Annotated in this window: 36 protein-coding genes (1 of these 36 only partly in view); 10 read left to right on the forward strand and 26 right to left on the reverse strand. The window is 66.8% G+C overall.

What is annotated here, in order from left to right:
• A protein-coding gene (locus tag JW958_03970) for a S9 family peptidase (GenBank protein ID MBN1825400.1) crosses the window boundary here: on the reverse strand, positions 1–1,948 show its 5' portion. It extends 146 nt beyond the left edge of the window; the window shows 1,948 of its 2,094 coding nt (coding positions 1–1,948); its start codon is at positions 1,946–1,948; the stop codon falls past the left edge of the window.
• 180 nt (positions 1,949–2,128) lie between these two features.
• On the opposite strand from JW958_03970, the gene JW958_03975 reads away from it, so the two are divergent.
• From JW958_03975 to JW958_03990, 4 genes are all read left to right on the forward strand, one after another.
• Positions 2,129–4,660 (forward strand): SpoIIE family protein phosphatase, encoded by a 2,532-nt coding sequence (locus JW958_03975; GenBank protein MBN1825401.1) that lies wholly within the window; start codon positions 2,129–2,131, stop codon positions 4,658–4,660.
• Positions 4,661–4,769: 109 nt separating this feature from the next.
• Entirely contained in the window at positions 4,770–5,897 is a 1,128-nt protein-coding gene (locus JW958_03980) for a mechanosensitive ion channel family protein (GenBank protein ID MBN1825402.1), read from the forward strand.
• 54 nt (positions 5,898–5,951) lie between these two features.
• Positions 5,952–7,706, forward strand: a complete 1,755-nt coding sequence (gene glgP / locus JW958_03985; protein ID MBN1825403.1) for an alpha-glucan family phosphorylase — start codon at positions 5,952–5,954, stop codon at positions 7,704–7,706.
• 103 nt (positions 7,707–7,809) lie between these two features.
• A complete protein-coding gene (locus JW958_03990; protein ID MBN1825404.1) occupies positions 7,810–8,700 on the forward strand; it encodes a class I SAM-dependent methyltransferase in 891 nt (296 codons plus the stop codon).
• 10 nt (positions 8,701–8,710) lie between these two features.
• Here the strand turns inward: JW958_03990 and JW958_03995 are convergent, their stop codons facing one another.
• The 4 genes from JW958_03995 to JW958_04010 all read right to left on the reverse strand — a co-directional run bounded on the left by JW958_03995 (position 8,711) and on the right by JW958_04010 (position 13,194).
• Entirely contained in the window at positions 8,711–10,591 is a 1,881-nt protein-coding gene (locus JW958_03995) for a hypothetical protein (GenBank protein MBN1825405.1), read from the reverse strand.
• Between the two features lie 165 nt (positions 10,592–10,756).
• Entirely contained in the window at positions 10,757–11,662 is a 906-nt protein-coding gene (locus JW958_04000) for a DUF4097 family beta strand repeat protein (protein ID MBN1825406.1), read from the reverse strand.
• A gap of 48 nt (positions 11,663–11,710) precedes the next feature.
• Positions 11,711–12,493, reverse strand: a complete 783-nt coding sequence (locus JW958_04005; GenBank protein ID MBN1825407.1) for a zf-HC2 domain-containing protein — start codon at positions 12,491–12,493, stop codon at positions 11,711–11,713.
• 11 nt (positions 12,494–12,504) lie between these two features.
• A complete protein-coding gene (locus JW958_04010) occupies positions 12,505–13,194 on the reverse strand; it encodes a sigma-70 family RNA polymerase sigma factor (GenBank protein MBN1825408.1) in 690 nt (229 codons plus the stop codon).
• 168 nt (positions 13,195–13,362) lie between these two features.
• On the opposite strand from JW958_04010, the gene JW958_04015 reads away from it, so the two are divergent.
• The gene (locus JW958_04015) at positions 13,363–14,247 is read left to right on the forward strand and encodes a mechanosensitive ion channel (GenBank protein MBN1825409.1); all 885 of its coding nucleotides are present in this window, start codon (positions 13,363–13,365) and stop codon (positions 14,245–14,247) included.
• 20 nt (positions 14,248–14,267) lie between these two features.
• Here the strand turns inward: JW958_04015 and JW958_04020 are convergent, their stop codons facing one another.
• The 3 genes from JW958_04020 to JW958_04030 form a co-directional block, all read right to left on the reverse strand.
• Positions 14,268–18,773, reverse strand: coding sequence for a translocation/assembly module TamB (locus tag JW958_04020; protein ID MBN1825410.1), 4,506 nt, complete (start codon positions 18,771–18,773; stop codon positions 14,268–14,270).
• Between the two features lie 36 nt (positions 18,774–18,809).
• On the reverse strand, positions 18,810–20,633 hold the full coding sequence (locus tag JW958_04025) for a BamA/TamA family outer membrane protein (protein MBN1825411.1): 1,824 nt from the start codon (positions 20,631–20,633) through the stop codon (positions 18,810–18,812).
• 120 nt (positions 20,634–20,753) lie between these two features.
• The gene (locus tag JW958_04030) at positions 20,754–23,222 is read right to left on the reverse strand and encodes a hypothetical protein (GenBank protein ID MBN1825412.1); all 2,469 of its coding nucleotides are present in this window, start codon (positions 23,220–23,222) and stop codon (positions 20,754–20,756) included.
• 261 nt (positions 23,223–23,483) lie between these two features.
• On the opposite strand from JW958_04030, the gene JW958_04035 reads away from it, so the two are divergent.
• Complete coding sequence (locus tag JW958_04035; GenBank protein MBN1825413.1) at positions 23,484–24,368, forward strand: DUF89 family protein; 885 nt, start codon at positions 23,484–23,486, stop codon at positions 24,366–24,368.
• Here the strand turns inward: JW958_04035 and JW958_04040 are convergent.
• The 14 genes from JW958_04040 to JW958_04105 form a co-directional block, all read right to left on the reverse strand.
• Complete coding sequence (locus JW958_04040; GenBank protein ID MBN1825414.1) at positions 24,365–25,825, reverse strand: FAD-dependent oxidoreductase; 1,461 nt, start codon at positions 25,823–25,825, stop codon at positions 24,365–24,367. The two genes, JW958_04035 and JW958_04040, sit on opposite strands and share 4 nt — an antisense overlap.
• Positions 25,822–27,708 carry an asparagine synthase (glutamine-hydrolyzing) gene (asnB, locus tag JW958_04045; protein ID MBN1825415.1) on the reverse strand — a complete coding sequence of 629 codons (1,887 nt, stop codon included), beginning with the start codon at positions 27,706–27,708 and terminating at the stop codon, positions 25,822–25,824. Before asnB ends, JW958_04040 begins: the two co-directional genes overlap by 4 nt.
• Positions 27,708–28,889: a glycosyltransferase family 4 protein gene (locus JW958_04050; GenBank protein MBN1825416.1), complete on the reverse strand. Its 1,182-nt coding sequence runs from the start codon at positions 28,887–28,889 to the stop codon at positions 27,708–27,710. Before JW958_04050 ends, asnB begins: the two co-directional genes overlap by 1 nt.
• Positions 28,886–29,680, reverse strand: a complete 795-nt coding sequence (locus tag JW958_04055) for a hypothetical protein (protein ID MBN1825417.1) — start codon at positions 29,678–29,680, stop codon at positions 28,886–28,888. The genes JW958_04050 and JW958_04055 overlap by 4 nt, the downstream gene beginning before the upstream one ends.
• Positions 29,681–29,777: 97 nt before the next feature.
• Entirely contained in the window at positions 29,778–31,076 is a 1,299-nt protein-coding gene (locus tag JW958_04060) for an alpha/beta fold hydrolase (GenBank protein MBN1825418.1), read from the reverse strand.
• Positions 31,073–32,248: a glycosyltransferase family 4 protein gene (locus tag JW958_04065; protein ID MBN1825419.1), complete on the reverse strand. Its 1,176-nt coding sequence runs from the start codon at positions 32,246–32,248 to the stop codon at positions 31,073–31,075. The genes JW958_04060 and JW958_04065 overlap by 4 nt, the downstream gene beginning before the upstream one ends.
• Positions 32,239–33,219, reverse strand: a complete 981-nt coding sequence (locus JW958_04070) for an NAD-dependent epimerase/dehydratase family protein (GenBank protein ID MBN1825420.1) — start codon at positions 33,217–33,219, stop codon at positions 32,239–32,241. Before JW958_04070 ends, JW958_04065 begins: the two co-directional genes overlap by 10 nt.
• A gap of 33 nt (positions 33,220–33,252) precedes the next feature.
• Positions 33,253–34,890 carry a C69 family dipeptidase gene (locus JW958_04075; protein ID MBN1825421.1) on the reverse strand — a complete coding sequence of 546 codons (1,638 nt, stop codon included), beginning with the start codon at positions 34,888–34,890 and terminating at the stop codon, positions 33,253–33,255.
• A gap of 272 nt (positions 34,891–35,162) precedes the next feature.
• Positions 35,163–35,873: a phosphate uptake regulator PhoU gene (locus tag JW958_04080; protein MBN1825422.1), complete on the reverse strand. Its 711-nt coding sequence runs from the start codon at positions 35,871–35,873 to the stop codon at positions 35,163–35,165.
• Between the two features lie 6 nt (positions 35,874–35,879).
• Positions 35,880–37,004, reverse strand: coding sequence for a Na/Pi symporter (locus JW958_04085; protein MBN1825423.1), 1,125 nt, complete (start codon positions 37,002–37,004; stop codon positions 35,880–35,882).
• A gap of 234 nt (positions 37,005–37,238) precedes the next feature.
• Positions 37,239–38,132 carry a hypothetical protein gene (locus JW958_04090; protein MBN1825424.1) on the reverse strand — a complete coding sequence of 298 codons (894 nt, stop codon included), beginning with the start codon at positions 38,130–38,132 and terminating at the stop codon, positions 37,239–37,241.
• On the reverse strand, positions 38,133–39,317 hold the full coding sequence (locus JW958_04095) for a DUF362 domain-containing protein (protein ID MBN1825425.1): 1,185 nt from the start codon (positions 39,315–39,317) through the stop codon (positions 38,133–38,135). It lies immediately after the preceding gene.
• A gap of 114 nt (positions 39,318–39,431) precedes the next feature.
• A complete protein-coding gene (locus JW958_04100; GenBank protein ID MBN1825426.1) occupies positions 39,432–41,096 on the reverse strand; it encodes a 4Fe-4S binding protein in 1,665 nt (554 codons plus the stop codon).
• On the reverse strand, positions 41,093–42,049 hold the full coding sequence (locus JW958_04105) for a DUF362 domain-containing protein (GenBank protein MBN1825427.1): 957 nt from the start codon (positions 42,047–42,049) through the stop codon (positions 41,093–41,095). The genes JW958_04100 and JW958_04105 overlap by 4 nt, the downstream gene beginning before the upstream one ends.
• Positions 42,050–42,321: 272 nt before the next feature.
• Between JW958_04105 and JW958_04110 the strand changes: the two genes are divergently transcribed.
• The 3 genes from JW958_04110 to JW958_04120 all read left to right on the forward strand — a co-directional run bounded on the left by JW958_04110 (position 42,322) and on the right by JW958_04120 (position 46,794).
• Positions 42,322–43,437 carry an anaerobic sulfatase maturase gene (locus tag JW958_04110; protein MBN1825428.1) on the forward strand — a complete coding sequence of 372 codons (1,116 nt, stop codon included), beginning with the start codon at positions 42,322–42,324 and terminating at the stop codon, positions 43,435–43,437.
• A gap of 113 nt (positions 43,438–43,550) precedes the next feature.
• Positions 43,551–44,930 (forward strand): arylsulfatase, encoded by a 1,380-nt coding sequence (locus tag JW958_04115; protein MBN1825429.1) that lies wholly within the window; start codon positions 43,551–43,553, stop codon positions 44,928–44,930.
• Between the two features lie 67 nt (positions 44,931–44,997).
• Positions 44,998–46,794, forward strand: coding sequence for a metallophosphoesterase (locus tag JW958_04120; protein MBN1825430.1), 1,797 nt, complete (start codon positions 44,998–45,000; stop codon positions 46,792–46,794).
• 77 nt (positions 46,795–46,871) lie between these two features.
• Here the strand turns inward: JW958_04120 and nifS are convergent, their stop codons facing one another.
• Both nifS and JW958_04130 read right to left on the reverse strand, forming a co-directional pair.
• Positions 46,872–48,098, reverse strand: coding sequence for a cysteine desulfurase NifS (nifS, locus tag JW958_04125; protein ID MBN1825431.1), 1,227 nt, complete (start codon positions 48,096–48,098; stop codon positions 46,872–46,874).
• A 40-nt stretch (positions 48,099–48,138) separates the two neighbouring features.
• On the reverse strand, positions 48,139–49,095 hold the full coding sequence (locus JW958_04130; GenBank protein ID MBN1825432.1) for an iron-sulfur cluster assembly scaffold protein: 957 nt from the start codon (positions 49,093–49,095) through the stop codon (positions 48,139–48,141).
• A gap of 295 nt (positions 49,096–49,390) precedes the next feature.
• Here JW958_04130 and JW958_04135 point away from each other — a divergent pair, with 295 nt between their 5' ends.
• Positions 49,391–50,524: an aspartate--ammonia ligase gene (locus tag JW958_04135; protein MBN1825433.1), complete on the forward strand. Its 1,134-nt coding sequence runs from the start codon at positions 49,391–49,393 to the stop codon at positions 50,522–50,524.
• Between the two features lie 92 nt (positions 50,525–50,616).
• On the opposite strand, the gene JW958_04140 is transcribed toward JW958_04135, so the two are convergent.
• Both JW958_04140 and tcmP read right to left on the reverse strand, forming a co-directional pair.
• A complete protein-coding gene (locus JW958_04140) occupies positions 50,617–51,348 on the reverse strand; it encodes a phage Gp37/Gp68 family protein (GenBank protein MBN1825434.1) in 732 nt (243 codons plus the stop codon).
• Positions 51,349–51,350: 2 nt separating this feature from the next.
• The coding region (gene tcmP / locus JW958_04145) for a three-Cys-motif partner protein TcmP (protein MBN1825435.1) at positions 51,351–52,391 on the reverse strand (1,041 nt) is incomplete at its 5' end.

A 52,391-nucleotide genomic window follows, 5' to 3' on the forward strand; every position in this document is an offset into this window, starting at 1 on the left:
GCCCTTCCGAAAGGGGACAGCGGAAATCCTGCTCGCCGTGCACGACCAGCGTGGGCGTCTTGTAATTTTTTACGTGTAAATGGGGACTGTACTTCAGGAATCCGCGCCGGTTTTCGTGGGGCATGCCGCCGTGCTCGTGCTCCTCGAACCAAAGCTCCTCGGTGCTGTAGGCCATCGTCTCGGCATGAAAGATCCCGTCATGGCAGACCAGCGCCCGGAAACGGTCGGTTCGTCCGAGGATCCAGTTGACCATGAACCCTCCGAAGCTCGCCCCCGCCGCGGCCACCCGCTTTCGGTCCAGGAAGGAATGAGCGGCGAGCAGATGGTCGACGCCGAGAAGGATGTCCTTGTAGCAGCGCCCCCCCCAATCGCCCGAGATCTGGTCGGTCAGCTTCTTCCCGTAGCCGGTGGAACCCCTCGGGTTCAGGAAGGCGACCGCCGCGCCGCGGGCGGCGAACATCTGCGAATTCCACCGGTAATGGAAATGGTCCATGAAGGCGCCCTGCGGGCCGCCGTGGATGAGCAGAACGAGCGGGACCTTCTTCCCCGGCTTCGGGTGGGGCGGCCGGATCAGGAAACCGTGAATCGGCGTCCCGCCGTCCCCGGCGTACCAGAACTCCTCCGCCTCGTTCATCTCCACGCGCGCGAGCGCGTCGCCGAAGCGGGTGAGGCGCTCCGCGGTCGCGCCGGCGTCCTCCGGGATCTCCTCCGGCGCCGGCCCGGGCGCCAGATGGGGCTTGATCCCCGCGCCGGGCGTGAGGAGCCAGAAATCGGCGGGGGTTGCGGTCGTCTCGCGGGTGACGATCACCGCGCTCCGCCCCGGCACGGTCCGGAAGGACCCATTGTACGTTCCGAAGGTGAGCTGGCGGATCCGCCCGGAGGAGAGATCGAGTCTGTAGAGCGTGATCCGGCCGCGGTCCTGGGCTTGGAAGAGGAGGCCGCCGCCCGGGATCGTCTCGAACCCGTCCGGGCTCCTGTCGAAGCGGTCGAGCCAGACGCGGGTTTCGCCGCTCTTCCTGTCGTACGCCTTGATCCGAAACTTGTCCGCCTCGTAACCGGGGACGCTCATGCCGAGGTACAAGAGGAGCGAGCCGTCGGCGGCGTATCGCGGATGGCAATCGCAGGCCTTCGAATCGGAGAGGAGCCTCGCCTTCCCGACGGCGCGGATTCCCTTCACCGTTTGGGCGAAAACGCAGTTATTCGTGGAGCGGGCCGGCACGGGATCCGGATTCATCACATAGGCGATCTCGTTCCCGTCCGGGCTCCAGTCGATGTCTCGCTCGGAGCCGAGCGAGATCGGCGGCGCGTCCGCGTCGACGGGAGTGAGGTCCGTCATCTTCCCCGTCACGGTGTCGATCACGACCACGTGGTTGCGACGGCGGTCGCGCCAGGTGTCCCAGTGCCGAAACAAAAGCTCGTCGGCGACCCGCGCGGAGGACTTTTCGTTCTTGAGGCCGAAGACGCGGGCCCGGGAAGGCCCCTCGGCCGGGTCGATCTTCTCCCCCTTTCCGGGCTTCCAATCCGGCGAGACCACCACCCGCCGCGCGAAGGCGACGCGCCTCGAGTCCGGCGCCCAGACAGGCTGGGACGCGCCCCCATAACCGCTTGTCACGCAACGCGCTTCACCGCCGTCCGCCGGCATGACCCAGAGCTGGCGTCCTTTCTCCTTGTCCCGGTCGCTGACGAAAGCGAGGCGGAGCCCGTCCGGCGACCAGGCGGGCTGTCCGTGGTTCCCTGGGCCCGGGGTCAGCTCCCGCACTTCGCGGGTTTCCAGATCGAGCAGATGGATCGATTGGCGGGTCCGATTCTCCTTCGGATCGGGCCGGCTCACCGTAAAGGCGAGACGGAGCCCGTCCGGGGAAACGGCGGGCTGGGAAACGCGTCCCACCGCCATCATGTCCGCGAAGGTAATCGGCTTTTTCCGGGATCGAGTCGTCCTCGTCGCCATTTTCATTCCTCCATTCCGGGGCTTCGACGCGTCCAATGTATCAGGAAAGGGACGCGACCTCCAGACGGACCGCGACGACGGCCGGGGCGGGTTTCCCCTGGATCGCCGCCCCCCCAGAGGTTACGATTCGTCCGGTTCCCTCGTATCTCCATTGGAGAGAACTCGATCCCGAGGAAAAGAATGGAACAGGGTCCTTATCGCACTCTTATGGTGATCGTCTTCGCGACGGTGCTCGCCTACACCGGGGCGTTTCTCGCCCGGGAGTACACCAAGCTGGACCATTTCGTTCACACCGGCGATATCTGGAGTTTTCTGATTCTCGACGACGAGCGGACCGCGATGTACACGGAGGTGGACCGGAACGACTTTCGTGCCCCGCCCTACCCGGCCGCCGGAGACTCCCTCGTCGCGATCGGCGGGCTCCCGGCGACGCGCACCAACTACTTCCGCTTCTTCAACACCGAAACGCCCCCGGGACGGGAGGTGCCGGTTCGTTTCAAACACGACGGACAGACCCTGGAGAACACCGTGGTGACACGCTCCATCCCGCGGGGACTGCAGGTGCGCATCATCAGCCTCTTCCTCCTCCGCGTGCTGATCACGGTGGCGTTGATCCTGGTCGGCTTCTGGGCGTTCCTCCGCCGTCCCGGCTCGGGCGCGGTCCGCGCACTCGCCCTCTTCTGTTACACCATGGCGCTCAACATGATCACGGACCGGAACATCCTGGCCGAGGCGTACGCCTCCTTCGAGCTCCCCAGACAGGACGCTCTTTTCGTCGGCTTCTCCCTTTTCGCGCTCTTCGCGCCCGCGTTCTGGCTCAAGCTACAGCTCCTCTTTCCGGAGACGAACCATTTCTACGAAAAACACCGCCTCCGGGCGAACGCGCTCATCTTTCTCCCCGCCGTACTCTTCGCCGTCCTGATCCCCCTCTCCCGCTCCGGGCGCATCGGCCTCCCCATCCCCGGCGCGGTCCCGGTTTACAACCTGCTCTTCATCGGTCTCGGGTACGCGCTGCTGATCCGGAATCACGTCCGCGCGGACAACTTCCTCGTCCGCCGGCAGACCCGCCTGGTGATCTGGGGCGCCGGCCCCGGCCTGCTCCTCTCCGTCGGGCGGGCGACGGCGAACCTGATCGACCCGAACCTGGAAGCGGGATGGGACACGGCGACCAACCTCTCGGTGCTGAACGCGAGCTATCTGCTCATCCTTCTCATCCCGATCGCCTTCGCTTGGGCCTTCGGCCGCTACCGGCTTCTCGAGGTGGAGGCCCGGGTCCGCCGGGGGACGCGTTTTCTCCTCGTGAACGCGCTCCTGCTGGCGGCGTTTCTCGGCATCGTGTATCTCTTCGGCGAGTTCCTTCTGAACGTGCTGAGCGTGGACGCCCGGGCGCCCACCCTCGTGGTGGGCCTCATGCTCGCCCTCGGTTACGTGCCGACGCAGCGCAAGCTGCGCCCCTTCCTGGAGAAACGCTTTTATCCGGAGAGGGTGCGGATGCGGGCGCTCCTCCGCGATTTCCTGCAGTCCGCCGAGAAGACCACCGACGCCGGCAATTTCTGGGAAGAGCTGGGGGAAAAGCTCACACGCGGCCTGGGCGCCGAGAAGGTGCGCCCCGTGATCCGGCGCGAGAGGAATCTCTACCGCGTTTTGGAGGGGGATCGCTCCGAGCCCTTCCCGGACATGCCCGACCTTTTCGAGATGCTCCGCTCGTCGGACCATCCCGTCCTGATGGACGAGATGATCGCCAGCGAACGCATCGAGATCCGCGATGAACATCGCGAATGGTTCGCGGAGAACCGCGCCGCGGTGCTCGTTCCCCTGGCGACGCAGAGCGGGCTGACGGGCTTCCTCTATCTCGGCCCCAAGAGAAACGGCGAGGACTACGCGCCGGAGGAGCTGGACCTGCTCCGTTCGCTCGCCGCGCAGATCGCGCTCGCCGCGGAGAACATCGAGCTGCTGGAGCAGAAAATCGAGAAGGAGAAGCTGGAGGAACAGCTCAGCCTGGCCCGCCGGATCCAAGAGGGGCTTCTTCCCCGCAACCTGCCGGAGACGCCCGGGTTGCACATCGCCGCGCGGATCCGTTTCTGCCTCAACGTGGCGGGCGATTATTACGACGTGATTTCCCTCTCCGGGGGACGCACCCTTCTCGCCATCGGCGACGTGGCCGGCAAGGGAGTGGGCGCGGCGCTCCTCATGTCCAACCTGCAGGCGTCGCTCCGCTCGATGAAAGACGTGGGGATCGGCTTGCCGGAGATCATGGCGCGGATCAACTCGTTGATCTACGAGAACACGCCCCCGGAACTCTTCATCACCCTATTCGTGGCGATTTTCGACCCCGCGCGGAGATCCCTCGTCTACGTGAACGCGGGACACAACTGTCCCGTATTGGTGAGAAGCAGCGGTGGTGTGGAGCTCCTCTCCGAGGGAGGGCTCCTGATCGGCGTGATGCCCGAAGCCACCTATCGGGAGGAGAGGATCGACCTCGCCGAGGGGGACCGGCTCGTCATGTTCACCGACGGCGCGAGTGAGGCGACCAACTCGCGGGACGAGGAGTTCGGCGAGGAACGGATCGCCCGGCTCGTGACGGAGAATCTCGCGCTCCCGCCCGTGCAGATCCTCGAGATGCTGGAGCGGGAGGTGCTTCTGCACCGCGGCGGCGAGGGCGCGCTCGCGGACGACTTCACCCTCGTCGCGGCCGCTCCCCGCGCCGCCTGATTGCCCGCCGTGCTCCGGCCGCCCCATTCCCCTGTTGACAGAAACGGAGCGATACGGTTCGTTTAGGGAGGCCGTTGCGGAGCGACGCACCCGGCGGGGAGAGGGAGTGATGGAGCACCTGCACCTGGAACGCATCATTCTCGGAAACTCGATTTCGGACTGGCTGATCGTAATCGTCGCGGCGCTGTTCACGGTGCCGGCGCTGCGAGGGGTGAAAGCGCTCGTCCGGCGGCACTACGGCGCGGGCGGCGCGGACGCCGCCTCGCCGGTGAACGACCTTGTCGGCGGCATCCTCTCCCGCACGCGCTACACCCTCCTGACGATCCTCGCCTTTACCGCGACCACCCTTCTGCTCTCCCTCCCGCAGCGGATCGCGGACTGGATCACCTCCATCGCGGCGATCGCCCTTCTGATTCAGCTCGCCATCTGGGCGGACGGCATTCTCGATTTCGCGATCCGCCATCGCCGGGGCGCCGATCCCGCCGAGGCGACCACCCTCGGCGTGCTCCGCTTCACGGGACGCGTCATCCTTTTCTCCATCACGCTCCTCCTCGTTCTCGACAACATCCCGGGCGTGCAGGTGACCACGCTGATCGCCAGCCTCGGCATCGGCGGCATCGCCGTGGCGCTCGCGGTGCAGAACATCCTTTCGGATCTCTTCGCGTCCCTCTCCATCGCCCTGGACAAGCCCTTCGTGATCGGCGATTTCATCATCGTCGGCGAGCAGATGGGCACGGTGGAGAAAACCGGCCTCAAGACGACCCGCGTGCGGAGCCTCTCCGGCGAGCAGCTGGTCTTTTCCAACACCGACCTCCTCTCGAGCCGGATTCGCAATTTCAAGCGGATGAGCGAGAGGCGGGTGCTCTTCGGTTTCGGCGTGATCTACGGAACGCCGGCCGATAAGCTGCGCGCCATCCCGGGAATGGTGAGGGAGATCGTAGAGGCTCGGCAGGGAGTCCGTTTCGACAGGGCCCACTTTAAAGCCTTCGGCGAGTCGTCCCTCGACTTCGAGATCGTCTATTACATGCTGACGCCGGACTACAACGCCTACATGGACACCCAACAGGCGATCAATCTGGCCCTTTTCGAACGATTCACCCGCGAAGGGATCGATTTCGCCTTCCCGACGCGGACCCTACACGCCGGCGAAGGCTGGGAATCCCGGCCCGCGCGCGCCGTCGATCCGAAGAGCGATCTCCGTCCCGGCGGGGACACGGAGCCCCGAGGATCCGCCTAGGGACGGGCGCGCCTTCCACCCCGCCGCCGCCGGCGGGCGAGGAGACCGAACATCATGCGGGACTGCCGAATCGCCTACTTCTCCATGGAGCTGGCGCTCAAGACGAACATCCCCACCTACAGCGGCGGCCTCGGCGTGCTCGCCGGGGACACCATCCGCTCCGCCGCAGACCTCGGCGTACCGCTGTTGGCCGTCACGCTGCTCCATCGGAAGGGCTATCTCTACCAGCGTCTCGACGCCGAGGGAAATCAGACCGAGGAACCGGTGGAATGGGTGGTGGAGGATTTCCTCACCGAAACACCGGCGCGCGTTTCCGTGACCATCGGCGGGCGGCAGGTCGCCGTCCGGGCCTGGCGTTACGACGTGAAAGGGGTGACCGGCTCGACGGTCCCGGTCTTCCTTCTCGACACGGATCTCCCCGAAAACGACGAACAGGACCGGGAACTCACCAACCGCCTCTACGGCGGGGACACCCGCTACCGCTTCAGCCAGGAGATCGTGCTCGGCATCGGCGGCGTGCGGATGCTGCGCGCACTCGGCTGCGAGAATGTGCAACGCTTTCACATGAACGAGGGCCACGCGGCCCTGCTTACGTTGGAACTGCTCGATGAGGAAGCGCGCCGTGCGGGGCGCGAACGGCTGGTCCGGGAAGACATCGACAAGGTCCGTGAGATGTGCGTCTTCACCACCCACACGCCGGTCCCCGCCGGCCACGATCAGTTTCCACTCGACATGGTGGCGGAGTTGCTCGGTCCTCACGACATTTTCCGGGAACTCAAGGGAGAATTTTCCCTCGACGTGATGCACCAGGTTCTCAAAGTGAAGGATCACGGATTCGACACGGGCAAGATCCCCGCCGAAGGCGAAGCCCTCAACATGACCTATCTCGCCCTCAATCTGAGCGGCTACGTGAACGGAGTGGCGAAGCGCCACGGCGAACTCTCCCGGCTGATGTTCGCCGGCTACCACGTGGAGGCGATCACCAACGGCGTTCACGCCGCAACCTGGGTGAGCGAGCCCTTCGGAAAATTGTACGACGAGTCGATCCCGGGATGGCGGGAGGACAACTTCAGCCTGCGCTCGGCGCTGGCGATCCCGAACGACCGCCTCTGGGCGGCCCACGCCGAAGCCAAGGAGACTCTTCTCCAACGTGTCAACCGCGAGACCAACGTGGGGATGGACGTAGCCCACCTCACCCTCGGCTTCGCTCGGCGCGCCACCGGATATAAACGCGCCGATCTCCTCTTCTCCGACATGGACCGTCTCGCGCGGATCGTCGCCGAGCGGGGGCCGATCCAGATCGTCTACGCCGGGAAAGCACACCCCAAGGACGAGACCGGCAAGGAACTGATCCGGCGTATCTTCCGCGCAATGGAGGCGCTTAAGGGACGAATCAAAATCGCCTACCTGGCGAACTACGACATGGCCCTCGGCCTGCTGATGACCTCCGGCGTGGACATCTGGCTCAACACGCCGCAACCGCCGAACGAAGCGTCCGGCACGAGCGGAATGAAGGCGGCGCTGAACGGCGTTCCTTCGCTCAGCGTGCTCGACGGCTGGTGGATCGAGGGTTGCATCGAGGGGATCACCGGCTGGAGCATCGGCCGGGACGGCGTCACCGGGAACATCCAGGACTCGACGCGCGACGCGGACGATCTCTACGCCAAGCTGGAGAAGACCGTGCTTCCCTGGTTCTACGACGACCGGAACCGCTTCATCAACGTGATGCGCCACACCGTCGCCCTGAACGGCTCTTTCTTTAACACGCAAAGAATGGTTCAGCAATACGTAGTGAACGCCTACCTGTGAGAAACGATCGTGGGACGCCGACCCGGCCGGCGCGCCTCTCCGGAAGGGGGATGCTTCCCCCGTCCCGCAACGAAACGAGCCGGCCGGTAGGGAGAAACGGAACATGAGCGAAGGAAAACCGGCGGACGGCGGCGCGGTCGAGCGGATCCTCGGGGGTTGGCGCTATTTCGGACACCCGATCCGTCCCGGCGCGGCGGAGATCGCCGCGGTGGAGCGGCGGCTCGCGGAGATCGAACGGCCGAGAACCCTCGCCCTCGGGGCGACGCCGGAGCTGGTGGACCTCGCGATCGGTCGAAACGCCCGGCGGGTCGTCCTCATCGATTGGAACGAGGACGCCGCCGAGGCGATGCGGCGCCTCGCCTCGCGGGACTGGTCCGGCGTGGAGAGGATCGTCTCCGATTGGCGCGAGCCCCGAAAAGAGCTGGAAGGCGGCTTCGACGCCGCCATCGGCGACGGCACGTTCACCTTCATGCGTTTCCCGGAGGACTGGCGGCTTCTCTTCGGCATCCTGGCGCGATACATCGTCCCCGGCGGCTTGATCGCCACGCGCGAGCTTTTCCTTCCGCCCGAACCCTTCGATTTCCCGTCGCGCGTCGACGCGGCGCTCGAACGATACGAGGCGGAGGCGCCCGAGGCCGAGCCGGAGCGCCGTTTCATTCTTTTCCGAAACATGCTGGCGGAGTTGCGGATGGGGTCCGTGCTCGCCGCCACGGACGGCGGCGGCCGCGTGGACTCGGCGGCGCGGGCGGCTTGGCACGAACGCCTGGGGAAAGATCTCGCACACCGCTACCCGGACGGGGATCCGGCGATGGCGGTGGACGCGGTCTTCGGCGAACGATCGAAGGCGCGCCCCATGGAAGCCATATCGACGATCACCACCGGAGAAGCCGAAAAGCTGATCGGGGAACTCGGTTTCCGGATGGAGTCGAACGATCCGATCGGGAGCGCCCCCGCGCCCGGCGCTCTCCGCCTCATGGTCGCCCGCCGCGTCTGAAAAGGGGATCCTATCCGTCGAACGGTTCGGGACGTTCTCCTTCGAAGAACTGGCGCAACCAATTCTCCAGGGTGAGCAGGGGCCAGAGCACCCGGGTGCGATCGATCCGTCCGTTGAAGTGCTCTTCCGCGAGGCGTGCCACCCCCTTCGGGTCGGCGACGCCGAAGGCGCCGAGCAGGTCGGCGCGGAGATCCCGTTCCGCGCGGGACCGGAAGGGGCCGCGGAGCCAGGTGTCGTAGTCGAAGGTCCTCTTCCTTTGGGCGAAACGGGCGCGGCCGCCGGTGACGCCGGCGATCCACCGCTTCCCCCGTTCCACGCGCCACTTCCAGAAGAGCTGCCACAGCGTCGGGTCGGCGGGCAGCCCGGGGCCTTGGCACCCGATGCGGGACAGCTCCGGAAAGTGGCGGCGGATCAGCCTGTGGTACACCTCCCGGTCCACGAACAACTTGCCGGGGATGGTGACGGCGTAGTCGAAGAGATCGTAATCGCAGAAGGGTTGCCGCACCTCCATGACGGCGCGCATGTAGCGCGCGCCGGTGTTGGTGAAGCGGGGCAGGCGGTTCCGTATGCCGACGCGGGCGCTGAGGAGCGGCGGGAAAGCCGGAGCCTTTTCGCCGAGAGATGCGCGCACCGATTCGCGCGGTCCTTCCCGAAAAGCATCGGCGAAGGGGCCGGCGAGAACGCCGCGCGTCTCCTCCGGTTTCACCTCCGTCCGGGCTTCCATGTAGTAGTCCAGGAAGACTTCTGCCCGCACCGGATTCAGTATGTCAAATCCCGGAATGCCGGCGGCGTAGAAGAAGAGCGACGCGGGGGGCGCTCCCTCGAGAAGCGCGTCCACGTGGCGCCGGACGAGGGGGAAGAGGATCGAGATGTGCCCGTGTTTGGCGTTCACCATTCCGTCGGTGAACCAGATGTATCGGTCCAGGTCCGCCAGCACCGATTCGGGAGTCAGATCCACGTCGTGATGGACGGCGCCCACGGCGCGCGCGACCTCGCGCCCGTAAAGGCGGTCATGGCAACCGCGCAGACCGAATGTGAATGTATGAAATTCCGAGAGGTCCCTCGGCGTAGCCGCCGCGATCAGCCGTGTGTCCTTACCGCCGGAGAGGGTGCTCCCCGTGGCCGGCGCCTTACGCGTTCTTTTCTCCACCGCCCGCTTCATGAGTCGCACGTATTCATCGACCCATTCCCGCTCGCTGATGATCGGATAGGTTTCGGGAAAGGGGAGAGACCAGTAGGCGCGCGTCTCCATCCGTCCCTCCCGGAACCGGGCGATCGACGCGGGCGGAACCAGTTCCACGCCGCTCAGAAGCGTGCGCCGGCCGTAGATGTACTGGAAGGCGATCAGGTCGGCCACGGCGCGGGGGTCGAGGCGCTTCTCGATGGCGTCGAAGGCGAGTGTCCCCTTCAGGTCCGGGAAGAACGCAACGCCCCCACCGGGAAGCGGAGCCCAGAGGATCTGGCGGCTGCCGAAACGATCGGTGAGGAGCGTGACCTCGCCGGCCTCCTCCCGGAGAACGGCGACGGCCCAACTGCCGTCCAGGTCGCGGAACGATTCGGGTCCTTCGTCGAGAAAAAGACGGAGCAGGAGTTCCGGCTCGGAGGGGTTCGCGCCGAGACGCGCTCCGGCGCCGCGAAGGCGGGCGGCGAGTCGCTCCGGCTCGGTGATTTCGCCGTCCAGGACGAGTCGGGCGCCGGTCGCCTCGTCCCGAACCGGTTGCGACACGTGGTGGAGCAGGCCGAGGTGGAGGACGCCGAGGGCGGAGCGCGCCCCATGCCGGCCATCGATTCTCTCCCGCGCGGAGAAGCGGATCGCCTCGCCGAGACGTTCCAACGTCTCTTCGGGCCGCGCCTTGCCGGTTGGGTCGATAAAACCGAATACGCCCGCCATCGCCGCCCACACGAAAAAAGAGTAGTGGATAGAACGCCCAGGGCCGGATTATAGCAGGGAACGAAAGACGGGCCAACAGGTTCGAGAAGGGATTCTAAAAAGAGAAGGGGCGCTCCGGACCGTTCCGGGGCGCCCTTCTTCCTTCCCGTCGATCGAAGGAGAGGCCTAGTTTTTCTCGATGCTCACGTCGCCGCTGAAGGTCTCGATCCGCACGTCCGCGCCGCCGCCGCCGGTGGTGAAGTTCAGCTCGCGCCCCGAAGTGTAGCGGCTCGTCCGGCGCCCGTCGGAGCCGAAATCATTGTCGATATCCCCGCTGAAGGTCTGCACGTCGAAAGACGCCTTGGTGTCCCCCTCGATTTCCAGGGTCACGTCGCCGCTGTGCGATTGGAAACGGTACGTCCCTTCCCCGGCGAATTTTCCATGGAAGAACATGTCCCCCGACAAGGTCTCGACCCGCAACCGATCGATCCCGCCGGCGGCCAGAACGCGGACATCCCCGCTCGTGGAATGGAGGTCCGCCCCTCCCTCGAAACGGTCCAGCTCGATGTCGCCCGAGACGGTTTCCACGCGAAAGCGCCCGCCGCTCCCTTTGAGCCTTACGTTCCCGCTGACCGCCTCCACCTCCGCCTCATTCATCTTCCCCTCGACGTCGACCTCGCCGCTCACGCTCTCGACGATCAGCCCGCCCAGGAAATCCCGCACCTCCAGGTCGGCGCTGATCGCGGAGAAATCGACCACACATCGCTCCGGGACGTGAAGCGTCAGATAGGCGTCCCCTTCGTTGGTCCGCCTGTTTTCGAGCAAGACCACCCGGACGGACAACCGCTTCGCGTCGCCGTCGATTTCGAGCTCCTCGACGTCGTCCTCCAGCTCTCCCTCGATGCGAACCTCTTTCTTGTTCCAGCCGATCACGTGGACGGACCCGGAGAGAATCTCGATTTCCAGCCGGCCGTCGCCGTCGAGCGCGCGCGTCTCGTCCACGGGGCGATCCGCCGAAGCGTCGCCGGCGAAGAGCGCGAGCAGCAGGACCAACCCGCCGATCCATCCGGCCGTTTGGGTCAACCTTTTCATCGCTTCCCTTTCGATTCTCGGGGCGACGGCGCCGCCCCATCGGTTTCGTCATGTCGAACGAAGCGCGGAGCGATCCTCCGCTCGGGGGGCGCGCCCCTGCGGGGAAACACCCGCCCCGGCGCCCGGCGCGGCCGCGGTGAGCGCCGCCACGCGCACCAGTTCCCCTTGCAGCTCCGCCTTCATCCGGTAAGCCTCGGTCATGCATCGGCCCAGGAAGGGACTCTCCGGTGAGGCGAGCCATGCGTCGCGCGCCTCCTCCGCCGCACGTCCGGCGTCGTCCAGATCCCTTTGAATGAGAAGGACCGCCTCCGGCGCGGCGCCGCCGAGGCGGGAGAGGTAGTATCGCGCCTCCCGATCCGAAGACCGGCACTCTTCCTCGATGGCTCGGGCGATCCGAAGAACCGCCGGGTCGATCGGCGCGGTTTCCGTCAGCGGCGATCTCTCGGCGATCCTTTCCCCGCCGCCCGGAGGGGTTCCGTCCAGCAAGAGGATCACCAGAAGAGCGGCGGCCGCCACGGCGACAGGAGGCGCCCCGACACGGAGGAGCCGCGCGGCGCGCCCTGTCCTTCGGCGTCGAAGCGCGGAGGGACGCTCCGTCACATCGCCGTCCCCGCCGATGGCGGCGGCGATCCCCGGCCAGAGATCCCGCCCCGGTTCGATGGAGCGGGGGAGGCGGGCCGCGGCCCGCCGGAGGCTTCGCAATTCCTCCGCCTCGGCCCGGCAGGCGTCGCAGCGGGAAATGTGCGCCTCCACCTCGGCCGCCCGCTCCGGATGAAGCGTCCCATCGATCCAGTCATCGAGCAGCGCCGCCGCCTCGCGGTGGTCCATCACCCTTCGCCTCCTCACCTTCCGCCGAGCGCTTCGCGCAGCAGGCGCCGCGCCCGGTGCAGCTGGGCCTTCACGGTCCCGACCGCCACGCCGGTCATCCCGGCGATCTCCTCGTGTTTATACCCTTCCACGTCGTGCAGCACGAACACCTCCCGCGCCCTCTCCGGCAGCGCCGCCAGCGCCCTCTCCAGGTCGATACGGATCTCGCTCCGCCCGGCGTGCGAAGGCCTCGGCGAGGGACGATCTTCCACCGCTTCCCCCGGCGCTTCGATCCGAAGACGCCTCGCGCGCACGCGACGGTTCTCGATGGTCGTGTTCACGGTCACCCGCCGGAGCCACCCACCGAAGGAACCGGTGCCCCGGTAAGAACCCAGTTTCCGCCAGACCTGAACGAAGACGTCTTGGGTGAGGCTCTCCGCCTCGACCGGGTCGGCGATCATGCGGAGGACCAGCGCGTAGACCCGCCCGACGTGCAAGCGATAGAGCCTCTCGAAAGCTCCTCGGTCCCCCTCCCGGGCGAGCCGGACGAGCGCCGAAAGGTCTTCTTCGATCTCCGCCGCCCCTTCTCCGGTGGCGGGCCGATCCTCCGCTCGCGTCAAGGACCTCTCCCTCGGGGGCTCGCCCCCGGCCCCGCGTTCAACCGATAGACGGCCGGCGGCGGAAAAGGGTTGGAATGGGGGCGCCTCCGCATGCGCGGGCGCCATCGGCCCGAGGCTAGGGCGGGACGCGGCGGCGGTCAAGGTGATCGGCGCGCGCCGGGCCGGGCCATCCCTCCTTCGTGGTGGCGGATCGACCCGAGTCCCTCTATGCTGACGAAGAAGATCGCACAAAACGGGCGGCGGCGGCGCACCACCGCGAGAGGGGGTACCTGGATGAACCTATCGGACAAACTCGCCGGAATCCGCGAGTTTCTGAACGTGCCGATCCTGAGGGTCTCGGGGACCGAGATCACCCTTTTCACGCTCATCCTGGCTTTGGTGATTCTGGTGGCCGGTTATTGGCTCGCCCGCGCTCTCGAGAGAGCGGTGATCCGTCTCTTTCGCGCCCGAGGCGTGACCGACGAGGGGACCGCGGCGATCCCGGCGCGGCTCGTCCATTACCTGACCCTCCTTCTCGGCTTCGGGCTCGCCCTGAACGCGCTCGGCGTCAACCTGACCGCGCTCTTCGCCGCCGGCGCGCTCTTCGCCGTCGGCATCGGCTTCGCTCTGCAGAACGTGATGGAGAACTTCGTCTCCGGAATCATTCTGCTGCTGGAGCGGGTGATCAAGCCGGGCGACGTGGTCGAGCTGGAGAACCGGATCGTCCAGGTGGTGCGCATGGGGATCCGCTCCACGGTGGCGCGCACCCTGGACGACGAGGACCTGATCGTCCCCAACGGCTTGCTGGTGAGATCCACCGTCAAGAACCTCACTCTCCGGGACAACCTCCACCGTCTCCGTTGTTCGGTTGGCGTGACCTACGGATCGGACATGGCGCTCGTGGAGAAGACGCTCACCCGGGCGGCCGAGTCGGTCCCCTGGCGGATCCAGGATCGCCCCGTGCGGGTTCTGTTGCGGCGTTTCGGCGACTCGTCCGTGGAGTTCGAGGTCTCGGTCTGGATCGACGATCCCTGGAAGCGCCAACAGCAGCGATCCGAATTGAATCACGCGGTCTGGAACGCGCTTCGCGAGGCGGGAATCACCATAGCGTTCCCGCAGATGGACGTGCATTTCGACGAAGAGGTGGTCCGGTCCATCGGCGCGGCGAGGACCGGCTGAGGGAGCGGCCGCACCGGGGATCAGTAGTCCTTCCCCCAGCCGATCCCGATGGCGGACTGGTCGTGTCGGCCGAAGAGGGTCTCCACGCGCAGCCGCCCGGTGAGGAAATACTCCAAGGCCACGTAGAGGGCGCTTCTCCCCTCGATGGCCTGTTCATACTTCAACAACAATCGCCGGCTGATGTACTTGCCGATCACCAGCGAACGTCCGCCGTTCTTCCCGCGCCCGCTCTCCACGCTCACCAGATCGACGCCCAGGTCGCGGGAGAGGCGCGCCCCGATCTGGGCCGCGCCGAAGAAAGCGGCCATGTCCCCCGCCCGCTCCTGCACCAGGAGCATCTGGTCGTGGTCGAGCTGGTCCAGCGATCGCCCGAACAGGAGGAAGGAGAGGATGTCCCCTTCGCTCATCTCCGGCTCCGACTCGAGTGAGAGTACGGGCTTATGGACCGTCCCCTGGAAAAGAACGCGGATGAGCGAACCGTCCACGTTGGCGGAAAGAACCATGTCCATCGCCGGGTCCGCCTCGTCCTCGCCGTAGAAGGTGACGGTGCCGCGCTCCACCCGGAAAGCCCTGCCGAGAAAGAGGAGGCTCCCGCGCACCGCGCTCAGCTCGCCGACCACGGTCGGGTACTTCCCTTTTTGAAGGAGACGCAGTTCGCCGGCGAGTTCCACCTCCAGGCCGCGGCCGCGGATCCAGAGACCGGAAGGGATGAGGAGGCCGACGTCCAGGTCGAAAGCGCGCGCCGGCGCGGCGACCTCCGCACGCGGCTGTCCCCCGCCTCCCTCCGGTTTGTCCGGCTCGGGGGGACCCTCCGTTGCGGCCTCCTCCGCCTCGATCCGCCAGAGGGTCGCCTCCCCCTCGCTCGGGAGCAATTCCCGAATCTCTTCCGGGACGCGGAGGACGCCGCCGCGCAGCTCGAAATCCCCGGCCAGCGACGGGGCGAGCCCGGTCCCTCCCAGACGGGCCTCGCCGTCGATCGCAACGCGGCTTCCGTCCATGCGCGAGAATCCGAAGCGGTGCGCCGCGAACATCCCGTCCAGCGCGGGATCACGCGGATCCCCGCGCATTTCGAGACGGAGATCGCAGGAACCGGAGAGGCCGATTTCCGGCGGGAGGAGCGCGTTGAAATCGGAAGGTTCCAGCCCCTCCGAACGGACCTTCAGGCTCATCTCCCCCGCGCCCCGATCGAACGACGGCGGCGAAGGATTCCACGTCACGGGCAGCGCCAACTCCCCCCGGAGAAGATCGCGCTCACCGTCGCGCAGCAGGAGCGCCGCTTGAAGGCCGTCCCCCGGAGGCACGGAATCGGCCGCCTCGCTCTCCATGAGAGAAACGCGCGACGTCGAATCGCCCGTCGCCGCGCCTCCGCCGAAGGAGGCGGCGACGTCCAGGCGGTGGCTCGCGAGACGGGCGTCGTCGGGGAAGGTGACCCGCAAGTTCGCGCCGGCGGCCGGGAGCCGAGCACTCCCCCGGAGGTGGATCGTTCCATCGACCGCGACGGTGCGGGCTCCCTCTCCGGCCCTCCCGCCGGAGAGAGGAACCGGGAAACCTCGGAGACGGCCGTCGAAGGAGATCGGATCCTCCCTCCCGCCGAAGACGGGTGGGAAGGGACCGAAGGCGACGGGTAGGCGGCCCTCCCCCGCGAAGAGGGTGTCGGCTTCGGCGGTGAGGGCGACGCGGAGATCGGCGCCGGAACGATCCCCTCGCAGATCCAACGCGGCGATGACGGAGCGCGCGGCGTAAAGGATCCCTTCTACCTGAAGTTTTCCCTCCGCCGTCCCGTCCCCATCCTCATTCCAGTCGAGGAGAACGCGGCCGGGCCACAGATCGTCGGAGAGGAGAAGCCCTTCCGGTTTCGGAGGGAGACGAAGATCGGCGCGCAGCGCGAGGTCGGAGCGCTCCGGCCGGAGCGACCCGACGGCGTTGAGCGAACCGAGCCCCCCGCGCATCTCGAGACTGTCGACCGAGAAAAGGCCCCTCTCCGGTCCGATCCGGACGCGGAAGGGCCGGACCGTGCGCAAGTCGCCCCCTCCGATGAAGAGGTCCAACGAGTCCGCCGCGATCACCGTCCCGTCCTCGCTTTCCATACGGCCGGAGGCGAGGAGCGCGACGCCGGGGCCGGCGCCGGAGAGACGAAGGGAGGGAGCGCCGGAGCTGTCGCCGGCGGCGGGGAGGCGGACCGAAGCGCGGAGAGTGTCGAGCCGGACCGGGCCCGCGCGCAATCCCTCGGCGAAACGGAGGTCCGCGGAGAGTCCTTCCGCGTCCTGCAGGAAGATTCCGTCGAAACGCGACGCTTCGATCGTTCCGGTTCTCGCCCATCCATGAAAGGAACCCGAGCCTTCCGCCGACCCGGCCCCTCCTCGTAATTCTCCCTCCGCATCGAGAGAGAGATCGAGATCGCCCGGAAGGGCGGGAAGGACACGTCGCGGGAAATCGGGACCGGTGAGGGCAAGGCGGGCCCGCGCCCGCCACCCGTTCGATTCCTTTACTCCCTGTCCATCCATCCGAAAACCGTCCAGGACCACGCGCGCCGTATCGATCGCGATCCGGTCCCCCTCGCCGCGCACGCGGATCAGGGCCGTGTCGAGCCATGCCGTCGCGCTCAGGTCGAGCCTCGCGTCCAAGCCGCGTCCCCCGGCGTCTCCGGAGAGGGAGGCGCGGATGGTCCCCTCCACCGGACCGAAATCGCCCATTTCCGCGCCGGGAGCGAGCGCCGCGAAGGTTCTCGGTCCCGGCAGGCGGAGATCCCCCGCAATATCGACCCGAGGGCTCCCCCCCTCGTTCGCGATCTCCCCGCGGATCGTCGCCCGGAAGGGTCCCTCCCTCCGCCAGGCGGCCCGCACCGAATCGACGACGGCCGGGCCCCTTTTCGCCCCGGCGCGGAGGAGGGGAGGCGGAGGCTCGCCGCCTCGCCACTCGACGCGGAAGCTCCCCGAACCCTCTCGCGCGACTCGGCCGTTCACCGACCACTCGCCCGGCTCGCCGAAGAGAGAGAGGTTTTCGAATTCGTAACCCGCCCCGCCGGAGGCACGCCGGATCGTCCCCTCGCCGAGCCGCCCGGGGGCGTCCCCCGGCGACCCTCCCACGGCCCAAAGGGCGATCGGGGTCACCCGCGCCTCCGCCTCGTCGCCGGAAAGATCGATGGATAAACCAAAAGCGAGCCCGTGGTCCAGGGCGCGGGCGCGCAGCCGCGCCGTGACCGGCGCGCGGAGTCCCTCCGGCGCTTCCGCCTCGAAGCGGAGCGTATCGACAAGTGTTCCCCGGAAACGGGCGCTCATCTCCGCCGCCGCCGTGAGTCGCGGCGCTCCGACCGGGCCCTCCGCTCGAACGGTCAGGTCGGCGCGCGGGTTCTCCACGTCACCCGGGGCCTCCCCGAAACCGAACATGGCGAGCCCCTCCGTCCCCCGGATACGCGCCTCCGCGCGGGCGTCGATTTCCCCCTCCCGCAGCGTCCCGCGCGCGGAGAGAACCGCGTCGGCGAGACGGATCACCAGGCTGTCCAAATCGAGCGTCCCTTCGTCGTATCGGACGGCGAAACCCCCTCCCCGCAGGAACGCGCCGGGCGTCCACTCGCCGGAGAGGCGCGCCCGCTTCGCCGGCGGCAGCGCCGCCCCGCCTTGGAGGCGGATCGCGAGAGACGCGGGAGGGAAAGGACGGGCGCCGGCGCGAACGGGAACCGCACCCTCCGGCACGTCGAGGTTTCCCTCGAAACGGAGCCCCGCGACGCGCCCCCCGGCGCGCTCCAGCGCGCACCGAAGATCGAGCGCCGCCCCATCCGACCGCGAATCCTCCTCCACCCGCGCGGTAAGGAGGAAACGATCCTCCCCCTCACCCTCGACGAGAAGACGAAGCGCCCGGTCCGCGCCGAACCGGAGAAAAACACTTCCCGACGGAGACGCCGTTTCGGGATCGAAAAGAAACGTCCCCCCCTCGACGCTCCAGGCGCCGCCGCCGTCCTCCGCGTCGAGGCGGTCGACGCGCGCGAACGGCGCGCTCCCCGGAAGGAGCCGCACGCTCCCCTCCAGGCGCGTCCGCAGAATCGTCCGCCCGGGCGCGACCACCAAGAAGGGCGCATCCAACCGGGCGGAGTCGATTCGCAGTGACGGGAGAGCGGCTCCCCCCTCTTTCTCCCCCTTTCCGCCGCCGGACCCGACACGGGAACGGATCGCCGGCAGGTCGGCCCGAAGACCTTTCACGTCGATGGTTCGTATGTATATCTCTCGATGAAGAAGCGCTCTTATGTCCGCCTCCAGCCGGAGGTGATCGAAGACGAGCAGCGTGTCTCCGCCGTCGGTCCAGGAGAAGAAACCGGCTTCGAGCCGCCCGAGACCGGACCAACGCGCTTCACGCACGTCCAGAGAACCGGGGATCCGCCGGTCCGCCCAGCGGATCGTCTCCGTGAGGATCTTGTTTCGCGCCGGAGCGAGGGAGAGGATGAGAACCGCCGCGACCGCCGCCGCGACGAAAGCCGCCGCGACGAAAACCGCCGTCCGCAGAATCCTTCTTCCCTTACGAACCTCGCTCACGTCTTCCTCTCTCGGCGGGGGCCTTCCCCCGCGCGGTCAGTACGGGTTGCCGATGGACAGATGGAACACCCAACCCGGTTGGTCTTTCTCCTTGTCGGTCAGACGAAAACCGACGTCGGCGCGAATCGGACCAACCGGTGTCCTCACCATCATGCCCGGGCCGATCGCCGCCTCCATGTCGCGCCAATCGATCTCGTCGCGGCGGCTCCACACCTGGCCGGCGTCGGCGAAAAACGCCCCCCGGAAGCGCCAGAAGAGGGGGAACCGCGCTTCGACGGAAAACTCCGCCTTCGCCTCGCCGCCGAGCGGCGCGCCCTCGTCGTCCAGGGGACCCAGCTTCCGGCGCCGGAAACCGCGCATCGTGTTCGCCCCTCCCGAATAAAACCGCTTGTTCGGGAGAAGATCCGGCGAATCGCCCAGAGGACGCGCGATCCCGATACCGGCCCGCGCCGCCAGCACGGCGCCGACCGGGGCGGCGTGGTAGCCGGCGAGGGAAGCCTCGGCCGACGCGTAGGGACTGTCGGTCCACGGCCCCGGCGGCGACCATTCGAGGGCGAAAAAGGCGACCGTTCCCGCCGTCGGGTCGAGCCGGTCGTTGCCGCCGTCCCGTTTTCCCTCCAACCGGAACGCGCCCAGAATCCCCCCCTCTTCGACGAAGGCGTCCGGCGCGTCGGTCGTGACGTTTACGTCCACTCGGGAGAGGGAGACGCCGGCGCTCAAAGTCGAACGGAGGCTCGGCCTGTGCGTCCCGCCGACACGAAAGGAGAGGCTGAGCAGATCGTAGCTCTCCTCCCACTCCCTCGTCGCGGAAAGCGAAAGATCGCCCCGAAGACGGGGCAGAAAGAGCGCGGGCCACCAGAGCGATCCGCCGGCGTTCTGCCGGTAGCGCGACGCGGAGACGCCGATCGCCCCTCCCCTCCCGCGCCGGAGCAGGTTTCGGTGCTCCCATCGCGCCGAGCCTCGAAGCAGATCGTCGGTCCAATAGCCGATATCGACGCTGACGGTGCGGTGCCGGCGCTCCGCCAACGCCGCGACCAGGTCGAGCGTGTCTCCATCCGCCGGGGCCGTCTCCACGCGTATCCGCCGGAAGAGCTGCAGAATGCGTATCGCGTCCCCGGCCTCGCGGATCCTCTCCGGCGAGTAAAGCACCCCGCGTGGAACGGTGATCGTTTTCCGCACCAGAGGAACGAGATCCTCCGACGCCCCCTCGACGCGGACTCCGCCGAGATGGAAAACGGGACCGGGATCGGCGCGGAAGAGCACGCGGACCGATCCATCCCCCTCCCGCTCCACGGAGGACTCCAAGACGGCGTCGGCGTACCCGTTCTCCTTTAGTGTCTCCCGGGCCGTATGCGTCGCTTCGGAGAGGGCGTCCTCGGTGAAAACGTCCCCGGCCCGGATCGGCGAGCGCTCGCGAATGATCGGGTCGAGCGGCGCCGGGAAACCCTCCAGATCGAAGGCGGCGACGCGCGCCGCCGGGCCGGGGTCGACGGTGAGGACGACCCGCACGTTCCGGTAGCCGCCCACGATCTCGGCGCGCGCGCCGACCCGCGCGTAGGGATACCCGTTCCGCGCCAGAAAGAGGCGGGTCCGGCGGAGGTCTTCCTCCACTATGCTCGGGTAGAGCAGGGGGCGATTCACGCGGAATCGCTTGATGCGCGAAGGGACGGAGAGGCCGCGTTGGAGGCGCGCCGCCAGGTCGCGGTCGACGCCCTCGATGCGGAACTCGGCCACGTTCCATCCCTTGTACCCCTCGATCTCACGGGACGCCGCGACGGAGGGGGACGCCGGCGCGAGAACCGCCAAGGTCGCCGCCACAAAAAGAAAAAGAATCGCTCCGGGAAAGCGCACGTCCGCCATCGCTCCGTCTTCGGTCGGTTCGGTGAAAAACGCCGCCCCCGCCCGATTCGGCGGGAACCGCATCCTCGCATTCTAACAGCACGGGAAAAGGGGCCACAGGGAATCCCGGGTGGGGCGCCGCTACCGGAGAAGAACCATCTTGGCGGAAGCAGAGACGCCATGCGCTTCCGCGCGGACGAAATAGACGCCGGACGCGGCCGGCCTGCCCGCGCCGTCCCTCCCGTCCCAACGCATGGCATGGGCGCCCGACGGGAGGCGGCCCTCGAAAACCAACCGCACCAATCGCCCGGTCGGGTCGTACACCGCGACACGGGAGTGGGAGGGGAAGGAGAGGTCGAAGCGAATCTCGGCGAAGGGGTTGCAGGGATTCGGACGGACGGGGGCGATCCGTATCGCCGCGGGCGCGCGGCCGCCGGCCCATGGCCCCACGCCGGTCGCCCCGGCGATCGGAAGGCTCAGGATCTCCACGTCATCCAAGTTCCAGCCGCAGCATCTTCCCGCGCCGTCCGTGGGCCCCATGGTCCACCGGAGCCGGACTTCCGGCCGGTCGTCCGCCCAGTAAGAGATATCGTGTTCACACAAAACCCACCCGGTGTCGGCCGTCATCGACACGTTCGCCCAGAGGAGAAACCACTCCGCCCCGTCCGGGGAGACCTCCAGTGAGGCGGCGTCCTTCTGCGGACCCTCCACGCCGAGCCAGCGGCGATAACGGAGCCGCACGCCGAAACGGCCGCCGCAATCGATCGGACCGGTGGTGAGCCGCCTCTCCGGCAGATCGTTCGGATAGTCTCCCTCCAGCGCGTAACCGAACACGCGCGCCCCCGTGAAACCGGCCGCCGGGTCCGCCCCTCCCGTCTCGCCTCCCCCTCCCGCCGGCACGCCCCATGCCCACTCCCCCTCGGCGTCCCAGCCCGGATCCGCGTCCATCGTCCACTCGACCTGCGGCGCCGGGTCTCCCACCGCGAGCACCGCGGGGAGGGTCGTCTCTCCCAGCCCGTCGGTCCGGTTGACGAAACGGATCGACGTCGCGTGCGCCCCCGCCGGGAGCGCCGAAGCGGAAGGATCGACCCGGAGGAGAACGGTCGCCGCCGCGCCGGGCGGAAGCACGCCCTCCGTGGTCCCCAGGATCGCCAACCAGGAGACGGGCGGATCGATTTCGACCGCGTAGTCGATCGTTTCTCCGCCTCGCGTCCTCACGGAATACGACCGCATCGCCGGGACGAAGGGTCCTCCCACCGGTCCGGAAGCGCCGAATCCGCTCATGGGTGAAACTTCCAATCCGGCGAGACGCGCGTACGCCTTGATGCAAAAGTTGGCGGTCGAATCGATCGTGGTGAGGTCGATCCATCGTCCGGCGTCCCGATAGAGGCTCTCACCGGTCCGAGCGCGTGACTCGACCAGCGGCCGGCCGGACGACCCGAGAAGAACCGGCACGTCGGAGGTGCGGTCGTAGGGATGCCCCCCCGCGGAGAGAAGCACCCGCACGTTGAAGGGAAGACCGGCGGAAAGGGACGCGGTCCGGTTCAGATCGACGACATGAACCCCCGGCCTCTCGAAGAAACCCTTCGCCTCGGCGAGGATCCGGCCCGTCCTTCCGTCCTCCACGTAGGCCGCCCACTCCACGTTCTCCGCGGCGGTGACGAAACCGACCGCGCCGATCCGCTCGTCCTCTCCGGCGACGAATCGGTTGCGCGCCTCCTTCACCCCTTCGAGGACGTCCCTCCACCCGTGCAGATCGTGATGGTAGACGTGATCCCACCCGGTCCGCCTCACGTCGCGGAAAAGCACGGCGCCCATCCACGGTTCGCTCCCGCACCAACGGTCGAAGTAGGAGATCCAGAAATAACCGGCGAGCCCCCACTCGTCGCCGTGGCTGTTCTTGCAAAGCCAGGCGCCCGGTTCCGGCGCGGCGGTGGCTTTTGCGTCGTCCCAACCGACGATCGCCACGGCGTGGTTCGGCGGATGATCGTCCCCCGGCGGCTGGTAGTGCGCGTTGTCGTGCATGTAGTCGGAGTCGAAAAGCATGCAGGCGGCGACCGGCCCGTACTCCATCACCGCCCTCTTGATCCGGTCGACGCGCGCCGAGTCCGGTCCGGCGGTGAGCCATTCGACGTGGCGCGGCGCGTAATAATGGTAGGACGATCCGACCCGGAGCGGGGGCGCCCCGTAGGATTGCCCCTCCCCATTCCGCACCGCCCCCTCGCCGCGGGCGAGATAGGCGGCGGCGACCAGGTAATCCCCTCCCTGATGCACCGTGAGCCCGCTCACCGAGGGGTCCGGCAGATCGCCGTTCCAATAGCGGTTGAATCCGTTCCACCAGTCCAGATGGTACTCCGCGAGATCCGGCTCCCCCGCTTCCCCCTCCTCCACCCACACCCCGGTCCGGAGGAGATTCCCCTCCAGGGCGGCCATCGTCGCGTGCGCCCAGCAGGTCCCCCCGATCTGGCTTTTCACGGAAGTGACGTAGGAGATCCCTTCCACGTCGCGGAGGTCGTAGGAGGGGGGCGGATCGGCGGCGGCGATGGCGCTGGTGGCGCACGGGAGAAACCCGGCGAGGAGGAGCGCCGCGATAAATGGGGGCGCGCGCATGCGTTCCCTCCGGGGGCCGTACGGGGACGGGGAAAAAACGGCGCCGGCTCGGCCCGGGCGGGCGCCCGACTCTTCTCCCCGACCCGGACCGGGGACCCGAGTCGTCTAAAAAAAAGGTGGGTTCGGATGACTTTTGCTGGTGTAATTATACCCGATTCATTAAGTTACGACAAGAGGGGCGCCGCGCGCGGCGCCTCCCCGTAACCGGACCTTCTAATAAGCACAGACGTTCCTCCCGGCGCCGAACATCGGATCGAAGAGATGCGCACCTATTTGGATTGCTACCCCTGTTTCATGCGGCAAGCCCTCGACGCCCTCGGCCGGATCACCGAAGACGAGGAGGAGCAGCTCCGCATCTTGCAGGGGGTGACCGAGGAGATCGCCTCCTTCGACCCGACCAGCACCCCGCCGGAGATGGCGCAACGCATCCACCGCATACTCCGCCGCGAGACCGGCCTGGACGATCCCTATCGAGAGGCGAAGGAGGAGAGCACCCGGCACGCCCTGGCGCTTTATCCCGAGCTGAAGAGGATCGTGGAGGAATCGGACGATCCTCTCGAGACGGCGATCCGCGTCAGCGTGGCGGGGAACATCATCGATCTGGGCGCGACGGCGGAGTACGACCTGGAGGGCGGGATCGAACGCGCGCTGAAACAGGACTTCGCCGTGCACGACATCGGGCAATTCCGCGCGCGGTTGGCGGAGACGGAGCGCCTCCTTTTCCTGGGTGACAACGCGGGCGAGACCGTCTTCGACCGCGTGCTGATCGAGACGCTCGGCAGGCCGGTGGATTACGCGGTGCGGGGAGCGCCGGTAATCAACGACGCCACCCGGGAGGACGCCGCCGCCGCCGGACTGGACCGCGTGGCCCACGTCATCGACAACGGATCGGACGCGCCGGGCACTCTTCTCCCGTTCTGCTCCGAGGAGTTCCGGACCGTCTTCCACGAGGCGGGGCTCATCCTCGCCAAGGGGCAGGGGAACTACGAATCGCTCAGCGAGGAACCGGCCCCCCTCTTCTATCTGCTCCAGACCAAATGCCCTGTGATCGCGCGCGACCTGGGCGTTCCGGTTCAAAGCCTCGTTTTCAAGAGGAACGGCGCGGGCGACGCCGAACGTTCCGCCTCGAACCACCCCGTCGCCTAAGGGGCGGGGTCGATCTCCCGTCCGCTCCACCCGAGGATTTCGCGCACGCGCTCCGCCGCCGCCCGACCTTCCTCCGGCGCCGCGCCCCAATCGGTCCTCCTGAGGAGAAGGTCCTCCATCGTGAGAACCGACTCCTCCTCGATCAGCGCGCGGAGCGGTCCGGCGAGATCGGCCGGGTCCCCCTCCAGGAGCGGACGAGGGTCGACCGGGTCCGGCGAGGATCGCGCCGGGGGGCGTTCGGCGGCCGTCGCGAGTGAAGCGGGCGCGCCGGGGAAGGCGAGGCGCACCGCCTTTTCCGCCACGAGACGCGCGGTTGTGTACTTTACGCCCGAAACGGTGATGACGCCTCGCGGGCCGCCGGCGCGCCCATGATCGCGGATCACCTCCCGGACCGCCAGGTCGTCCGTACCCTCCCGGCGCACCGGCAGATAACCCGCGTACACGCGGAGAACGTGTTCCGGTCCCGCTTCGAGACCGGGGGCGGCGCGGTTCAGATCCTCCAGAAGCTCCTTCCGCTCGGCTTCCGTCGGCCGGGGCGGTCCCTCCGCGTCCGCGCGCGGGACGTGGAGCGTTCCGGCGAAAACCCGCCCGCGGCGAGGCGTCAGGAAGTAGGTGCGCGCCCCCGGGCCGGGAGGGGCGACGGCGAGCGCCGCCGGCGACGGCGGCGGCCTGTCGAGAAGCACGTTCACCGCGAGGGAAGGGCGGAAGAGGGCGGGGATGTCCCCGTCGAAACGGGCTGCGAAGCGCCGGCAGGCGGGACCCGCGCAATTCAGCACGCGGTCGGTCCGGAAAAGGAGTTCCCGCCGCGCGACCCGGTCGAAGGCGCGCACCCCCGCCGCGGCGGCGTCCCGTATGTCCAGGTCGAGCGCTTCGGTGTAATTGAGCGCCACCGCGCCGAGCGCCGACGCCCGGCGCAGGGTCTCCATCAGAATCCGCGGCGCGCTGATCATCGCGCCGTCGTGCCATACGCCGCCGCCGAGCAGGCGGCGCCCGGCGGCGCCCGGCCAGAGACGGGCCGTCTCCTCCGGCGCGAGGGTTTCGCCGTTCGGAAGCCGGCGGTCCGGGCGGACTCCGTCGTTTCTCCGGCGCGACAAAAATCCATTCATGGCCAAAGCGATTCGAAAGAAAAAAGGACGCTTGAGCCCTCCGCCGCGGAGCGGCATCAGGCAACGGAGCGGCTCCACTCCATCGGGATAATCGAGAAAGAAACGACGCCTCTCGGCGACGGATTCCCGGAAGCGGGGCAGATCCAGGGTCTGCAGATAGCGGAGCCCGCCGTGGATCACGCTGAGCGAGTTGGCGCTCGTGCCGCCGCCGAAGTCGCCCCTCTCCAGGAGCAAACCCCTCCGGCCCCGTCGCGCCGCCTCGAGCAGGACGAAGGCGCCGTAGATGCCGCCCCCGATCACCACCAGGTCCCAGCGCTCTCCGGCCGCCCCCTCGGGATCCCGATCGATCAAACCGACCACCTCTCCCGCCAGTCCTCGAAGACGAGCATCGTCCAGAGAACGTGGCTGTGGTTCTCCCGCCCCTCCAGATGTTCCCGGACGAGGCGCTCCACCGTCTCTCCGCGAAAGACCCCCTCGCGGCGGATTCTCTCCGGCGCGAGCCGATCCAACAGGAGTGGTTTCAATTCGCGCCGCAGCCAGTGTTTGATCGGTATGCTGAAGCCCTCCTTGGGGCGGTCCACGCAGCGCGGCGGAACATGGCGGCGGGCGACCGATTTGAGGAGCCTTTTGGTCTTCCCGCCGGAAACCTTGAGACGGGAAGGCATCCGGAAAGCGAGCTCCACCAGCTCCCGATCGAGGAGGGGAACGCGCGCCTCCAGAGAGCAGGCCATGCTCATCCGGTCCACCTTGACCAGACAGTTGTCGACGAGATAGCTGCGGGCGTCCACGAAAAGGGCCCGGTCCGTCTCGTCCCGTCCCTCCGCCTCGCGCCGCAGGTCCAGCACGTGCGTCTCCGCCGGACGGGCGAGGGCGGCGAGCGCTTCGTCGGTGAAGAGGGCGCGGCGGAGCGCGTCGCCCGCGAAGATCCGCCAACGCGCGTGCCCCAGCGCCCGGTCCTCCGCCATCCCCTGCGCGAAGCGGCGCGCCTTGTTCACGAAACCTTTCTTTTTCGGGCTCGGCGGAAGGGCGAGCACCGCCGGTTCCAGGACACCCCGCCGGATCCAGCGCGGGATCCTCTCCCAGAGCACCGCCTTTTCGCGGGCGAGATAGGTCTCGTAGCCGCCGAAAAGCTCGTCGCCGCCGTCGCCGGTGAGCGCCACCGTCACTTCGTCGCGCGCGAGGCGGGAGACGAGATAGGTCGGGAAGACGGAGAAGTCGCCGATCGGATCGTCCAGGTGCGGCATCAGCTTTTCAAAGAGATCGCCGATGTCGGGGCGGATCGTCTCGCTCCGGTTCGACACGCCCAGGTGCTCCGCCACGGCGCGCGCGTGGGGGAGTTCGTTGTAGGTCGGGTCGTCGAAGCCGATGCTGAAGGTGCGCGCCTCTCCCATCGCCGCGACCACCAGGCTGCTGTCCACGCCGCCGGAGAGGAGCGCGCCGAGAGGAACGTCGCTCACCATCTGGCGCCGCACGCACTCGCCGATTTTTCCGTCCACCGCGTCCTCCCACTCGGCGTCGGTGCGGGGCTCCGCGCCGCCGTACGCCTCGCCGGGCGGGGGGATTCGCCAATACCTTTCCCGCCGCGCCTCGAGGGAACGGAGGTCGAGGTCGAGGAAGGTCGCCGGTTCCAGCTTGTGAACTTCACGCATCAAGGTACCGGCGCCGGGCACGTACTCCCAGGCGAGAAGCTCGGCGAGCCCCTCCAGGTCGAGAGAAGGACGGATCAAACCGGAGGCGAGCAACGCCTTGACCTCCGACCCGAAGAGAAAGAGGCCGGGTGCGGCGGACCAGTAAAGCGGCTTGATCCCCATGTGGTCGCGGGCGAGAAGAAGGCGGGCGCGCCGCTCATCGTGCAGGGCGAAGGCGAACATGCCGTTCAGGAGGGGGAGCATCCCCTCGCCCCGTTCTTCGTAGAGGTGGACCAGCACCTCCGTGTCCGCGGCGGTGCGGAAGCGGTGTCCCCGCCCTTCCAGATCGCGCCGGAGCTCCCGGTAGTTGTAAATCTCGCCGTTGAAGACGACGCGGATCGAACCGACCTCGTTCGCGATCGGTTGGCCGCCCCCCTCGACGTCGATCACCGCGAGCCGGCGCATGCCGAGCCCCACGTTGCCGCGCGTTTCGATCCCCTCGCCGTCCGGACCGCGGTGCACGAGCGCGGCGCACATCGCCCGTATCCGCTCCTCCTCCGGCGGCGGCGATCCCGGCGCGACGGCGATGCCGGCGATGCCGCACATCAGAGAACCCTCCCGAGCAGGGCGCCGATCTTCCCCTCGTACGCCTCCCGGCCGTAGTGTTCCCGATAGCGTTCCCGCGCGGCCGCCGCGATTCTCTCCCTCGTCTCCCCGTCGTCGAGGGCCGCCGCGATCCCCGCCGCCATCGACTCGGGATCCGGATCGACCAGAATCGCCGTTTCGTCGTCCAGCACCTGCGTGTGGGAGCGGATCCGGGTCGCCACCAGAGGGACGCCGCGCGCCATCAACTCGTACAGCTTGAGCGGCGTGTTGGTGCCGCTGATCCTCGGCGAAACGACCAGGTCCGCCGAGTCCAGAAGGCGGCGGGCGGCGGCGACCGGAATCCGGCCGTGCACCGCGCAACGCTCACCGAGCCCGAGGGCGGCCGCGGCGCGACGCGTCTCCTCCACCTGCTCCGGCGCGCCCCCGACGACGAGAAGCCGCGCCCCCGGGGCGCGACCGCCGAGCCGCGCGAAGGCGCCGAGCAGCAGGTCGATCCCTTGATAAGCCTCGAATGTTCCGGCATAAACCACCAGCGGTCCGTCCTCGGCGACCGGGAAAGGCGGCTCGTCCCCTCCCTCCGCTTCGGCGCGCGCGAGCTTCACCGGATCGAAGAGGGAGTTCTCGATCAGGAAATGGCGGTCCGCGGGAACGCCGACGGCGAGTGCGTACTCCGCCAGCTCCGGACAGATGGTGATCACCGCGTCGCTCCGGCGGAGCGCGCTCCTCTCCAGCCGCTCCAGCAGGCCGATCCAAAAACGGGACCGGGTGAAGCGGAAGTTGGTCATCTGCTGGGGAAGGCTGGAGTGCATGTCGTAGACGAGGCGGTAACGGAAGAGCGGCTTCAGAAACAAGGCGAGGAAGACCGCCTCTTCGTGGGCGTGCACGAAGCGGTACCTCCGGCGGAGGAGCGCGCCGATCATGCGGAAGAAGAGAACCCCGTCGAGAAAGAACTTGAGCGGCGAAGGACCGATCCGCACCGTTCCGAGGAAACGAAAGGCGGGAATGCGGAGAATCCGCACCCCCGGGATCGACACGTCCTCCCCCTGCCCGTAGGTGAGAAGATCGATCGAGAGGCCCTTCCCCGCCATCACCAGGGTGCGGTAATAAACGCTGAAGGGGGTGCCCCGGGGGGAGAAGAACGGTTGGGGCGCGACGACCAGGACCCGGCTTTTCCCCTTCATCGCCTCACCTTTCGTATTTGCATCGCCGTCTGCTTGACGAAGAAGGGGACGAGCCGGTCCCGCCTCCCGTAGACGCGGAAATCCGCCCCGTCCCGAACCAGTCTCTCCCGAATCGAGGCGAAGGGACGCTCGGGATCGGGCGCGCCGTCGAGGATCAACCCGTATCGCCCCGCGTGCCTCTCCTGGCTTCGGAAAGGGAACGGATCGGTGCCGGGAAGGACGCGAAAGCCGAGGCGCCGCGCTTCTCGGAGGATCAGGGGCTCGGTTTTGCCGGAAAGTCGGTTCGCCACGTCGCCGAGAAAGAGACGGGACGGATCGGCGCTCCGGAGGAGCCTCCGGATCACCCGGCCCCGCCTCCCCCACCACTTGCCGAATCCCCAGGGAAGGACGACGAGCGCCTCAGCGTCCAAGGCGCGCTCTACGGTGCGCTCCGCGCTCTCGCCCGCCGGGGGCTTTTCCCGGATGCCGAAGACGAGCACCTCCACTTTCTCGCGGGTCGCCACCTGCCCGCCCGCGACGAGGGCGATACGGGCGCCGTCCTCCCGCCGGGCGAGAACCGAAACCGCCTCGCCGGTCGGCGCCGACGCCCAGGCGCGGCACGATCGGTCGATCCCCCCCCCGCCCCAACGCGAAAAGGAATCGCGCCCCTCGCAGTCGGCGACGAGAAGACAACCGGTCGCGCCGGCGGGCAGGCCGTTCCCTTCGGCGGCGCGCCGGAAGTGGTCGGCCGCCCCGTCGAGAAACGCTTCCAGACGGAAGCAGGGATGAAGGTGCGCGTGCGTGTCGATCATCGAACCGAGTATAGCACCGGCCCCACGGCACGATCATCGTGGAATAGGGCCTCCGGAGAGCGGAGCGAAGAGAGAGGCGAGTGCCGGGGGGAGAAGGTCAGCGGGGCGTCCCCTCCCGGAATCGCCGCAGCAGGGCCGATGCGCGCCGAATCGCGCGCAGGTCCCCCGCCACGAGTCCGATCCGGGCGCCGGAGTTGAAGTAGTGATCCGTACCGAGGAGATCCCACGACTCCTTCGGCGCGGGAAGCCGCGCGAAGAGAACGTCCCGCATCGCCTCCACGTCTTCGTGCTCCCTGCCGAAACGGACGAAGAGAATCCTCGTTCGATTCGCCGGAAGAAGGCGGATGAGCGGGAGGGTGTCGTAGTAGAGCGCGCAGATCCGGTCCACTTTCTCCCGAGAGATCCGGCGATCGAGGCGCCGGTCCGTGTGGAAGCGCTCGTACCAATAATCACTCTGGGGCCCTCGCTTCTCCAGGCTCCCCCCGAAGAGGGCCGCCCCCGCGGCGTCCGGCCGCGCGCCGACCAGGCGGACCGCCTCCCGCACCCCCATCGAGTGCCCGACCACGATGACCGGCGCGCCGCCGCAGATCGCGCGAAGCGTATCGAAAGCGGCCGCCTCATCGGGGAGGGGATCCCATGTCTCAATGGCCGACGTGTCGGGGAGAGGACTCTCCCCATAGCCGGGATGATCCACGGCGAGCACGGCGTAACCCGCGTCGCGGAGCGCGCGGCGGAGCGCCTGCGCCGCCGCCTGCGCCGAGCCCCGCCGGTCCGCCCCGTGGAGAAGCACCGCGCCCGGCGCGCCGTCCCCTTCCGGCGAGCGTTCGAACCAGGCGACCGCCCCGCCGGGCAGGACGATCCTATCGGCGCGGGGGGCGGGACCGAAGGCGAGGAAAACGACGCGCGAAGGGGCGATCGCCGGAACGAGCGTACGCCACGCTCCGGATACCGCCCACGGATGAAGGAGCCGGATCGCCGCCACCGCGAACAGGGGAAGGAGCGCCGCCGCCCATCGAAGCATCGCGCCGCGCCGGAGGAACAGGCGATCGAGCGTGAAACCGAACGGCACCCAAAGGAGGAGAAAGGCCGCCGTTCGCAGCGGGGCGAGCGGGGGAACGGAGAGAAAACCCGCGAGGAGGAAAACGCCCCCCTCGGCGGCGAGGCGGAGGATCGTCCTGCGGCGCCTCCACTCGATCGGCGCGCCGAGAACGGCCGCGAGGAGCGCCGGGCCGAGCGGCGTCCAGGCGCCGGCTCCGGAAGCGGCGATCCATGTGGAGACCATCGCGACGGCCCAACCGGCCGCGCGTAAGGATCGGCGGGGCGGATCGGCGCGGAGCGCCGCCGCGGTCGCGCGGAGAAGCGCCGCGAAGAGCAGAAAAAGCCAAACCCGGCTCATCGCACCATCCCCTCCAATCGGTCCGACAGTTCGCCGACGATGACGCTCCAGGAGTAACGGCTTCGAAGACGATCGAAATCGACGGCCTCCACCGGACGGTTCCGGTCGAGCGCCTCCAGAATCCGAGCGGGAAACTCCTCGACCGATGCGATCCGCAAGCCGGCGTAGTCCTTCTCGAGGGAGCGCGCGCCGACGGCGGTCGCCACCACCGGCTTCCCGCAGGCGAGCGCCTCGATGATCTTCGTCGGCGATCCCCGGCCGCGCCGCATCGGCGAGATCACCAGGTCCGCCCCGCGGAGCAGGGCGGGATAGTCGTCGACGAAACCGGTCATTTCCAGGTTCGGCCCTCCGGCTCCCTCCGGGGGCCGCGCCCCGACGAAACGGAAGAGCACGTCCGGCAGGCGCTCCGCCACGGGCCCGACGATCCGTTCCGCGGCGATCCGAAGCGCCTCGCGGTTGAAGGGGATGCCGAAGTTCCCGCAGAAGAGGATCGTTTTCCGCCGGTTGCGGGGCGGTTCGTAGAAGGGGTGGAACACCTCCTCGTCGAAGCCCTGCGGGACGACGGCCACCCGCTCAGGCGCCGCCCATCTCCTGTAGTGCGCCGCCTCCTCCTCGTTGATCGCCGCCGTCAGCATCGCCCATCGTACCCCCGCCCTCTCGACGGCGTACACAAAGGGCGCGAGGAGTAGTCGCCTCGGATCGCTCCGCGCTTTGTCCAGCGAACCGCGATACTCCAGGTTGTGCGACGAGTACAGGAATGGCGGTCCGCCCCTTCGCCGCAACAGCAAACCGTAGAGCGCCGACGTGCCGTAATCGCACACGATCAGGTCGGGCTTCTCCCGCGCCGCCGCCCGGACCGCCGCCCGATAAAAACCACGGCTATAAAGGAAATATCCGGTCCGGCGAAAAGGAATCGCCGTCGACGAACGGAGCCCTTCGATCGGACGCGGCGGCGGCCGGTCGGGAAGGGGCGGTTGGCCGGACCCCTCGAAGTGGATCAGATGCGTGTCGAATCGGCGGGCGAAAACACGCAGAAAACCGGCGGCCCGGACGGCGCTCCCGGTGAGGGGCGCCCGCGGATCGTGCAGGGAGAGATAGAGAACGCGGATTTTTCCCGCCCCGCCCCCGCCGGTAAAATCGCCGTGCCGATCCTTCCCGCCGCTCAGAGCCATCCCTCCTCCCGGTACCACGCAGCCGTGGCGGCGAGTCCCTCGCGCAGGGAGACCGCCGGTTCATAACCGAGAAGCCGGCGCGCCTTTTCGATGGAGAAGGACCGGTTGCCGTGGAAAAAGGTCACGCGCCTCGGATAGAGCGGGGGGGTCAAGCCGAATATCCGGCAGACTCGATCGCAGGCCCAGGCCGCGGTGTAAACCGGGCGATAGGGGAGGCGGAGGCGGGGGCGCGGCCGGCCGAGGGCGTCCGCGACGGCGGCCGCCAACTCCCGGAGCGGGATCGCCGGCGGACCGCCGATGATGAACGTTTCACCGATCGCCTCGGGGCGTCTCCCGCAGAGGAGGAAGCCCTCCACCAGGTCGTCCACGTGGGTCATCTGGTAGAGCCCCCGGCCGGAACCGATCATCACGAAGGCGCCGCGGTCGATCAGGCGAAAAAGTTTGAGAAATCGACGATCTCCCGGTCCGTAGATGCCGACGGGCCTCACCGTCGCTCCGGGGAGACCGGCGGCGAAGCGCTCGCGCGCCAGAAGCTCCCCTTCCAGTTTCGATCGCTGATAGTGATCGCCGGGGGCGAAGGGGGCGTTTTCGTCGGCGGGTGGGCGCAACACGTCGCCGTGCACGCCCACGGTGGAACAGTGCACGAACCTGCCCACGCCGGCCCCCTCCGCCGCGTCCAGGGCGTGGCGCGTCCCTTCCACGTTGACCCGGTGGAATTCCTCCCGAGAGGCGTGTTCGCGGCGGTAGGCGGCGGCGAGGTGATAGACCACGTCGATTCCGCGGAAGGCGGCGGCGATCGAGCCGGGATCGGTCAGGTCGCCGACGAAGGGTTCCACGCCGATTCGCTCGAGCTCGTCCGCCCCTATTCGGGTCCGAACGAGCCCGGCCACGCGCCCCCCTTCACGGGCCAGGCGCCGGCAGAGGGCTCCGCCGGTGAATCCTCCGGCGCCGGTGACGAGCGCACCACTCATCTCCTCTCCGTTCCTTCTCCCGCGCGCGGCGTCTCAGTCGACCAGGCGCCATCCCGCCGAATCGTCCGGCGCGATCCGGAAGGCGTCCGGCCGGAGCCGGATAACGTCCCGGAGCCACGCCTCCGGATATCCCGCGTTTTGCGGGCGCCCGTTTTCGTCCTTCACGTATCCATCGTTGAACTTGGTGAGCAGATGCTCGCCGAGATCGCGCCAGCGCTCGACAACGCGTTCGGCGCGTGAAACCGAATAGTCGGTCAGGTAACGCCTCATCAGTTCCGGGTCGGTTCGGGCGAGTTCCGCCGCGGTCCGCTCCACCGCCGGTTGGAGGGCGAGGGCGTCCCTCTCCAGCTCCCGCTGCGCCGCCAGGATCTCGGGGAGCATGTCGGCGTAGCGAAGGGAGGAGATGTTGGAGACGAAGTTGAACACCCACCACGCCGAGTCCCAGGTGAATCGATCCAGCGATCCGGTCGACCAAGAGGGGGGCGCCCGATCGATGCAGCAGTAGAGGGGCGTATAGCAGGTCATGTAGGTGTCGTCCACGCCATACCAGATCACGCCCCCCACCGGGTCGGGGAGGTCCGCCCGGGACTGGGTCACCACCGAAAACCCGGTTTGCTGCGTCGAGATCGGCCGCTCCCACGTGTAGGTTTCGCCGTCCACGCTCCAATCGATGGGGCGCCAGCGATAGGGAGAGCCGTAGGGGCCGGCGTCGACGCCGCGGGTCATGTCGAAGTCGGTTCCCTCGTAGTGGTCGCGCATCAGCGCGAAGAGACCCTCCGTGGAGATCTTCTCGTCCGGCTCGATCCAGAGCGGGTACGGCTCGGCGCCCGGCACGCCGCGGAAATAGTCGGGCGAGAATTCGCGGGAGGGAGCGGCGCGGCGGAAGACGCTCCATACCCGTCCGGCGGTGTACCGGAGGGTGCGCGCCGTGGGCGGGCAGTAGACGTCGCAAAAACGGAAGGGCGCGTCCGAGTCGGAATCGTACCAGCCACGCTCCTCGGCGAAACGGATCACGTTCGGCGCGTAAAGACAGTTCTCCGGATCGTCGAGCGGGAAGGTCCCGATCCGCGCCTTGTTGGCGTGGCAGGAGATCGTCCCATCCGGGAGGCGAACCGCCACCCAAAGCGCGCCGCGTCCACCCGGCCCCGGTCCGATCATCTCCAGGATCCACGCCTCCTCGGTATCGGCGATGGAGAAGGACTCGCCGGTGGAGCGGTAGCCGTGCTCGTCGACGAGTTCGGTCATCACTCGAATCGCCTCGCGGGCGGTGCGCGCGCGCTGCAGGGCGATCTGCATCAGGTCCCAGTAATGGAGGAGCCCTTCCGGGTTCTGCAGCTCCGGCCGGCCGTCGAAGGTGGTCTCGCCGATGGCGAGCTGGTGCTCGTTCATCTGCCGGATCACGCGATAGGTGTGCGGGATCTCCGCGATCTTGCCGCGGAGCTTTCCGCCCCAATCGACGATCTCCAGCGAATCGCCCGCCTGGTGATCCGCCGGCTCCCGGATACGGAGGAGCGGGTGAAACTCGCCGTCGCAGCTGTAGGTGATCATCACCGAGCCGTCCGCCGACGCCCCCTTCGTGACCAGAATGTCCGTGCACGCTTCCGCCGCGGAGAAAGACGCGAGAAGCGTCGCGGCGAGGAGAAACCCGTTTCGGAAAACGCCCCTGTTCATCGTTTCCTCCCTCGTGGTATCGGGGGACGCGGGCCGGAACGACCGGCGCGTTTCCATCTTACTCCGTCCCCCCCCCTTTTGCATCTCCACCGGCGGAGGAAGGGATGGAATCCGGGCGCGATAGGGGGAAAGGAACGGGGCGGGGAGCGCGGCGGTCGGGAGACGGGACGGCGAAAGCGCGGCGGGGCGGGCGAAGCGCGGCCCGCCCCCCTCGCCGTCGGCACACACACGAAAGGGCGACCCTCTTGCGGCGGCGCGCGCCGCCGTCCGGCTTATTCGTCCCCGTCGTTTTCGATCTTTTCCGGTTCGTCGTCGGGATTCGTTTTCTCCCGGAAGCCGATCCGGTAGTAGGGGTTCACGACGCTGGTCGCCACGTTCTTCAGGTGCGCGCTGATCCGCTTCAGATAACGGAGGTAGAGAGCCGCCGTGACCGCCTCGCCGGAGTCGCGGGCCATCACCTTCCCGGCGATCAGGTCCTGGACCAGATCCTCGATCCGGTCCGCCACCATCTGATGATCACCGATGATCTGTCGCGCCTTGTCCGCGTCGGAACTCGCCAGCGCCCCCGGGATGTTCTCGAAGAGCCGCGTGACCGTCGCCTCGATCTCCTTGATCTCGCCCTCCAACTCGCCGCCGTGAAAGACTTTGGGATGGGCCGAGGCCAGCTCGACGATGTTTTTCGCGTAATCGCCCAGCCTCTCGATGTCGATGACGATGGCGGTGAGCACCAGCGCGCCGGTGATGTCCGGATTGGAGTTTACGGCGAGGTGAGTCACGATGTCCCGGCGCACCTTGCGCTCGAAACGGTTGATCCTCCGGTCCCGTTTATAGATGTCCACCTCGGGCGTTCCATGGGTCCAGAGCGAGGCGACCGCGTCGTCGAACATGCTCTTCGAGTCGCGGAGCATGACCAAGCATTCTCGATATGCCTCTTCGCAAAGACTGTCCTTTTCGAAAAGACCGAGCAGTTTCTTCCACACCATTTCTTCCTATCCCCCCGATCTCACCCGGGCGATGACGTAAAACAGAGGCACCAGAACGAGACAAGCGTAAAAAACGATGATGATGATCGCGCTTCTTCCCGACCGGGAGGCGAGATCCCCCGCCTTCCGGGCCATCCACAGGGGAACGGCCTTTCCCGGATAAAATATGAGCATCCCCATTATGTTGAACACCATGTGAGAGAAAGCGACGGTGATCGCCACGGGATTCCCTGTGGCGAAGGACGCCAGAATGGCGGTGATCGTGGTCCCCAGGTTCGCGCCGAGGGTGTAGGGAAAGATCTTCCTCAGGGAGAGAACGCCCGTGCCGGCCAGGGGGACCACGAGGGAGGTGGTGGCGGAGCTGCTCTGCACCGTGGCGGTCAGCAGCCAGCCGAGAAGGAAACCGGCGGCATCGTTCCGGAAGAGGACCCTGTCGAAGAATCCCTCCACCCGGGCGAAGACGAATCCCCGCATGATGCGGACCATCTGGGAGAGGGAGAAGAAGAGGGCGATCAGGGCGATAATGAGGAGAAGAATCGTGTGCGGGAAAACGCCGGCGAGTCCCTCCGTAACCGGGCGAACGACCGCCTTCAGGGGGCTCACCATGTGGATGCCCCCGAAACCCTCGAAGATTTTTTCCAGGAACAACGCCGTCCGCTCCACCGGATGCCAGAGCATCTCGATGGGGAAGATGACGAGCACCGCCAGTATGTTGAAGAAGTCATGAACCGTGGCGGCGGCGAAGGCCCTTCTGAACTCGCCCCGGCGGGTGACGTGCCCGATGGAGACGATGGTGTTGGTCACCGTGGTGCCGATGTTGGCGCCCATGATGATCGGCACGGCGAGGCGGAGGGGCAGGGTGCCCGCCGCGACGAGACCGACGGCGATGGAGGTCGTCGAGGAGGAACTCTGTACGATGGCGGTGGAGAGAAAACCGATGAGCAACGCCGCCAGCGGGTCGGATGTCGTGTGCAGAAGATGTTCGGCGAACTCTTTCCCGGCGAGCTTGAAGGCGACGCTCATCAGGTCGATGCTGGCGAGGAAGAGATAAAGCGCGCACAGAAAAAAGACGGGCGGGAAGATGGAACGCCAAGGTTCGGCGCGATGATGCTCCGCTGCGGGAATCTCCATGCGGGCTCCGTCTCCATCCATCGGATCGATCCGGCCGTCCCCTTCGTGGAAGACCGTCCGTCCCAGGTTCGAGGTCCGGTGTCTCCTGCGGGCGCCGTGTGACGGGCGCCTCCGCGATCGATCCCGGCCGGGTAATCCGCCCCGCCGATCCTATCATTCCCCGCCGGGCGCGGGCACGTTAAGAACATATTAATTCCCGCGAAGCCTCCAAGAGGGAAAACCCCCTAACGGCTTCTATTTCTGCAAGATAGGAGATGGCGTTCTCGCCGGGGGCGCCGCGGAGAGCCCGGTGCGGAGTTCGATGCGGATCCCGCCCAAGGCGGCGGAGCCGTACTCGTCCTTGTAGTCGCGGAAAACGAGGAAGCCCTCCTCCTCCCGGACGATCTCGAGATACGGGTCGAGACGGTCCGCCAGATTCCGAAAAGCGGCGCGCGCCTCCTCCTCGCCGGGATAATCGATCAGGATCCGGTCGTAGACCGCGGTGTCTCCCTCCGACTCCTCGTACCGGGCGGCGACGCCGTAGATACGGCCGCCGAGCCGCAGGATGTCCCCGTCGCCGAACAGATAGATCCTCTGCAGCGTGTAGGGACCGCGGACGAGCATCTCCGTGCCGGGGACGCGCCCCTCCTCGGGGAGGCGGCCCAGGAGGTCCGCCGGCTCCTTCTCCTCCGGTGCGGACGCCAGGGCGCGCCGGGCCAACTCCGCCGCGACCGGGAGAAGCGCCTCGTCGCCGCTGAAGATGTTCACCTGCAGAAAACGGCTCCCCTTGACGGCGCTGATCTGGTAGGGGTTCGCCGAGTTGCGCGCCCCCAATCCCTCGATGGGGGTCTCCTCGCCGCGGAGAAGCAGATAGATGGCGAGCGCCGCCTCGGGCGACTCCATCCGATAGGTTTCCACGTTCAGCTTCTTGTCGCCCGCGGCATAGCGCTCCACGAGCAGATCGCGGAAACCATACTCGTAAAACACCTCCGCGCCCCCGTTGATGTGGCCGAAGAGGTCCTGACCGGTGAAGCGGAGATCCTCGTCCGTTTTGCGGACGCCTTCGGGGAGAGGCCCTTCGGCGCGCAGAAGGGAGAGGGCGGCCAGCGCCGCGGCCGCGCCGAGCGCGAGTTTCACGGATCGTCTCATCTACACCACCACATGTTCGATGCGGGACGGGTCGGCGACGCCGAGGCCGAGCCTCTCGGCGTAATGGAGATACTCGGAGTATTTGGGGTGCTCGTTCACGCGAACCCCCATCTCCTTCCTCTTCGCCACCATCTGATCGTGTCCCACCCGGTCCATGGCGAAGGGATCGGTGGCGAGGTAGATCCGGTTGTGGACGAACGCCTTGTCCGCCACCGGCATCGGTCCGCCGTCGTACTGTCCTCGGAGGCCGTCCATCACGTTCAGCACCAGTTTGTCGCGGATCGCCGGGAAGGCGAGCACCTCGGTGCAGACATCGAAGAAGAGCGGCTGGTGAAGGCGGCCGGTGTTGCAGATCGCGCCGTAGCCGAGGTTCTTGGTCGCCATGGAGACGCCGTTCCCCGTGTTCTTGAAGACCGGCACGTTGATGATCTTGGTGAGGTCCCGGGTCACCAGCCGGCCGAAGGGGGATTTCCGGCCGTTGAAGACGTGCTGATTCAGGTAATTCTTGTCCTCCGGGCCCTCGACGTCCGCCCAGTAGTAGACGTCGGGATCGAACCGGCGGGCGCTGACGTGAAGACCGTCGGCGTTCAACCAGCCGCTGTCGTCCTTCGCCTCGCCGGTGAAGGCCGCCTCGTCCATCGTCTGCAGTCCCTCGATCCGGATGCCGGGATAACGCTTCGGCGTGAAGCCCGCCTCGGCGAGCATCGAGTCGAAACGGTCCCAGATGACGATCTTGTTCCGGCGGATGCCGTGGGCGACGAGCCAGGCGATGATCGCGTCCACCAGCTCGAGGCGGGTGCTGATCAGCCCGGCGCCGACCGGGTTCACCTTGATGCCGACCGTGTCGGTCCTATCGAAGAAGAGATGGAAAGAGTCCCGGAGGTTGCGCCGCGTGAGCGCCTGGATCCCACGGCCGAACATCGCCTCCACCGTCGCGGGGTCGGGCGAGCCGCCCGGCATGGCGGCGGGATCGTGTACTTCCACGACCCGTCCCGGGAAAGGACCGGGGAGGGAGTGATCCGTCCGAGGCACGGCGAGCGCGTCGTCCACGTTCGTGCGGGTGCGGCCGTCCGCTTCCTTCTTCCCCTCCGCCCAGGCGAGCGGATTGCCGAGCACCAGCCCGGCGCCCACCGCGCCGGCGGCCTGCAGGAAACGCCTGCGGCTCACGTTCCAGAGCGCGTTCATCGAATCGTAGGCCATGTCGATTCCCCCAGATCGTCGGGTCGAAGGGTCGTGTGGGCTCACGTTTATCCGATTGTAACCGATCGGGGCGTCGGTGTCCGGTCCTCGCGGGGCGGATCAGTCCCCGCCGTAGGCGCCGCCCCCCGCCCCCCAATCGAAGCCGGACTCGCCGGGGAGGATCGGTTGATTCTCCGGGTGCCGCGTCTCGTTGGCGCTGGTGACGCGGATGGCGGGACGGTCGGTGAAGGGGCACTTCGCCTCGCAGATGCCGCAGCCGATACAGAGGTCCGGGTCGACCTTCGGCTGCTTCAGGATCCGCGTCGATCCGTCCCGCTGGGGGACCTCCGCCTCGACGAACCAGATCGCCTTCTCCGGAAGAGGGCAGTGCTCTTCGCAGACGATGCAGTTCTTGCCATAGGCGTAGGGGAGACAGCGGGTGGTGTCGATGGCGGCGAGGCCGATCTTGGTTTCCTTTTTCTCCTCCGCGGCGAGAGGGCGGATCGCCCCGGTGGGGCAGACGTGCCCGCAGCGGAAGCACTCGTATTCGCAGTAACCGATTCGCGGCACAAGGCGCGGCGTCCAGATCCCCTCGAGGCCCGCCTCGAACAGCGTCGGCTGGAGCGCGTTCGTCGGGCAGATCTTCATGCAGAGCCCGCACTGCACGCAGCGTTGCAGAAATTCCCTCTCCGCGCGCGCGCCGGGCGGACGGATCAGTTCGGGGTTGAAGGTTTTCCCCTGGGCCTGCGGCGGGAGCCGCAGCGTGAGAAAGGCGCCGGCCCCGCCCGCGAGAGACGCCAGCGCCGCCCGCCGGCCGAGATCCGTTCCCGCCGAGGGGAAGGGGCGGAAGGGAATGCCGAAGCGGAAGTCGATCGCGCCGGGGGCGCACGCGCCGACGCAGTTCCAACAGCCGTAGCACTCGGAGGCGCGCCAGCCGCCCATCCGGTCCGGCTCGGCCGCCGCGGGGCAGGCCGCGGCGCATCGGCCGCAGGCGACGCACGCTTTCTCGTCGGAGACGAGGCGGAGCGCCGGTCGACGCGCGACGAGGCCGAGCAGCGCGCCGAGGGGACAGAGATAGCGGCACCAGAAACGGGGGCGAACGAGATTGGCGAGCAGCGCGCCCAGAAAGAGGAGAAAGATCAGGCCGCCGCCGGTGAAAACCTGCCGTGCGGCGACGAAGACGCCGTCCCGCATGAAGCGATAAGCCGGTTCGGTGATCGACGTCAGGTGGAGCGGCCCGGCGCGCGGATCCGCCCGGTAGACGGCGGTGGAGCCGTCCGCGACGGCGTACTGCAGCGCGGGGAGAACGGTGGTGACGGTGCTCCGGTAGAGCATGGAGAAGGGATCGAGCACGCCGACCCATCCCGCGCCGAGGAGCGCCGCCGCCAATAAACCGAAAAGGACGTAGTACTTGGCGCGCTGCCAGCGGGAGAAGCGCTCCCCCGCCGGCGCGGGTCGCCGCCGGAAACGCCGGCCGAGCCATCCCACCGCGTTGTGGAGCGCGCCGAAGGGACAGACCCATCCACAGAAGACCCGCCCCAGAAGGACCGTGACCACCAGGGTGATCAGCGCCGGGAACGCGAAGGCGGCGAGCGATCGGGAGGAGAGAACGGTGGCGATCTGGACGAGAGGGTCCAGGTCGAAAAAGAACCGCAGGCGACCCGGCGCCGGAGCGCCTTCGGACGCGCGCGTTCCCAGAAGAAGCCACGCGAAGAGGACGAAGAACGCCGCCTGGACGATCCTTCGGATCCAAATGATCTTTCGGGCGCGGGCGCGGGCGCTCACGAGACCCCGATCTCCTCCAGCACGGAAGCCCTCCAGTCGATATCGCCCAGGCCGGCACGGAAGCCCGCCTGCACCGTCAGGAGACGGTCCGGGCGATGGCCGAGCAGTTCGGCGCCGAAGGCGTCGAGGGCGACGACATCCACGCCGGCGGCGACGGTGTCCGTCCTTTTCACGTCCTTCGGGTTGCCGCCGGTCGGCCCGTTATTGGTCAGGATACGCACCGCGTCGAGCACGCAGAGGCGGGGCTTCATGAAGGCGGTGATATCGGTGAGGCAGGCGGGCAGGTCCTGATGCCAGGCGTTCCGCCGCCCCCCGACGATCCCCATGTAGTTTTTCATGCAGAGCGTGGCCTGCGAGAGGCCGTGATGCTTGGCGATGGGGACGTTGATCACCAGGTCCGCCTCGAGAATCTCGGGGTAGACCGGCCACTTCTCGAGACGATCTCCGCCGATCTTCACCTCGCGGAAACGGTCCTCGTCGAGGAAGACCGTCTCCGCGCCGGCCGCCCGCGCCGCCCCCTCGATCCCGCTGTTCCGGTACGCCTCCGCCGCCGGGTGGCAGGGATTGTCCCCTACCTTCACCTTCTTGGCGCCCGCGTCCAGGCAGAGCCGCGCCAGCGATCCCACCACCGCCGGGTTGGTGGTCGCCGCCAGCTCGGGCGCGCGATTCCAGCCGATGTTCGGCTTGATCCAGACCACGTCTCCGCGGGAGACGAAACGCTTCATCCCGCCGAGGGCGTCGATCGCCCTCTCGGTGAGACGGGCCGCCATCGCCTCCGTCTCCTCGTCGGGGACGGGATCGCCCGCCCATCGGGCCACGCAGAGATCGAGCGGCCCGGGGTGGACGGCCTTCTTCGCCGCCTCCTCGGCCCAGAGCGCCACCGGGGAGAGGGCCATCGCGCCCCCGACCGCCGCTGCGCGCCTCAGAAAATCCCGCCGGGTGAGATCGTTCATTGCAAAATCCTCCGCTCCTGGGGATGGGTGGCGCGGTCCCGGCCGGGGGGAGCCGGCCCTTCCTTTCCATCCTACCAAAAAGGACGAGGACGCGGGAGATCGGTCGCAAAGGAAAAAGAGCGCGGGCGGAACGCGCGGGGCGCCGAGCCGCGGGCAGGAGGAGCGCCGCTTGAGCGGGCGGCGCCGACATGATACCTTCGCTCGGTCCGGGAGCCGCGAACGCGGAGGAGAAGCCGCGCGCCGGCCCCGCGCCGATCGAGAGGCCGCCGTCGATGACCGCATTCTCCCTTCTTCTGAAACCCGCCTCGGCGGATTGCGACCTTCGCTGCCGCTACTGCTTCTATCGAGAGAACCCGGACACGCCCGCCGACCCGTCGGATCGCCGCATGAGCGACGCGATCCTGGAGAGGGTCATCTCCTCCTATCTCGCCACGGATCAACCGCGACACTCTTTTTGCTGGCAGGGGGGGGAGCCGACGCTGATGGGCGAGGCGTTTTTCCGGCGCGCGACGGAGCTGCAGGAACGTCACGCCCGTCCCGGCGCCGTGATCGAGAACAGCCTGCAGACGAACGCGGCCGGCGTCACCGACGGCCTCGCCCGCCACCTCGCCGAGCGGCGTTTTCTCGTCGGCGTCAGCATCGACGGTCCGGAGGATCTGCACGACCGCTACCGGGTCGACCGAGAGGGTCGGGGAACGCGCCGCGCCGTGTTGGCGGGGGTCGAGCGACTCCGCCGCGCCGGCGCCGAGCCGAACGCGCTCGCCCTCGTCACCCGGGACGGCGAGGGGCGCGCCGCCGAGATCTACCGCGAGCTCGGCCGTCTCGGCTTCCGCCACCACCAGTACATCCCCTGCGTCGAGACCGATCGCTCCGGCCGCCCGCTCCCCTGGTCCGTCACCGCGGAGGGATGGGGCGCTTTCCTCAGCGACCTCTTCGACGCCTGGCACGCCGCCGACACCCGCCGCGTTTCGATCCGCCTTTTCGATTCGATCCTGAACCGAATGGTGCTCGGCGTGGCGGACGTCTGCGCCATGGACCGCGCCTGCGGCGGTTACTTCGTGGTCGAAGCGAACGGCGACCTCTATCCCTGCGACTTTTTCGTGCGTGACGGCCTCCGCCTCGGCAACGCGACGCGCACGACCTGGGAGAAAGCGCTCTCCTCGCCCATCCGCCTCTCCTTCGCCGCGCGCAAAAGGGAATGGAACGAGGCGTGCGACCGTTGCGAATGGCTCGACCTCTGCGCCGGCGACTGCCTCAAGCATCGGCCCGGCGATTCCCGGGCGCTCAGCCTTCTCTGCGCCGGCTGGAAACGCTTTTTCCGCCACACGGAGGAACGTTTCCGCGGCCTCGCCTCCACGCTCCGCCGGGAAATGCACACCGACCGCTGAGCGATCCGCGCCCTCCGCGGGTAAGGAATCCGCTGCCCATCGCGGCGGCCGTGCTATAGTCGCGGTGAAGGCGGCGACGCCCCACGGACTCGCGCGACGCGGAGGAAACCGCTTTGAAGACCCCCGATTTCGACACCATCACACGCCGCCGCTTTCTGCTCGGCCTCCTCGGCGGCGCGGCGTCGGCGCTGACCTGGGGTTGCATTCCGGGCCGTTCCTCGAGCGCCGCGGGAAGACCGCCGAACATCGTGCTCGTCCTCGCCGACGACCTCGGCTACGGCGACCTCGGTTGCTACGGCCAGAAACGCTTCGAGACGCCCCGCGCGGACCGGATGGCGAAAGAAGGGGTCCGCTTCACCCAGTTCTACTCCGGCGCGCCGATCTGCGCCCCCTCCCGGACCTCCCTGCTCACCGGACGCCACGCCGGTCACATCTCGATCCGCACCAACGACGACCCGATCTTCCAGGAGACGGGCCCCACCTGCGCGGGCGTGCTGAGAGAACGGGGCTACGCCACCGGCGTTTTCGGCAAATGGGGATTGGGCGACGAGAACGGCGCCGGTGCGCCGGACCTCGCCGGCTTCGACGAATTCTTCGGTTACCTGGATCACCGCGCCGCCCATCGCCAGCGACCCGGATCGCTCTGGGAGAACCGGCGACGCGTGAAACTGCCGCCGGAGACGTACGCCCACGACAGGATCGTGGAACGGGCGCTCGGCTTCGTCCGCGAAAACCGGGACCGCCCCTTCTTCCTCCTCCTCGCCCCCACCCTTCCCCATCCGGACCTGGACGTCCCCGAGGAGGTGCTCCGCCTCTTCCGCGGGCGCTACCCGGAAGTGCCTTACGTGCAAACGGCCGGGAAGGAGTACCTGTCGCAGCCGACCCCGCGCGCCGCCTACGCGGCGATGGTTCACATGATCGATCGCGACGTGGGCCGCCTTCTGGATCTGCTCCGTGAGCTCGGCCTGGACGAGAAGACTCTCGTGATGCTCACGAGCGACAACGGCGCGGGGCGGGCGGGCGGATCGGACCCCCTCTTCTTCGATAGCTGGGGCCCCTTCGAGGGGAGGAAGAGAACGCTCTACGAGGGGGGAATCCGCGTTCCTCTCGTCGCGCGCTGGCCCGGCATGATCCCCGCCGGCGCTGTGTGCGCAAGGACCGGAGGGCTCTGGGAGATGCTCCCCACTTTCGCCGAGGTCGCCGGCGCTCCCGCTCCGCCGAACGGGGACGGCGCTTCCCTTCTCCCCCTCCTCGGCGGCGGCGCGAGACCCGACCCCGCCTTTTTCTACTGGGAGATGCACCGGCCCCACATGGTCCAGGCGGTCCGTCTCGACGACTGGAAAGGGATTCGCGACGACCGAGACGGCTCCTTCGAGCTGTACGATCTGGGGAAGGACGTGGGAGAGAAGAACGACGTGGCGCGCGACCACCCGGAGACGGTGCGGCGGATGACGGAGATCATGCGCTCCGCCCACGTCCCCCTCTCCCGATAACGCCCCTCCGGCCTTTCTTATTATGTTATAATGGAATCCATCGATCCCCCCATAAAGAGGAACCGCCATGCACCGACGATTTTCAGCGTTGATCCCCCTCGGATCATTGATCTTGCTCCTCGCCGCGATCGCCGCGGCGGAGGGAAACGACTTTCCGGCGGTGGAGGCCGCGCCCGACTCGCCCCGCGACGCCATCCCGGTCGGCGACACGCTCACGCTGATCCAGAAACCTCTCCTGAACATCCCCGCGATGGTCGAGGCGGGGGACACGATGGAAATTTCCTGCGACGCCGATCCGGGCGCTTCCGGATGGTCCGCCCACCTTATCCGGAACGACTCCGCGATCCCGCTGTCGATCGCTTCCGCTTCTTATAGCGCATCCACGCTCTGGTGGACGCTCCAGGCCGTCCTTCCCGATCCGATCGACCTCGCCGGCATGTACGATCTGGCGGTGGACGGGAACGGCGCGGCGCCGGACACGACGCGAAACGCCGTCTGCGTCCTGAACGCCTACCGGAGCGATTTTTACTTCCTCCACATAGCCGATTCCCACCTCGTGACGCACAAATACTGGTACGAATCCGGCGCGGACACGGACACGACGGAGATGACCGACCTCCATGAGGTGATCGCCGACATCAACCTGATCCATCCGGAGTTCGTCCTCTTCACCGGCGACCTGATCAACGAGGGGGAGCTGGAGGACTACCTGGACAAGCGTTACTACACACGGACGCAGAAGATTCTCGGGACCTTCGACGTGCCGGTCTTCGTCATCTCCGGCAACCACGACATCGGCGGCTGGGACGACACGCCGCCGTCGGATGGGACGGCGCGACGCGACTGGTGGCGATTCTTCGGGTGGAAGCGGCTGAACGATCCCCCCGCCGGAGCGCCGGCGCGGACCCAGGATTACAGTTTCGACTACGGCCCGGTCCACTTCACCGGTCTCGAGTCGTACGTCAACTATGACAACTGGCGTTACTCGACCTACAAGTACTACAGCTTTACCAACGACCAGATGGAGTGGCTCGAGGACGACCTCGCCTCCTCCTCCGGAAGCGCGGCGCGGGTCCTCTTCTATCACATGGACTTCTCCGACCAGATCAACCTCTCCTCCCTCGGCGCCGACATGGCTCTCTATGGGCACATCCATAGGGACGAGGGAAGCATCACATCCCATCCTTATAACCTGGCGACGGACAACGTGTGCGACGGCGCCCGCGCCTACCGCCTGATCCGGTACACCGGCGGCGCGCTCCAGCCGACCGCCACCCTGAGCGCCGGATCCTCCGGCAATCAACTTCGGGCGCAGTTCTCTCCGCCCAACGACGGAACCGCCGATTCGATCACCTGCGACGTGATCAACAACCATCACCAGGGCTTCGAGAACGGCCGGGTCCGTTTTTATCTGTCGCCCGGAACGGCGGGGGTGACGGTGAGCGGCGGCACGCTGGTGCAGACGGAGGACCTGGGCTGGGCGACGGCGGCGGACGTGGCGGTGGACATCCCCTCGACCGGAACGGCGACGGTCGTCGCCTACGCGAACTCCACCGGCGTGGGCGGAGGCGATGGCGGACCGCCGGCGGCGCTCCGTCTGGAGGCGAACCGCCCCAATCCCTTCAACCCGACGACGACGATACGCTTCCACCTCCCCGGGCCGGGGCGGGCGAGCCTTCTCGTCTTCAACACGCTCGGTCAGCAGGTGGCGAGACTCGAGGGCGGCGCGATGGACGCCGGCGTCCATGAAACGACCTGGGACGGCCGGAACGACGGCGGCGGCCTTCTCCCTTCCGGGATCTACTTCGCCCGGCTCACCTTCGAGGGAGCATCGGTCACGCGCAAGATCGTTCTGGCGCGGTGATCAATAGGGACGTTCATCTACTTTTACGCGATAGTCTGTGACTGTCCCCCCTTTATCCGGAAAAGACCATTCGTCGGCTAGGAGCGGCTCGTCCCCTCGAGCCGCTCTTTGGCGTCTTCGCGGGGGCGGTCCTTGGCGGAATCCCAGTAGGGAGAGAGTTTGCGCAGATTGCGTACGATCTCGGGGAAGACCTCGATGACCCGGTCGATCTCTTCGCCGGTGTTGTAGCGGCTGAGGGAGAAGCGGACCGATCCGTGCACCGCGGTGAAGGGAACCTTCATCGCGCGGAGCACGTGCGAGGGCTCCAGCGATCCCGAGGTGCAGGCGGAACCGCTGGAGGCGCAGATGCCGTGCGCGTCGAGTTGGTAGAGGATCCCCTCCCCCTCGATATAGTGCACGGCGAGGTTGAGCGTGTTCGGCAGGCGAGCCGCCCCCTGCCCATTCACCTCGAGCCAGGGGATCCGCGCCGTCAGTTCCCTCTCCAAGCGGTCGCGCATCGCCTCGAGGCGGGCGACCTCCTCTTCGCGGTTCTCCAGGGCGAGGTCGAGCGCCGTCGCCAGGCCGGCGATGAAGGCGACGTTCTCCGTGCCGGCGCGGCGGCTTCTCTCCTGGTGCCCGCCGATCAGGAAGGGGCGCCAGCGGCTGCCGCGGCGGACGACGAGCGCGCCCACCCCCTTCGGCGCATGCAGCTTGTGCCCGCTGAAGGAGAGAAGGTCCACGTGGCGGAAATTCCCCTTCCAATCGATGGGGAGCTTTCCCGTCGACTGGGTGGCGTCGGTATGGAAGAGGATGGACGGGTCGGTCTCTTTGACGATCCGGGCGAGATCCTCCACCGGGAAGATGACGCCGCTCTCGTTGTTGGCGTGCATCACCGTGACAAGGAGCGTGTCCTCGCGAAGGGCGCGCACGAAATCGCGCACGTCCATCTCCCCTTTGCGGTTCACCGGGAGGAAGGTGACCGGAAAGCCGCGGCGCTCCAGGTCGGCGACGACTTCCAGCACCGCCGGGTGCTCCACGGCGGTGGTGATGACGTGGCGCCGCGACGGCTCGGCCTTGAGCGCGCCGCGGATGGCGGCGTTGTTGCTCTCCGTGGCGCAGGAGGTGAAGAGGATCTCGTCCGCCTCGGCGCCGAGGCGCGCTGCGATCCGGCGGCGGGCGTTCTCGATCGCGTCGGAGGCGTCGCGGGCGGGGCCGTACATGGAGCTGGGATTGAAGTAGTTCTCCTTCAGAAAGGGAAGGATCGCCTCGACCACCTCGGGGGCGACCCGTGTGGTGGCGTTGTTGTCCATGTAGATCGTCTTCAAGTCGGAATCCCCCCGGCGCGACGCGCGGCCGCCGGCCGCGTCAGACCGCGATCACCCGGATTCTCTCGTCCACCTTCTCCTTCAGCGCCCGCTCCACGACGAAATGGAGGGTGCGGTCGCCGATGGCGCAGGTCTCGCACGCGCCGGTGAGACGCGCGTAGACCATGGTCCCTTTGATGTCCACGATCTCGATGTCGCCGCCGTCCTTATGGAGCGTCGGGCGGACCTCCTCGTCGATGGTCTTCTCGACCATCTTGCCGAGCTGGTAATCGCTGAAGCCGGACGCGGAGGGGGCCGCCTCGCGGCGGATCGGGAAATCGCCCGACTGAATCACCACACGCTCCTCCTTCCCCCAGACATCGTCCAGAATGTCCTGGAGGCCGCCCGGGGTGTGGTGGCACGTCATGCAGGCGCCGCCCGCCTTGATCGCATTGGTGATCTGCGGGATGGAACGAAGGTTCAGCTCTTTGATCTTCCGGCGGATGTACGGCTCGGTGAGGCCGAAGCACTTGCAGACCATCCGCCCCTCGTCCTGCTCCTCGGGGAGAATGTCGATGCCGAGCTTGCCCAGGTCCACGCCCCGCTTCTGCGCCCAGTTGAAGACCGCCGCCTGGAGCGCCTCGGCGCCCATCACCGAGCAATGGATCTTCTGCTCCGGGAGACCGTCCACGTAATCGACGATGTCCTGGTTCTTGATCGCCAGCGCCTCGATCGGCGTGACCTTCTTCTCCTCGATGAGACGGCAGAGCGCCTCCGAAGCGGCGATGGCGGAGGTGCAACCGAAAGTGAGGTAGCGCGCCTCGACGATCACGTCCTTGGTCGGATCGGACGGGTGGCGATCCACCCGGAACGTGAAGCGGAGCGCGTCGCCGCAGGCGATCGACCCATGCTCCCCGAGACCGTCCGGGTCCTCGATCTCGCCGAGGTGCGTCCCCGGCACCCCCTTCACCGCGTCCATGAAGAGCTTCTTCGTCTTTTCGCTGTAATCCCAGCCCATATCCGTCCTCCAGCCCGCCCGGTCCGGCGCGGCCGGTTCATCCTATCGCAGCCCGGGCGGCCGAGCAATCGCCGCGACCGCCATTCCTAACCGTCACACAATGAGGAAACACGTAACTGTCCCTAATAAAGCAAAGTAATGCGATCCGGGGGGATTCTCCACCCGGGTTCCCCGGAAGGAGCCTGTCCCCAATCCTCCTCTCCCCCGATTCCCCTTGCCAATTTTCGCGTTCGGGTGTTAGCCTCTTTTAGGCAGGTTAACCCCATAATCTCAAAGGAAATAGGAGACCAGGCCGATGGCGGAAACGTATGACAAGAAAGACGATCTGGCGGGGCCGGGCGTCAGCACCTACGAGAAGCTGGAGACGGTGCTCCCCAAGGACTACAAGCCGGTCCTCTCGCCCGGCAAGAGGATGAAGGCCCTCTACATGCTGAAGGACCTCATCGAGAAGGGCATGTCCCGGGAGCTGAACCTGCAGATGGTGCAGGTCCCTCTGATCGTGGACAAGCACAGCGGGATGAACGACTACCTGGACCGGGACGGCTCCCGGACCCCGGTGGAGTTCCCCTGCGGCCTCGGTCTGGAGAAACGGCTGGAGGCGCAGGTCGTCCAGGCGGCCACCAAGTGGAAACGCTGGGCGCTGAAGCAGTTCGAGTGCAAGGTCGGCGAGGGGATCAACACCGACATGCGCGCCGTCCGCAAGGACTACTTCCTCGATCACGACCATAGCTCCTACGTCGACCAGTGGGACTGGGAGAGAGTGATCACCGAGGCGGACCGCAACCTGGACTTCCTCACCGACGTGGTGACCAAGATCTGGAAGGTCCTCTATGAGTCCGGCAGCGCCGTCCACGACAAGTTCCCCGAACTGCGGAAGGGCTGGCCGCCGATCCCGGAGAAGCTCACCTTCCTGCACGCCGAGGAGATCCTCGAGCGCTACCCGGAACTGCCGCGCAAGCAGCGGGAGACGGCGATCCTTCAGGACTTTCCGGCGGTCTTCATCTACGGCATCGGCCACACCCTGAAGGACGGCTATCCTCACGAGATGCGCGCCGCCGATTACGACGACTGGACCACCCCGACGGTGGTGAAGAACGGCGAGCAGATGCACGGCCTGAACGGCGACATCCTCGTCTGGAACCCGATCACCCAGCGGCGCCACGAGCTGACCTCCATGGGGATCCGTGTCACCAAGGAGACGCTCAAGAAGCAGCTGAAGATCACCGGCCAGGAGCACTTCCTGGAGATGCCCTACCACAAGATGATCCTGAACGACGAGATCCCGCTCAGCATCGGAGGCGGCATCGGCCAGGCGCGGACCTACATGTACTGGTTGCGGACCGCCCATCTGGGCGAGGTGACCGTCACCATCTGGCCGCAGCAGCTGAAAGACATCTGCGCCAAAAAGAACATCCACGTTCTTGAGTAGGCTCGGCTCGGACACGAAACGATGAAGGCCGCCGGAGCGATCCGGCGGCCTTTTCTTTTTTTAACTAAATCGATTGCCAGCCAACACCAAGCCTAAGTTGATGCGATTGTCAAGGCTTCGTCTGGCATACCATCCCAAGTACGTCCATCGAGGTTACGCCCAGTTTTTTTCTTTACTACACCACCCCATTGCTTGAAGAAGAAGGGCGTATCGGACTGGGAGCAAATATCACGTATTCTTCTAACCCACAGAGGGTCCATCGGGCGCGCACCCGGGCCAGATTCTCCTCCAACGATAATCCATGCGATCCCGGACAAATCAAGGTGCCCAAGATCCTCTAGGAGTGGCTCTAGAGATAGGAATTTTATGGGTGCAGGAGTGGCGCGCAAATCCTCGATTCTGTGTTTTGTAAGTCTATCCTCGACAGAGACACCCATCCAGATATTTGAATGCCAAGGAAGACTTGGCGCCACTTCGCGCAACCGAGCCGATCGTTTTGTTAATATTTGAAAGCGGTGCCAGCTTGCTTCACCCATTGTTTTAAATATCGACCCAATGAAGGAATCTGGAACATCGTCGTGGAATAAATCACTCATGGAATTTACAAAAATGGTGCGAGGCTTTTTCCAGTGCAGTGGATGTTCGACTAAATCGTAGTGTAGAACAGGAGTGAAACCTCTTGCATAACGAGGGTTTCCCATTGCTTTCAAACGCTTCGCCATTGTTTCTGCGTAACAGTGCTTACATCCCGAGCTTATTTTTGTGCATCCCGTAACAGGATTCCAAGTAGCTTCAGTCCACTCGATCTTGCTCATTCCAGCCATATTTATTCCTCCGTCAAAGAGAGGAGGGGGTCTGCCTTCTTTGAAAATCGGCCTTTGTAGGCGGTCGCAACAATTCTCTTGTCCTTCCGGAATTCCCGGACTACCAAGGAAAGATGCTTATTGAGCCACAACTCACTCCGCAGGGCATCTGTCAATTCCGACCACCGTCGAGGTCCATTTTTAAGTTTGGATCGCAACCATCTTCCTAGGGGCGCCAAATCAGGCTCCGGAACGATAAGCCGTGTTTGGTTCGGATTGTCGGATCTTCTTGCATAGAAACCGCCTTCCGGACATATCTTCCAAACACATTCCTTCATCAAGTCACGGCCACCATCATGGTTTGTAAAATGAGCCAGAATATACCGAGTTGCGTTATTCTTGCCTAACATCCTAACAGACGTCACCCACTCAGCACCATAGACATCCTTAAGTAAGTCGATCGTTTGATCAGCACGTTCGTCGAAGTTCCGACTCGGGTCAATTTGTCTCCAGCGGTCACCGTCAAAGATCAAGTCCAGTGTTTCCGACATCCTACTGCCGGGATTCACCAATTCACCGGAGATCGCCATATCCAACTCTCGCCATATCACATTCACAAACAGTTCGACTCGCCCCGCTCTCAACAGGCGGGAAAGTAACGCGCCAGGGACATTAAATCCATATGGATCTACAAAGGCAAAAGCGGGAGCAATGCGCTTACCGCAATATTCTAGTCGCTGTAGCATCGCTTCAATTTGTGTGTAACAGTCTTCTGCACTCACTGTTACACAAACACGGTCCGGGAGATCTCCTAACGCTGATGCTTTTCGCTTCAATACATCAACGTTATCCGCATCATGCTCGATGAACATGAACTTCACTTCGCTATGCTCAAGAATCCGATCACGGAATTGATGTCGAAGCAGCGTTTCAAGCGCGACAACAGGCGATCCTATCTGTCCCTGCGCGTGTTCACCACGACCAGCATGGGTGTCTAGGTAAACAACTCGTCCGCTCCATAAACCCAATTTCGGAAACCATCCGTTTAAGTACTCGTGGATAAG

Source organism: Candidatus Eisenbacteria bacterium (assembly GCA_016930695.1).
Classification (GTDB): Bacteria; Orphanbacterota; Orphanbacteria; order Orphanbacterales; family Orphanbacteraceae; genus JAFGGD01.

What these genes read in the sequence shown, in the direction of transcription:
- JW958_03990 (MBN1825404.1), top strand. Translation starts at nt 7,810, where the DNA reads ATGAGCGAAGGAAAACCGGCGGACGGCGGCGCGGTCGAGCGGATCCTC.
- JW958_03995 (MBN1825405.1), bottom strand. Translation starts at nt 10,591, where the DNA reads ATGGCGGGCGTATTCGGTTTTATCGACCCAACCGGCAAGGCGCGGCCC.
- JW958_04060 (MBN1825418.1), bottom strand. Translation starts at nt 31,076, where the DNA reads ATGAGCCGGGTTTGGCTTTTTCTGCTCTTCGCGGCGCTTCTCCGCGCG.
- asnB (MBN1825415.1), bottom strand. Translation starts at nt 27,708, where the DNA reads ATGTGCGGCATCGCCGGCATCGCCGTCGCGCCGGGATCGCCGCCGCCG.
- JW958_04130 (MBN1825432.1), bottom strand. Translation starts at nt 49,095, where the DNA reads ATGGGCTGGGATTACAGCGAAAAGACGAAGAAGCTCTTCATGGACGCG.
- JW958_03975 (MBN1825401.1), top strand. Translation starts at nt 2,129, where the DNA reads ATGGAACAGGGTCCTTATCGCACTCTTATGGTGATCGTCTTCGCGACG.
- JW958_04135 (MBN1825433.1), top strand. Translation starts at nt 49,391, where the DNA reads ATGGCGGAAACGTATGACAAGAAAGACGATCTGGCGGGGCCGGGCGTC.
- glgP (MBN1825403.1), top strand. Translation starts at nt 5,952, where the DNA reads ATGCGGGACTGCCGAATCGCCTACTTCTCCATGGAGCTGGCGCTCAAG.
- JW958_04000 (MBN1825406.1), bottom strand. Translation starts at nt 11,662, where the DNA reads ATGAAAAGGTTGACCCAAACGGCCGGATGGATCGGCGGGTTGGTCCTG.
- JW958_04105 (MBN1825427.1), bottom strand. Translation starts at nt 42,049, where the DNA reads ATGAACGATCTCACCCGGCGGGATTTTCTGAGGCGCGCAGCGGCGGTC.
- JW958_04030 (MBN1825412.1), bottom strand. Translation starts at nt 23,222, where the DNA reads ATGCGCGCGCCCCCATTTATCGCGGCGCTCCTCCTCGCCGGGTTTCTC.
- JW958_04010 (MBN1825408.1), bottom strand. Translation starts at nt 13,194, where the DNA reads ATGGCGCCCGCGCATGCGGAGGCGCCCCCATTCCAACCCTTTTCCGCC.
- JW958_04050 (MBN1825416.1), bottom strand. Translation starts at nt 28,889, where the DNA reads ATGAAGGGGAAAAGCCGGGTCCTGGTCGTCGCGCCCCAACCGTTCTTC.
- JW958_04090 (MBN1825424.1), bottom strand. Translation starts at nt 38,132, where the DNA reads ATGAGACGATCCGTGAAACTCGCGCTCGGCGCGGCCGCGGCGCTGGCC.
- JW958_04025 (MBN1825411.1), bottom strand. Translation starts at nt 20,633, where the DNA reads ATGGCGGACGTGCGCTTTCCCGGAGCGATTCTTTTTCTTTTTGTGGCG.
- JW958_04080 (MBN1825422.1), bottom strand. Translation starts at nt 35,873, where the DNA reads ATGGTGTGGAAGAAACTGCTCGGTCTTTTCGAAAAGGACAGTCTTTGC.
- JW958_04015 (MBN1825409.1), top strand. Translation starts at nt 13,363, where the DNA reads ATGAACCTATCGGACAAACTCGCCGGAATCCGCGAGTTTCTGAACGTG.
- JW958_04065 (MBN1825419.1), bottom strand. Translation starts at nt 32,248, where the DNA reads ATGGCTCTGAGCGGCGGGAAGGATCGGCACGGCGATTTTACCGGCGGG.
- JW958_04120 (MBN1825430.1), top strand. Translation starts at nt 44,998, where the DNA reads ATGCACCGACGATTTTCAGCGTTGATCCCCCTCGGATCATTGATCTTG.
- JW958_03980 (MBN1825402.1), top strand. Translation starts at nt 4,770, where the DNA reads ATGGAGCACCTGCACCTGGAACGCATCATTCTCGGAAACTCGATTTCG.
- JW958_04075 (MBN1825421.1), bottom strand. Translation starts at nt 34,890, where the DNA reads ATGAACAGGGGCGTTTTCCGAAACGGGTTTCTCCTCGCCGCGACGCTT.
- JW958_04140 (MBN1825434.1), bottom strand. Translation starts at nt 51,348, where the DNA reads ATGGCTGGAATGAGCAAGATCGAGTGGACTGAAGCTACTTGGAATCCT.
- JW958_04110 (MBN1825428.1), top strand. Translation starts at nt 42,322, where the DNA reads ATGACCGCATTCTCCCTTCTTCTGAAACCCGCCTCGGCGGATTGCGAC.
- JW958_04055 (MBN1825417.1), bottom strand. Translation starts at nt 29,680, where the DNA reads ATGATCGACACGCACGCGCACCTTCATCCCTGCTTCCGTCTGGAAGCG.
- JW958_04035 (MBN1825413.1), top strand. Translation starts at nt 23,484, where the DNA reads ATGCGCACCTATTTGGATTGCTACCCCTGTTTCATGCGGCAAGCCCTC.
- JW958_04085 (MBN1825423.1), bottom strand. Translation starts at nt 37,004, where the DNA reads ATGGAGATTCCCGCAGCGGAGCATCATCGCGCCGAACCTTGGCGTTCC.
- JW958_04095 (MBN1825425.1), bottom strand. Translation starts at nt 39,317, where the DNA reads ATGAACGCGCTCTGGAACGTGAGCCGCAGGCGTTTCCTGCAGGCCGCC.
- JW958_04070 (MBN1825420.1), bottom strand. Translation starts at nt 33,219, where the DNA reads ATGAGTGGTGCGCTCGTCACCGGCGCCGGAGGATTCACCGGCGGAGCC.